This window comes from Synergistetes bacterium HGW-Synergistetes-1, assembly GCA_002839185.1.
Taxonomy (GTDB): Bacteria; Synergistota; Synergistia; order Synergistales; family Synergistaceae; genus Caenicola.
In genome coordinates this window covers 263724-321394 of sequence record PGXO01000004.1, presented here as the reverse complement: position 1 = coordinate 321394, position 57671 = coordinate 263724, and the positions used below count along the sequence as shown (strand labels likewise).

Here is a 57671-nt window from a genome sequence, read left to right as displayed (position 1 = left end):
TGTACTTAATGTCTATGCCTCTTACATAAATCTGTTTGAGTCTTTCCATCCTCATCCGCTCCAGAAATGTCAGCAGGGCTGCCTTATTATTTCCTGCTTTTTCAATGACATCAAGAACCTTAAGATCTGTCTCTTTTTCCAGGTCTATGTCATAAAAGTTAATGACAGCCCTGTTGAGATATGCTCTGACCATGTTACCTGCCACCTTGCCACTTTGAGTCGCCGCAGCAACTTCTGCCATGGTTTGAAAATCTATCTTCTCATTCCGGGATGACTGGACAAGCCAATGAGAAAGATCAGAGTGGGTAAATTCACGCGCAAGGACTGCGGCTATCTCATCTTCACTTTTAAGAAATTTAAGCATTCCTGTCGTTATGTATGTCAGTCCTCCGGGCAGGGAAAAGGCATGAGGGTCATTTCTTTTTATTATACGAACTTCGTAATTAAGATCCCTTCCCATATGCGGTGAGATCCTTGCAGTAAGATATGAAAGTCTGTTCTCAATTTCAGGGTCCCTGACCCGGGGGATCTGCTTCTCTACCTGTTCTGATATGTTTTTTGTAATCCTTTGTTCCTTTTCTCTGATATCATCAGAGGTCAGGTCTTTATCAGAGGCTGGGCTCTGAGAAATAAAGACAGCAGATATCATTAGGACAGCGAAAATCAGCATCAGGAACTTCTTCATTAAGTTTCCCCCTGGAGTTGTTATGACATTTGTTTATTCTAGCTGTTCGTTTCTAATGAAACAATTGGGGGAATTACTGCAATATATTGCTGTGGGGAATTGCGGCTTTGAAGCCGCGGAGAATTTGTCGTGTGTACGCGACGGAGAATTTGCGGCGAGTATCATGCCACGGTGAATCTGCAGCTTTTTAAGCTGCGGTGAATGAAAGATTTGTGGCTTTTCAAACCACGGATAAATTACGAGAAATACACTCGTGAGGAAGTTGCAGCAAAGATCAAGCTGCGGTGAATTTGGCGGGCGTTTCATCCGCCGGAGAATGAAGGCTTGATCTTTAAGGACCAATTCACCGCGGCATAAACATTGCCGCAAATTCACCAGCGACGAATGTCGCGAATCCCCCGCAGCCTTGAGGCTGCAATTTCCCCGGCGGATGGCCCTTACGGCCGCCGGGACTTACTTAAGGAACTCTTTGACTGCTTCCATATTATCAGGCTTGGCAGAGCGGACGATCTCGCCTTTCTTGAGTTCAAGAAGCGCCGGAAGTTCTTTGATACCCAGTTTTTCGACCATCCTTGCGTTTCTATATCCATCAATAAGTGCGATCTTGACTCCGCTTTCCTTAGCATATTTTTCAGCTTCGACCTGAAGGTTGATCTGATCCTGGTCGATGCTCGACGTCAGAAGGGCGTAGACATGTTCTGGGTCGATCAGCACAGAACGGAGGTGGAGCTGTTCCGTAATGTAGGAATATGCAGCCATGGAGGCAACAGCGCCGTCACCTGCAGCAGTGACGACCTGGCGCAGGTACTTTTCACGGATGTCACCGGCAGCAAATATTCCCTCGACAGATGTCTCCATTTTGTCATTAGTGTCTATCCAGCCGCCTCTTGTCTGTTTTACTACAGACCCAGGCTCGCCAAGATAGGATACGTTAGGCTCAGTGCCAACAAAAATGAATACTCCTGCAACAGGAAGATCTGAGACCTCTCCTGTTTTGACGTTCTTCAACACTAATTTTTCGACAAGCCCTTCACCCTCGATGGATTCAACAACGGAGTTCCAGATCGGTTCGATCTTGGGATTTGAGAGAGCCTGCTCTATCGCGAGCCTGTCCGCGCGGAATTCATCGCGTCTGTGGATTATATATACCTTTGATGCAAAGCGGGTAAGGTAACCTGCCTCTTCTACCGCGACATTTCCTCCGCCTATTACCGCAATCGTTTCGTCTTCAAAAAATGCAGCATCGCAGACAGCACAGTAACTTACTCCGCCGCCTGTAAACTCGGCTTCGCCTTTGCAGCCGAGCTTGCGGAAGCTTGCTCCTGTGGCAAGGATTATCGCTTCGGCTTCAACTTCGCCTTTATCCGTCAAAACAATCTTGCTTCCGTTCCGGATTTCGATTCCTGAAACTGTGCAGTCCCTGAATTCTGTTTTAAAATGTTCGGCATGCTTCCTAAAGGAAACACCAAGATCTGAACCAGATGAATGTATAACACCGGGCCAGTTTTCTATCTCGTCAGTGATGTTGATCTGACCTCCAGGGATGCCTTTCTCGAGAAGCAGCACATCAAGGCCGGCGCGGCGGCCGTAAATCGCTGAGGTGAGACCTGCGGGTCCCGCTCCAATTATGACAAGTTCTCTTTTTTCCATAAAAAACGCTCCTTCACGAAAATATTATTTGTCTGATATAACTTTCAGAATTCTATACTATCTTTAATTCTTTTTCCACGTCAGGTGTCTTAATATGCCATTATAATCAAATATCCTGTTCGTAAGAACAAAATTCGACGGAGCTATCGACAAAAGGGTCTTCGCCTGATCGTCTCCTGCTATCTCAAATCCTATTGAACCTCCATCTTTGAGCAATCCGGGTAAATGAATAAAAAAGAGCCTGTACAAGTCTGCTCCGTCCTCTCCCCCGTCAAGAGCCTCAATGGGTTCGTGATCCTTTACGTCTGACATTAGCCCTTCAACATCTTTGGAAGGAATATAAGGTGGATTGGCAACTATGAAATCAAGCGATCCGGGCACTATGCCGCAAACAGAAGGGTTAGAATTCAATATCAAATTAAATCTTGATTTCAATTTGTATTTATTGGTATTTATAACTGCCCAATTTAAAGCTTCTTGACTTGAGTCTATACCGTAGCCAAATAAGTTGTTATTTTCCAGAAGCAATGTTAAACCAATGCATCCGCTTCCCGTACACCAGTCAGCGAACATTGAAGCATCAGGACAGGCTCTCAGCATTTCTTCGACCAGTAATTCCGTTTCCGGCCGAGGTATGAGGCAGCCTTCACCAACTTCAAACGGTCTGCCGTAGAATTCTGCCTCCCCCAATATATATGAGAGCGGCACTCTCTTAGAACGCATTTCTGTCATAGACAAAATTCCCACACATTTCTGCGCGGGAATTGCCATTTCTCCTTTTGTTATCAAGAGAGCTCTCTCAATATCAAGAACTTTTGATATTATGAGATCAACAGCATAGAAGGGCCTCTCTATTCCTTCCCTCAGAAGTATACCAACACATTCGGAACGAAGTTCGGAGAGTTTCAAATTTCACACCTTAAACAGTGAGCATTTTGAGTTTTTCTGCCTGATCCGCATCAGAAAGGGCACGGATCAGCTCATATATATCTCCATCCAAAATTTGATCCAGTTTGTAGAGAGTAAGGTTTATTCTATGGTCCGATATTCTGTTCTGAGGATAATTATAGGTCCTGATGCGCTCTGAGCGATCGCCTGTGCCGACCTGGCCCTTTCTTTCCGCGGCCATTACGTCATTCTGTCTCTGAAGTTCGGCATCATAGAGCTTCGTCCTGAGGAATTGCATCGCTTTTGCCCTGTTCTTGATCTGGGATCTTTCGTCCTGGCAGGTAACAACTATTCCTGATGGAAGGTGGGTTATCCTGACGGCTGAATCTGTCATGTTGACGTGCTGTCCACCTGCTCCGCTTGAGCGGTATGTATCGATCCTGAGATCCTCCGTTCGAATTTCTATATCAACATCCTGAGCTTCGGGCAGAACTGCAACAGTTGCAGTAGAGGTATGTATGCGGCCGCTTGCCTCTGTCTCCGGGACGCGCTGTACTCTGTGGACGCCGCTTTCGAACTTCAGACTGCTGTATGCGCCTACACCGTCGATCCTGAATACTATTTCCTTGTATCCGCCTATGCCGGTCTCGCTTCCGGAAATTATCTCAGTCTTCCATCTCTCACGTTCAGCAAATCTTGTGTACATGCGGAAGAGGTTCGCAGCAAATAGTGCTGCCTCGTCTCCTCCTGCTCCGCCTCTTATCTCAATGATGACGCTCCTGTCGTCATTGAGGTCCTTGGGGAGAAGGAGCACCTGTATATTCTTCTCCAGATCATCGACCTGTGCTTCAAGAAGGGCGAGCTCTTCTTTGGCAAGCTCTGCCATTTCTTTGTCATCTGCAGCGATCATTTCCTTAGCGTCATCTATTCCTTTAAGAACTGACTCATACTTCATAAAAGCATCAACGATCTTCGAAAGATCAACATGTTTCTTTCCAAGAGACTGCATCTCCTGTTGATCGTTTGCCACATCAGGGTCTGCCATACGCGCCTCGATCTCTTTATAACTTTTTTCGATCTCTCTAAGCTTATCCATTAATTCCATCTAAGATCACACCACCTGTTTAAGTTGCAGGATAATTATTCCTGCATAAAGCTGCAGCTGTGCTGCCGCGGTAATCGGTTGCAAATCAATTGGGAGGGGCTGCGGCAATAGCTGTGCCACAAGAATCTATTGGTGATCAATTGGGAATCAATTGCAAATCAGTTGTGTAATCCTAAAATCTTACCAATTGACTTCCAACCGATTTACAATTGATTGCCAACCGACTGCCGTGGCGCGGTCTATGCCACAGGTCTTACCAATTGACTCCCAACCGATTACCCATCGATTTCCAATTGACTCCCGCCGGAATCCTGTCCGGCAGCTTCCGGGTTCAGAGCCAGGTCAAGCGCTGCGAGGGCTACCTCTATCTGATCCAGCCTCGGTTCCCTTGTCGTTATGTACTGCAGCGAGAGAGCGGGCATTATACAGTATCTGCCCCATGTTTCAGAGTTTGAGGCTCCTTTTATAAATTCGTACGATATGCCTATAACAAAGGGCAGCAACAGCACCCTGCTCCCTATCCTCCACAGAAGTGAGCCTCCCCCTATGGCAGAGAATACTATTATGCTTACAAAGATCACTACAAGCAAAAAGGATGTACCGCAGCGCCTGTGAATCCTTGAAAATTTTGCTACACTTTCAGGCGTGAGTTCAGCATCATTCTCGTATGCATTTATCGTTTTATGTTCCGCTCCATGATAGGCGAATACCTGCTGTATGTCTTTCCAAAGCCCTATCATTGCAACGTATCCCACAAAAATTACTCCCCTGAGGATACCTTCCATTATATTCTTAGAAAGATGGGTAAGTCCTAAAAGGAATGTCAGATATTCAGAAACCAGCATCGGCAGCGCAACAAAAAGACCCGCAACGGCAAATATAGCAACTGCAATAGCACCTGCCATCTCAAGAGGCGATATTTTATCCTCTTCGCCGAGACTGATCTCGGCAGAAATGGACAATGCCCTCATGCCTATCCTCATCATCTCGACCATGGTGGCAAAGCCTCTGATAATTGGATACTTCCATATGCCATTTTTGAGCCAATCTGAACCAAGCCAGGCTTTAAGCCATATAGAACCGCCCGGTTCTCTGACTGCCAGTCCCCAATGTTCCGGGCCTTTCATAAGGACTCCTTCTATAACCGCCTGTCCGCCAACGGGTATCCTTTTGGGAACAGCAATAAAAGCGGATAATATTATCCGCTGTAAAGCAATATAAATTTTCATTCAGACAACATCTTCTCCATGTTCTCGTAGGGTTCGTTGCAGGAATGGGCCTCTTTGCATACACCTTCAACAACACATGAAGGTCCGGCCAGATCAAATATTTCAGGGGCAGCATCCCTTGCCAGTATGAGCATTTTCCGGGCAAGTTCCCTTATTTCCCACTGAGCTCTCCTGCAAAGCCTCAGGGAGAAAAAATGATGTAGTTCACGCGCATTCATAGTCATCACAAGCCTGGTCTCAGTTCCATGAGGCAGGATAAAACGGGAGTCCTCCTTGGAGATGCCAAGATCGACCAGTTCTTTATAACAGTTCCACGCATCTTCGATCTGTTTCATGAATAGTGCGTGTGCTTTTTCATTATTCAGTACCGAAGGAGGCACTATGCATGTCTGTCCGGACATGGCAACATATCTCTGGCTCTGCTGAGAGTAGCTTGCAAGTCTGTGTCTCACAAGCTGGTGGGTAGCTACCCTGCTTATGCCCTCAACAGCAAAGGTGAAAGATATATGCTCAAATGGTGAAAGATGCCCTGACTCACGAAGCATTTTAAGAAAAGAGACCGTTTTTTCTCTGTCGAGTCCTTCAAGTATGTCCACAGCTCCTGAGGGGCTGTAACAGATCTTGGCGGCAGCGGCAACTATCCTGGCTGCATCAGGTGTACTCGCGATCAATTCAACTTCAATAGGCAAGGAGACAGCCTCCTTTCATCAGACAGGATATCGATATGACAACAGGCTGTAGTTACTAGAAAAACGAGGGGAGCCGATTCGCTCCCCTCGTGGGTAAAAGCTATTCTTCTGTACCCTCTGTTACGTTCTTCTGTCCGTAGTTCACGCCTGCGTATTTCTGACGGAATTTCTCAAGTCGTCCGGCTTCTATTACGCGGCCCTTCTTGCCAGTGTAGAATGGATGACATGCGTTGCATACCGCGACCCTCATGTCCCCTGTAGTAGCCCTGGTTTCAAAAGTATTGCCGCAGGCGCAGGTCACCTTGCAGGTTTCGTATTTTGGATGTATATCCTTTTTCAATGTATTGCACCTCCAGATGTTCTGATACGTCTAACATACAGCTGTATATTATATTGCAGGTTTCAGAAAGACGCAAGCAAATTTACACACTATTTTCCCTATATATTTTATTGAAGGAAGATGGAGAAGAATTTGCTAAGCGGTCGTAGGTGCGGGGAATTTGCAGCCTCAGGGCTGCGGAGAATTCGCGGCATCCGCCGCTGGAGAATTTGCTCGCTTCGCATCGCGGAGAATTCAGTCTTTAATATTCATGGTCCAATTCCCCGCGCATTTAACAACCGTTTGACGGCTTTTCTCACAATCGCAGCAGTTGTAGAATTTAAAAACCTTTAAACACAAGCCACTGGATTTCCGACGGAGGCATTCGGGAACGACGGTGCTTTTTGATTCTTGATCAAAGTCTCAATTCCCCGCCGGAAGGGTCTTCCGGCAAATTCTCCGCAATGCGAAGCAAGCAAATTCTCCGCAGGACAAAGTCCTGCAAATTCCCCGCAGCCAAAGGATGCAATTCCCCGACCCTGCTCTTGGCTTCTACAACCGCTAAGCCACTGCTCAGCTACTGCTCAGCCATCGCTCAGCCGTTCCTTGAAAACCACAGCTTCATCATTGTTTCACGCCAGCGTTATTCTGGCAGTTTCACAAAGGTATTCGCTGTTTCACGCCGGCGTTATTCCAGCAGTTTCACAATTTTATATCACACTTTGCTGAGGGAACCGCCGCGCTTTGGTTCTGCCTTAACAGGTACACTCAGGACATCTACGCTTTCCATTACTTCGACCAGCCTCTTCTCCAGCCTGTCAGCATCTTCTGCCAAACACTCGCAGACTATAGAGTCATGGATCTGCAGGACTGTCTTCGCACCTTTGAATTCTTCCTTTACTACCTTGTCAAACCTCATGATGGCAACTTTTGCAATGTCAGATGCGGCGCTCTGGATTGGCGTATTGACTGCCACCCTGTCTATAGGGTTATTTCCTCTTCCCGCTGTCGTGGCTACTTCAGCAAGAGGCCTTATCCTGCCAAATATTGAACGGGTATATCCCGCTTCCTTTGCTTCCTTCACGCTCTTTTCAAGATATCCCTTAACATTGGGAAGGACGCTGAAGTACCTCTCAACCATACTCGCTGCCTGCGGCCTGGATATTCCCAGCCGCTGCGCAAGACCGTGAGCCCCCATCCCATATAGGAGACCGAAGTTGACGACCTTCGCAAATCGCCGCTGTTCCTGGGTTATCTTATCCGCAGGAAGCCCGAAGACCCACGATGCTGTCTCCATGTGTACGTCACGCCCTTCTGAAAAAGCGCTTATCAGCCTTTCCTCACCGGATAAGTGGGCAAGAACCCTCAGCTCGATCTGTGAATAGTCCGCCGCTACAAATATCTTTCCGTTATCTGAGGGAATAAAACAATCCCTGAATCTGACAGCCCATTTGCCGAAAAGCGGCATGTTCTGCACATTTGGGTCTCTGCTTGAAAGACGGCCCGTGCCGGTCGAAAGGTGGTCAAAAGTAGAATGGATAAAACCATCCCCTTCTGAAGCTATAGATAGGAAGGGCTGGACAAATCCGGAAAGTATTTTAGCCTCTTCACGATACTCGATAATTTTGTTTGGAACGTCACAAAGCGGCTCAGGGAGCCGTGCCAGTTCTTCGAGAACGCTCATGTCAGTTGAGTAGCCGGTCTGTGTTTTCTTTAACGGAGGCAGGTGAAGATGCTCAAAGAGAAGCCATCCTACCTGCTTTGGTGAATTAAGGTTAATTCTTTCTCCCACTAATTTTTCTATGTCTGTTTCAGTTTGCGCTATAGTTTTCTCCAGATCTTTCCCCATTGAGGCTAGTTTGGTGACATCTGCAAATACACCATTGCGCTCAAGATCAGCCAGTGCTACAGAAAGCGGAAGGTCAAGCTCCATCATGAGCTTGTCGAGTCCGAACTTCCTCATTTCCGGCTCAAAAGCATCCCACAGCGCGAAGAGCTCCCTTGCAAGGTCTATCCCCTGCGGAAGTTTGCGTCCCAGGGTCTTTTCAATGGAGCTTCCCCCACGGTCAGGATGGAGAAGGTAATGTGCTATCTCAACGTCCCTGATCTTCTTCGTTGGAGGAAGGGGGATATTAAATTTTGAAAGCAGATCCCTGTAACCGAAGAGAGTCAAAGTACCTCGTTTGCACCATTCTGCCCACTTCTCCGTCTGTTCGGGGTCACCTAGGTCCAGATATGCGGTCCTCCCCTTTCTGTCAAAGAGGCAGAATATTTTCTTATCCCTGTCGGCAGGTGCCAGGGCAAGCTCAACAGCCTTGAACAGCTCTTCGTGGGCGGCCTCCACACTGTCAGGCCTATCCCCGATATCGACGATCGGAGTGACAGCAGGTACTTTTGTAAGTACATTGCTGACCGGTTTCTTCTGGACCTTTGCGCTGTCGGAAATTTTTGCATGCGGCAGAATACGTTCCAAAAGCCTTCTAAGGCTCAGCCTTGTGCATAGTTCAACAAGAAGGTCTTCCTCAGGTCCCTTCATTACAAGCTCTTCAAGAGGAACGCTTTCTGTTATCTGGGGTATTATCAGGTCCCTGCTTGAATAGGCAAGTTTTGTGTTTTCCTCAAGCTTTGACCTTCTCCCCTTGGGCACCTCTTCCATATTTTCAAAAATGCCTTCCAATGACCCGAATTTCCCGATCAGTTCTTTGGCGGTCTTTTCTCCTATTCCGGGGACCCCGGGAATATTGTCGACGGCATCGCCCACTAAAGCAAGGTAGTCAGCCATAGACTCAGGTTTAAAACCGTATTCTTCAATAAAAAGTTCCTTGTCGTAGATCTTAAAGTCGCTTACTCCTTTTGTCGGACGAATAATTTTGATATTTCCGTTTATGATCTGAAAAAGGTCTTTGTCGGCAGAAAAAATACTGACGTTCCATCCTTCATCGGAGGCTTTCTTTGCGGTAGATACGATATAATCATCAGCTTCCATGCCTTCCCTGATAAAAACAGGAATGCCCATTGCCTTGCTTATCTCAATTATCAGCGGCATCTGGATTTTAAAACCTTCAGGAGTAGGCTTTCTGCCCTCCTTATACTCTTTGAAAAGTTCATGACGCCTCGTAGGTCCCTTTGGGTCGAAAAAGAGCCCTACCCTGTCCGGGCTCCATTTATCAAGTCCGTTCAGAAGCATCGTTGTAAATCCCAATATAGCGTTGGTAGGGGTTCCGTCAGCTGCGGACAATGTCTCCGGAAGCGCGTAAAAGCCCCTGAATGCAAGTCCGTGCCCATCTATCAGAAGCAGGTTTTTACTCATATTTACCATCCTCTTTACCTGTAAAAAATATCTTGTGCTTTATATAATTCACATTGTAAGGGTAAAGGAGAGGAGAGACAATGTCAGGGCACCGAGAGGCGCCCGGTGAGTCAATTGGGAATCAATTGGTAATCAATGGGGAATCAATGATTATAAGCGGCAACGTGGACCCTGCCGCGGAAGTCGATCGCTGATCAATAGCAAATCAATAGGGAATCAGTTGGAAATGATTGGCAAGGTCTAAGATACACCAACAGATTTGCAACTGATTACCAATCGATTCGCAACTGACTCCCACGGGCACTCTCCTTGCCACTGCCATATAAGGCCGTTTGGCGACTCAGTACTTCTAAACCAGACAGTAGTGGGCCAGTCTCCTTTGGCATTCTTCCGGGCCCAGCTGAGCTGCCACCTCAAAAACTCCCGGGCTTACCTTTCTTCCGGTAAGGGCCCATCTGAGCGGGAGGGCGACCTCTTTCATGCTGCTTTCGTTGGTTTCGACCCATGATTTTGTGAAGGTTTCCAGTACTTCAGGTGTAAAGTCAGGGGCATTAATGAGCTCCCCGTAGAATTTTTTCAGTACAGGGCGGCGTTCTTCGTTAATATCGTCCGCCTTGTATCTCTCTTTAACTGCATCAAAACTTATAAAGTAGTCGCTGTATTCGGCAAGCTGAAGTGTAGTCTGGCCCCTGCCGCCCATTGCCTGAAGTGAGGAAGCAAGGTAGTCGTCGGAATAGCTGTTGATGTCAAACCCAAGGTCCTTCCAGAACGGCTTTATTATCTCCAGGAGCTTGTACGGATCCATTATTTTCATCTGTTCCTGGTTGATGTGGTTCAGCTTGTCCATATCAAGGACTGCCGGTTTCTTTGTTACCGAGGAGAGATCAAAGTTTTTTATAGCCTCTTCCCTTGTAAATATCTCCTGTCCGTTCTTCGGCGACCAACCAAGAAGGGCAAGAAAGTTGAACACGCCGTCGGGAAGGTATCCAAGATCGTTGTATTCGAATACACTTGTGGCTCCCTGGCGCTTAGAGAGCTTTTTTTTATCTTTGCCAAGTATCATCGGAAGGTGTGCAAACTTTGGCGCCTCGAACCCGAGGGCCTGATAGATCAGCAGTTGCTTAGGCGTATTGATAATGTGGTCTTCTCCGCGAATGACCATGTTTATGTTCATAGTATAGTCATCAATAACGACAGCATAGTTGTATGTAGGCATACCATCCCTCTTGAGGATTACTATGTCCTTGATGGTCCCGTCCTGATTGACAGAGGCATTTTCGCTCAGCACCTCGATGTGTCCATAGACTTCATCATCAAATGTGACGAGTTTGCCTGAAGGGACTTTAAAAAGTACTGCGCCGTCTTCTTTGTAGGCAAGTCCGGCATCAAGGAGCCGGTTTGCGTATTTAGTGTAGGAATCCATGCGCTCTGACTGTCTGTAGGGACCGAACTCCCCCGGCTTATCGGGACCTTCGTCCCAGTCGAGGCCCATCCATCTCATCCCGTCCATTATCGACTGCTCGTATTCAGCAGTTGAACGTTCCTTGTCTGTGTCTTCTATGCGGAGGACAAAGGTACCCCTGGTATGGCGTGCATACAGCCAGTTGAAGAGTGCCGTGTGCGCTCCCCCGATGTGCAGTGACCCTGTGGGGCTTGGAGCAAATCTTACGCGTGTTTTTAAGGACATTCTATAAACCTCCGGTAGTTTGTGATTATTTGTGGCATGGCAGCCTGCCACGTGAAGCTGCCGGAAAATCATCCGGCTGCTTCCGACGGGAATTGATCGGTAATCAATTGGAAATCAGTTGTAAATCGATTGTTAGGAGCCGCGGCAATGGCTGTGCCGCGAGATTCTATTGGTAATCAATTAAAAAATCAACGGCAAATAGATTGCAAATCTATTGCGAATCGATTGGTGATCAGTTGCAAATCTGTTGGTGTATCTTAGACCTTGCCAATCACTTCCAACTGATTTTCTATTAATTTGCAATTGATTGCCAATCGACTGCCGTGGCGCGGTCTATGCCACAGGTCTTACCAATTGACTACCAACCGATTTGCAATTGATTCCCGCGGCTTGATCCTAGCCGCAGGCCCTACACATTGACTACCAACCGATTTGCAATTGATTCCCGCGGCTTGATCCTAGCCGCAGGCCCTACACATTGACTACCCACCGATTTGCAATTGACTGACGTGGTACGAAATATGCCACAGGCCCTACCCATTGATTCCCAACCGATTTCCGACCGATTCCCAATTGACTCCCGCGGCACGCCCCTAGCCGCTTCACATCTTATTCTGACGGCCCCAGGAATCCTTAAGGGACACAGTAAGGTTGAATACGGGTTTTTCCGGCGTACTGTCGTGATCTGCGCAGAAATATCCATGGCGCATAAACTGGAACTTGTCCATTGGCTTCGCATCAGCAAGGATCGGTTCAACCAACGCGTCCTCAATCACTACAAGAGAATTGGGATCAAGATAATCTTTGTAGTCTTTGCCCTCTTCCATGTCACTCATGTTTTTTAGTGTAAAGAGATGGCCATAGAGGTTGACCTTTGCTTTGACGGCCTCTCCGGCCCATGCCCAGTGGAGCGTGCCTTTTATCTTCCTGCCGTCTGGCGCATCTCCTCCGCGGCTGTCCATGTCAACAGTGCAGCGGAGCTCGACGACCTCTCCCTTTTCATCCTTGACAATGTCCCTGCACTTTATTATGTATGCATATTTGAGGCGCACTTCTTTGTCAGGAGCGAGCCGGAAGAAGCCCTTAACAGGTTCCTCCATAAAGTCGTCCCTCTCGATGTATATCTCTTTTCCTATTGAGACCTTCCTGTTCCCGGCATTTTCATCCTCAGGATTATTTTCTGCATCCAGTTCATCCACGAAGCCCTCGGGCCAATTTTCAAGGACCACCTTAAGAGGACGCAAAACTGCCATGCCGCGCTGTGCTGTCCTGTTGAGCTCTTCCCTGAGGCAATAATGCAGAAGTTCCACTTCTACCATACTGTCAGCTTTTGCAACACCTATCTCTTTGCAGAAGCGCCTGATCGACTCAGGTGTATAGCCCCTGCGCCTGAAACCGCATATGGTGGGCATCCTGGGATCGTCCCATCCTGAAACTATACCTGTTGTGACAAGCTCAAGAAGCTTGCGTTTGCTCATAAGCGTGTATGTCAGATTCAAACGTGCAAATTCATACTGACGCGGGACATGCGGTACATCTACGTTATCTATGAACCAGTCATAGAGGGGGCGATGGTCCTGGAATTCCAGCGTACAGATGGAGTGAGTTACTCCTTCTATTGCGTCTTCGTAGCCATGAGCGAAGTCATACATCGGATATACACACCACTTATCTCCTGTCCTGTGGTGGCTTCTCTTCAATATCCTGTATATAACAGGGTCCCTCATGTTAAGGTTGTTGCTGGACATGTCTATCTTAGCGCGAAGAACTCTCGTGCCCTCTTCGAATTCTCCGGCCGTCATTCTTTTGAAAAGATCAATGTTTTCCTCTACGCTTCTTTCCCTGTATGGAGAATCCTCTCCCGGTTTTGTTAATGTGCCTCTCTTTTGCCTCATCTCTTCGGCGCTCTGATCATCAACATAAGCCTTGCCTGCATTGATCAGGTCGAGGGCCCACTGATAGAACTGATCGAAGTAATCAGATGCATACCGGAGGTTAGCCCATTCAAAACCGAGCCATTTTACATCGTTCATTATCGATTCTACGTACTCTGTTTCTTCCTTCGCAGGATTCGTGTCATCAAAACGAAGGTTGCACTTTCCGCCAAACTGCTGTGCAAGTCCAAAATTAAGGCATATCGACTTCGCGTGGCCTATGTGCAGGTAGCCGTTAGGCTCCGGCGGAAAACGGGTAACTACACTCTCTGTAACCCCATTTTCAAGATCTTTCGTTATTATCTCTTCAAGAAAATTAAGATTTCTAGATCCTTCATCAAAAGCCATTGATTATACCTCCAAGATCGCTTTCTATATTTCCAAATAAACGTCTGTCAAAAGTTCAGTTTACCATTAGTTTATATCTTATGCCATCACTGAGGTGAATTGCGATGCCATGCATCGCGGTGAATTTGCAGCGATAACGCTGCGGTGAATTCACAACGCTTTGCGTTGCGGAGAATTTGCTGAATGTAACATTCAGCGGAGAATTGGTTAATGAATCATTAAGATTTAATTCACCGCGACATAAGTTCGTCGCAAATTCACCAGCGGCATGGTTATTAAGTTGCGAATTCTCCGCAGCCCAGAGGCTGCAAATTTTCCGTGGCCAAGGCGCCACTGTCCTCCCGCCCCTACGACCGCTCAACTATTGCTCAGCAACTGCTCAGCTATCGCTCAGCCACGTTTTAAAACGCCGCCACTTCCATCGATATTTTTATACCTTCATATACAACGAGAAGAGTCGCAACTGTGGTAAGTATTATAAATAACCATACTCCGGAATTTTTTATCCTGACCTTTTTTTCGAGCAGTTCCATTACTTTCCAGCAGAGCGTTACACCAAAAACCCGCATCACCAGGACCGTTGTCCAGAAAGCTGCAAAATTGACAGACTGTGCCCACCAGGAGATGCTGAAACCGGCGTTAAGCCCCTTGAAATATCCCCAGGGGAAAAAAATATGTGTAACCAGAGCTACCACCAGAAAGGCCCTGAATATCGACCAAAGCTGAAGCATTGACCTCGGAGCCCCGTTAAAGTCAGGGAGCTCGCAATTTTCTAGCAATGAGCAGCCGAATCCGGCGTTGCTGTGAGGTATCTGACTGAATATCACAAAGATAAAAATAAGCGTCCCTGCCAGTGAAAAGGGAGCTGATGGAGTCATGTGCAGCGCCGTCGTGAAGACGTTCAGGCTGAATGGATCGCCCTGGATCCCGTTAGCTGAATAATAAAAGGCTATAGATATAAACGCAGCCATCATTGGAACAATAAGTTTGACAAGCTCCCTTATCATTCTGTTAGCTGTGATCTGTGCATCAGTTGTACCTAATGAGAATATCGCCAATATTGCCAGTGTTTCAGAAAGAGCTGCAAACTGGAGGATCTGAATCAGATCTCCTCCGTTGTCCATTATCGGCAAAAATGAAAAAAACGGTATGCTTGCTGCAATTGGAATAAGTGCGGCTAGAGCAAAGCATGGCAGGTATGTTGAGAGCCTTATCACTGAAGCTTCAGGAAGGCTTATTGGCATAGTCATCGATTTGAATATGTCACGAAGAGGAAGCAATGATACGATCATGCCCCTCCTGCTTAAACTCCTGCCGGAAAAATATGTGTGTGTACTCTCTGCAAAAAGGGCGATCATCAACGTGACAAGCATCAGTACCCATGATGAAAAGTACCCCAAAATATTAAATAATATGTTCTGCATAGCTTATTCGACCCCGCTTTTCGAAAAAAGTGCTACAGCAAAAAGCAGGAAAAGCAAAACAATAGACAAGATATGAGAAAAAGGAAAATCGAACCATGGCTGCATGATCCTGCTTCTAAACGAACTCACTATCTGCTCAAAAAAACCCTCATCAATATCTCTTTCACATCCACGCATCATTTTTTTGCTTACGAGGCTGCCACCGGTATTTTTTTTGATAATGAACGTCAAAAGGCAAAAAACTCCTGCGGAGAGAAGGTAAATTTTTAGCCAGGCAGTGAAATTCCATATAAAATATCCTGTTTCCAATGTCGAAATCATTCAGAAACCCCTCCCTGATGGATCGCGTTGACCAGCTGTCCCCTATTGAGCAGGGAATAGACAGAAGGTGAGACCATAGAGTTGATAAAAAGCGAGGGAGTTACTGTGGAATAAAAGAGAAAAGCGAAAAGGATTATCAGCGGAACTATCACCTGAACATCGTCATTTCTTATATTTTCAGAGTTCTCCGATGGCTTGCCGAACATCACTTTTGAAATGTAACGGATAGATATCAAAAGCATAAGCAGGGCGGATATCAGAAGAAATATCGTCAGAAGCGGTGTAATGTAACTCGAAGACCTGTAAAGGAACTGTTTTGAAGGAAAGCCGACAAATGGCGGGAGTCCGGCGATCACACAGACTGCAAAGAAAAATGCAACACCTGAAATAGGTATCTTTCTAAAAAGTCCCTGCTGCTGCCATAATTCACCTTCAGCTGTCTTCTGCTTCAATGTGCAGCAAACAAACGAAAGGGTCGCTGAGACAGGCAGGAAAAGGATCCAAAGCGCGACCATGCTCTCGATCGCCCCAAAACCATACTCTGCAGCAGCCTGAGCTGCGTATGTTCCGCTGATGCTTATTCCCATTGAGATGACCAGGAACCCCTTCATGAACAGCTCTGCTGCCTCAGCAAACTTCACAGGATCTTTTTCATTCGCAGTCAGGATCAGGGATACGACAAGCAATATCAAGCCAAGCATGATGAATAGATTCGGGATCTTTTCCAGTCCGTGAAGGGGACCGTAGAGGGAAAATACGATCCTGAAAACCACAAAAAGTGCCGCTTGTGCCCGTATTGCAAAAAATACCCGTCTTGAACCGTCGGTTACATATGAAGATGACTTTACAAACATGAAAAAAAGCGGAACGATGAGAAGTGCATACGCAAATTTTTCATTTGTTCCCAGTTTTATCATTGTAGATAAAACTGCGATATTCGTTGTCTTATAATTATAATAAAATAGCCCAACTCCTGCCAGGAACATAAGCAATGCTGTTGATCTTGAAAGGTAATACCAGACAAGTTCTTTTATTTCTTCCTTTTTGGTCAATATTCCATGGAAAAGTCCTGATGCTCCGATCTGTGAGATAAGTATGAAAATAAAGAGTGAGAATAAGTCTCCTGAGTAAAAGATCCCCTGTATTCCTGCAAGTGTTGTGAGAAAAAAGCTCACCTTTGAAAGGTTGATCGTATCATTCTTGTCAGCCATGGCAGTAAGTCCGGCAATAAAGGCTATGCAGCCCATCAGAAAGGCAGACATCGCGCCAAAGACATCTACCTGAAGCACTGCCTTAATAAGCATCGGACTGTCAGGAGAGAGAGTTTGGGACCATCCGCCGCTGCTCAGAACAAATAGTTCCGTTCCGCCCTTTCCCATACTTGTCCATACCGACCACGTAAGAAAAAGGTTGGCCGATAGAACGGCAAGAAAAAATATCTTTAAAAACCTCAAATTAATTTCGCAGACACATTCTTCATATTTATGCCAGCATTTGATCCTTTTGTATATATAAAAACCAAGAGGAAGAAAAGCTGCGGCTAGTGGCAGCAACAGGCTTAACACCGGTAAAGGCAATACGGGTAAAGATCTGAATAGAAACATAATTTTCTCCTAACTGAAACGGCTCGTAAGGCTGAGAGGTATTTCAAGTCCGCACGATGCCATAAACTTTCGATCTGTAAGAATTCCTGGTACCTTTCCATCACTTTCAATGGTCCCGTTTTTCATAATAACTACCCTTTGGCAGACATCCATCACCATGTCCAGGTCATGCGTGGCAATGACAGCGGTAATTTTTGTCCTGCCTATTATATTTATCAGTTCACGCCTGCTTTTAGGGTCCAGTCCTGAAGTCGGCTCGTCAAGCAGCAGAGTTTTGGGCCTCATTGCAAAAAGACCTGCCAGTGCAGCAAGTGTTTTTTCGCCACCTGATAATTTCCATGGCGCCTTATTTGCAAGCACCTCTATTCCGGTATCACGCAGTGCGCTTTTAACTCTTGACGCCACTTCTTCCTCGGTCAGGCCGAGGTTTCGAGGGCCAAAGGCAACATCCTCCCATACGGTAGGGAGAAAAAGCTGATCGTCAGGATCCTGGAAGAGAATTCCCGTCGCACGCCTCATGATCATTAGTTTCTCTTTGCTGAGTTTCTCTCCTTCATAAATTATCTTTCCGTGTAAAGGAGAGAGACAGCCCATCATCAGCATAAGAAGCGTCGATTTTCCGGAACCGTTCGCACCCGCTATGCCCAGTATCTCTCCCTCATATACTGAAAAAGAAAGATCGTTCAGCGCTTTCGTTCCATCCGGGTAAGAATAGCAGATATTTTCGATTTCAAAAACCTTCAAAATACACACCCTACTATCAGGTCGCCAATTATTATTGGCATATCAAACATTCGCACCATAGAAAAGAATACGCCCCAGGTCAAAACAAATATCAGATCATGCACTGATAATCTGTTCTCTCTTCCATGCTTGTGGTAAAGCTGTCCGCCGAAACCTCTGCACATAAGAGCGCTGTGGATCCTCTCCGATCTGCTGAGACACCGGAGCAGCAAAGGACCGCAAATATTTCCGGCATTTGCAATAGTTATTTTACCACCCCTGAAAACCCTGGCCCTGACGATATTATGTGTTTCTTCAACCAGAAGCCTGATATAACGCTGGAGAAGAAAAAGTTGTGTAACAAGAACATCGGGAAGCCCAAGAGATGCGGCGGTCCTGCAAAGTCCATCAAAGCCTGTTGCAGCTACCATTATAAGCGTAGCTGGAACAATCAGCAGAAACTTCAGGATCAAGGAGAAAAATGATATCCATCCCATTGAGATCATAATACCGAGATATTCTGTGCGTGTTGTGTCAAAAAATGGATTCCAAATGCCTATGAAAATAACGAAAGGCAAGACTGTCAGTATCTTCCTGAAAAGATCCCTACCGGATACGCACGCAAATGATCCCATAAAAATTGGATATGCGGCAAGCGGGAGCATCCTGAATGTCTGATAACGGTCAAAAGAAACAACTGCAACGGTGTAAACAAGTGTTACAGCAAGAAGAACGATAGGCGAAAAAGAAGTGCCTCTCCTTTCATCATATATCTCTGTCCTGTAAAGATCCTTCAGCCTCACGGCCGGCCATTTCTTTTTCTAAAGAACATTCCCAGGGCAAGAGCAAGTGTCAGGGTTATAATACTTCCCACTAAGCCTGAAACTGTTGTACCCATATTTTCGGAAGTTGCTTTGTTTTTAAAGGCATAATCAGGTAACGGAGCAAACCGTTCCTGGATCAAAGCTGAGAAAGAATGAAGTAATGACCGCGGAGCCTCTAATTCTGAACTACCTGCAACACCCTCTATCGACCATTCGAGTCCGTCGGGAGAAGAAGATACGTACCATGCAAAAAGTCCGCCGGTCACGAGGGCAAGCAGGGCAAAAACTGCGACCGCCCGTTTCATTTCCTTATGACGACTCTCAGTCTCCAACTCAGTCAGCACCCCAGGCATTTTTGAATATACATAAATTACGACCATAGCTGTAGCAAAGCCCTCCACCGCACCTATTGCAAAGTGTATGGGAAGCATCAGAAGCAGGAAAATATTTACAGGAAGAGAAGTGATCCCTGAAAACGCAGTCTGAAGAACAACAAAGAATGCTCCCATGGTAAGGCCTGCTATTGAAGCAATTAGCGAACCCCAGAATATTCCTTTGGTTCCGCCTATCTTCTCGGATAATTTTTTATAAATAAATGGATAGGCAATGAAGCAGGGGAAAAATCCCATGTTGAAAATGTTGCACCCTAATGCCAGCAGCCCACCGTCCGCAAAGAAGAGTGCCTGTACTGCCAGTATCGATACCATTGAAAGGAATGCCCGTTCAGGACCCAGGAATATGGACAGCAGCAGTCCTCCTCCTATGTGCCCGCTTGATCCGGTCCCAGGGATAGAAAAATTAATCATCTGTGACGCGAATACAAAGGCGGCAAGCACGCCCATCAATGCAGTCTTGCCTGTATCATCACTTTTTTTCAATACGGCAGAACTTTTTGCTGTCAAATACGCGCTGACAATCCAAAAAACACCGCCAACTGCAGGAGAAACAAGTACGTCGGCCATATGCACGGCAATCAACTCCTTATAGTTAAAGATTATAACAAGCATCTACAATTAGGAAAAGTTTTATCCTCTTTAAATCATTTAGTGCTTTTTGCTTGTTTATCTATCATTTATGCTAAAATTAACGTAAGAGATATAGGGCTGTATCTCTTAAGGCCTTTGGATTTATTTTTATCAAAAAACATTTCTTAAGGAGTGATTCGAATGCAGGAGAAAAAACAGATGCCCCTTATCTGGAAGATAGCCATCGGGTTCGTAATTGGTATCGTTTTAGGGTTCGTAATTGGCCCGATGCAGCAATCAAGTACCTTCATCTCAAATTTCCTTATCCCCCTTCTTGACCTCATTGGTAAAATCTTCCTCGGACTCTTGAAAATGCTCATCGTTCCCCTTGTTTTTGCCAGCATCATCACAGGTGCGGCATCGATAGGAGACCCTAAAGTTCTGGGTCGCATTGGAGTAAAGACGATCGTTCTCTATCTATCTACAACTGTTGTAGCGATAATCTTCGGTCTGATCCTCGGCAATATCATCCAGCCCGGAGTGGGACTCAGTATTGAAGGCGCTGCAGGAGAAGCAAAGGCAGCGGCCGGCATGGTCGATGTCCTTCTCGGCATAGTCCCGTCAAATCCGTTGCAAGCCCTTGTCAGCGGTTCAATGCTTCAGATCATCGTATTTGCCCTCTTCCTTGGAGTATCTGCTACCCTAATAGGGGAAAAAGGAAAGATATTCCTTCAGTTCACTGAATCCCTGGCTGAGACGATGTACAAAATGACCGGGATCGTCATGAAATTTGCACCCCTCGGCATCTTTGCACTCATCGCCGTTACTGCGGCAAAGTATGGCCCTGCAGTCCTTGCTCCATTTGCGAAGGTCATATTCGCGGTATATCTTGGCTGTTTCCTCCAGGCTGTTTTCGTATACTCAAGCCTGATCACGGTTTTCGTCAAGAAATCACCGCTCTGGTTCTTCAACGGAGTTAAAGAAGCGATGCTCGCAGCTTTCGTAACACGTTCAAGCTCCGGAGTTCTCCCCATCTCAATGAGAAACGTCCAGGAAAACCTCGGAGTATCAGAAAAAGTTTCGTCGTTTGTCCTCCCATTGGGAGCCACGATCAACATGGACGGAACCGCCCTTTATCAGGGCGTCTGCGCTCTCTTCGTTGCACAGGCATTCGGAATTCCTCTCTCTATAGGTGCACAGGTCGGCATCCTCCTCACAGCGACCCTGGCCTCAATTGGTACAGCAGGCGTTCCCGGAGCAGGACTGATCATGCTTTCCATGGTCCTCACCTCTGCCGGTCTCCCTATTGAGGGTATCGGACTTGTAGCAGGTATCGACGCAGTCCTCGACATGGCCCGCACCTCCATCAACGTCACAGGCGACATGTGCGTCTCGGCAGTTGTTGCCAGGTCTGAAGGAGAGAAATTCTAATTTAAGTTGTTTCCAGCCATCCGGCGAGCGGTCCCGTCAAAAGACGGGACCGCTTTTTTTGTCTCAAGCAATGAGATCTCTGTCCCTTCTGGCTTAGCAAAGGGTTGTAGTGAAGCTGCAGGAAAAACTCCGGCGTGAAACGGTTGTGAAACAATGGTTACAATTGTGAAACTGCGACAAATACAGTCACGTGAAGCGAGAGTGAAGCAGTCGTTTAAGATGAAACCATAGTTCGGACGTCTTGAAAAACAATCGCTTCACGGCGATAATAATCGCCGCTTCACGCGGCATTTCTCCGGCCGCAGTTTCACAATGGCAAATTACTAATGCAGCGCTCCGAGATGCCCCAATTGCCGCTTAATCAAAAGGAGTCCCGTCTATACAGACGGGACTCCTTTGTTTCCAATGGCGCGCCGGACAAGATTTGAACTCGTAACCTTCGGATCCGTAGTCCGATGCTCTATCCAGTTGAGCTACCGGCGCAATTCCTTATTTGATGGCGGTGAGGCAGGGATTTGAACCCTGGAGGGCGGTTTTGGCCACCCTACCCGCTTAGCAGGCGAGCGCCTTCAGCCTAGCTCGGCCACCTCACCAACAGGGGCTATTTTATTGCTCAAGACTGGCTTTGTCAATACCTTTAATGGGGCTTGTTACTGCTTATCTTCAGATTTTACCTCTGTTTTTATGTCAGCCGATGTCGGAGCAGGGAAAATTTCGGGATCAAGGATCTTTATCTTTGCCCTGGAAAGAAGCTCCTCATAAAACTCCTGTTGCTTTTCCTGAGCTTTCTGGTTTTTTATCATCGCAACTACATCTGCACTTACTTCATTGTAGCTCAGCTGTTTTTCTGCCTCTTTGCTCCGTTTTATCGCAACATAGGAATCACTGCTGGTAACAGGCATAACAGGCGAGACTTTGTTGAGCGGGAGATCTTTCAGCGCAGCAAGTGAATCGACCATCATCTGTACTGTTATAAGCACAGGTTTATCGTAAGGCGTCGATGTCATTATGTCAGCTTTGTGCTGATCCATGACCTTATCCCAGCCTTCTCCGCCTTCGATCGACTTCTGAGCAAGCTTGGCGGCTTCGTTGCTCTTGAAAGTAGCTATATTTACCTTAAATCCTGCAGGCTGTTTATAGAGGAAAGTCTTGGCTGAGTCATAGAACTTGCGCGCTTCATCATCAGGTACATTTATCTCTGCAGCAAGCGCATCCATAACCTTTTTCTGCGATATCTGCTTTTTGATATCTGACTTTACCTGAACTTCTGTTATTTCTGAGCGTTCCATGAATGCTTTGAACTCTTCCCTTGTAGGATAGCTGTCCATTATGTTTGTATAAGCCTCATCTATCTCATCCTCAGTCACTTCGATATTGCGGCTTTTGATCTCTTTTTCGAGCTCGGCCTCTATCGCTGTGCTGTCAAGAATAGCTTTCCTCATGAGAGGAATATCCGCAGATGTGACCTCTTTTTCTGAACCAAGCTGTTCAGCAAGCTGCATCGTTCCTTTTTCTATGTCAGAACGCATAACATCTTTCCCGTTTATCTCAGCAACAGCATAATCTCTCTGACCATCTGACCCCTTTCCGGAGCGGGCATAGAGACCATAACCGGCAAAGATGGAAACCACAAACAAAACTATTACAGCTATCATTATTGACTTAACGTGTGATCTTAGATACCTCAACAAGGAAAATCGTCCTCCTTCAATTAAAAAGCCTGGGTGCGGCAGAAAACGTGCCGCGGGATTCTATTGGTAATCTATTGGTAATCGGTTGCAAATCAGTTGTTAGGAGCTGCGGCAATGGCTGTGCCGCGAGATTCTATTGGTAATCAATTGGGAATCGATAGCAAATCAGTTGTGTAATCCTAAAATCTTACCAATTGACTCCCAACCGAATTGCAATTGATTCCCACGGCACGATCTTCGCCGTAGGCATTACCCATTGACTGCCTATTGATTTCCTATCGATTCCCTATTGACTCCCGCGGCAGCAATTTAGGACACGGTGACAATAATACGTCAGCTACGCCCTCATGTCAAAGAATAAGCTTCGCAAACCTATCAAGCTGCGCTGCTGAGCTTTTCATATACTCCGCTGCTTTGGCTTTGGCGTGCCTTATGTCTTTTTTAAGCTGCTGTACAAGGGCATCAGCACCGGCAAATTTCATCTCTTCCCTATTTCTGGAAACAATGTGCAGCGTTATGGTTTTCTCATAAAGATCTCCGTCAAAACCAACGATATGAGCTTCACAGTGCAGCCCTCTTGATCCTTCAAAAGTAGGGTTATATCCGATATTAAGAGCAACGGGATACCATTTCCCATTAATATGGGAAATTCCTGCATAGCTTCCCCTGGCCGGATAGATCTTATTGGGCCTCACAGAGAGGTTTGCTGTTGGAAATCCAAGCACTCTGCCCCTTCCGTCGCCTTTTATGACCTTACTTTGTATCATAAAGGGATAACCAAGCATCTCACAGGCAGACTCGACCTGGCCTCTCAGGACAGCCTCTCTGACAGAGGTGCTGCTTACTATGCCGCCGTTAAGCCTGTATGAACCAATAACATCAAGAGACCATCCGCGTTCTTCGCAAAGTTCTGCGAGGAGTTCCGGAGTTCCTATCCTGGCTCTTCCAAAGCGGAAATTCTCTCCTATTACAAGCCCTTCTATCGATATCCTCTTGGCAATATGGTCCAAAAAATCAGCCGGAAGCATGTCTGCCAGGGTAATGTTGAAAGGCACTTTGTCCGCAACAGGTATGCCGAGGTACTTTATCAGCATGTCTCTCTCTTCCGGAGTGAATAGGAGTTTGAATGTGTCTTTATTGAAAACCAGCTGAGGATGTCCCTCAAAGGTAATGACTCCCCATTCAGTTCCAGCTTTGGCAGCACGCTCTTTAGCTGTCTCAAGCAGACGCTGATGACCCAGATGAAAACCGTCAAAGGCTCCTAGTGCAAAAATCATTTCAATTGCTCCTGTCGTTGATTATATTGACTGCAGGCAAAAGGTCGTATGATTTGCCCTGATCTTTGAATTTACAGATGGAAAATATCTTTTCAGATCTTACTATCATGTCCCCGGAAGTGCTTGAGTATCTTGCAAAGTTCTCTCTTTTCAGCCTATGCAGAGAGATGTGCTGACCATTGATAAGCCTCTCTGTCTCTTCTTCCCCGCATAGGTAAGATGCTGCTGCAGGACAAACGCTTTCAAGGGGAATTACTTTTTCTGCCAGATCCTCTTTGCTGATCTCTTCCAATAACGCTGCATCCAGCGCGTTATCCAGTTCAAAGGGTCCGCAGCTTAGCCTTTTAAGCTCGCTCACGTGTGCTCCACAACCAAGAATCTGTCCCATATCTCTTACAAAGCTTCTGATATAGGTGCCTTTCCTGCAGTTTATCCGGAAAGAAACTTTGCAGTCATCCGATATTACGCTTGTTCTTAAAGAAAAAGCAAAAAAAACTGGCTTCATTTCGATATGGACATCATGTCCCTCTCTTGCAAGTTCATGTGCTCTCCGTCCGTCAACGTGGACAGCAGATATGTCCGGCGGAGCCTGCATCCTCCAGCCAAAAAAAGAAGGAAGAGCCAGATCAATATCTTTTTCGCTGATATTTCCACAGCCGTTCCTGCGGATGATTTCGCCCGATGCATCATCGGTAGATGTTTCAACACCCAGACATGCAACAGTCTCGTAAGACTTCGGCATATCCATGACAAAATTGCTAAGCCTTGTCGCAGCGCCTATAAGGATAATAAGAAGACCGGAGGCTGTGGAATCAAGTGTGCCTCCGTGTCCGACTTTAGTTTTTCTGCCAAGTTTATTGCGCACCAGCTCTACACATTTTGTGCTGCGCATCTCTGTCGGCTTATTTAAGAGCAGCAGTCCTGTCATCAATATATTTCTCCGCCTCTGCCTTTACAGAATCGAATGCATTATGAAAAGTACCCTCGACCTTTGCTCCGGCAGCCTGAAGATGGCCTCCGCCGCCGAATACAGACGCTATATCCCTGGCTACGTATGGAGTTTTAGTCCTTATACTGACCTTATTTTCACCATTTACTTCAGTCAGGAACAATGCAACTTTTACGCCTGTGATCTTAAGCAGCTTATTAACAAGACCATCGACTGCGCTTGAATCAGCTCCAGCCTCTTCGAAATCTTCCTTCTTCAGCCAGAAGAGTGCTCCTCTGCCGTTAGAAAACATCTCTGTTCTCGTGAAGGCCAGGCCCCAGAGTTTAAGTATTGAGGGCGTCATGTTTTCATTTACATATTCATCTATTACAGCAGGCTTTACTCCTGCTTCAAGAAGCCTAGCAGCACACAGATGGCTCCTTGCTGTGGTAGTTCCGAACCTGAAATTTCCGTTGTCTGTCGACAGCCCTGTATAGAGACAGATCGCCTCATCCTCTTCAATGCCCCATCCGCCTTCAATAAACAGTTCGGTGATCAACTCTGCAGATGCGGAGACATCAGGATCCACCAGATTAAGCTTGCAGTAAAGATGGTTGTCGCCATGATGATCGATGTTTATGCTGTCCGCAACGGGAAGCACTTCTTTAAGGCCTGGCATGCTTCTTGCCACGGTGCTGGTGTCAACGCAGATCATAAGGGCATTTTTGATGTCCTCTTCCACGATCTCTTTGCAACACTCGAAATCGTGGTAATAGGGAAGGAACCTGTATCTTCCAGGAATAGGATCTCTTCCCATTACCCTGACTTTTTTCCCCAGCCTCTTTCCAAGTGAATAGAGGGCAAGACCGCATCCCATTGTGTCCCCGTCAGGATTTTCATGACATAAAATCACCCATTTATCACTTGAACTAAATTTTTTTATGACCTCTCTCATGACTGCCATATCCAGCATCAGTTTTCTCCTGAAGACTTTTTTTCTGCATCCATGGCAGCTACTTTGTCAAGCAGTTCCTCCATCGCTCTAGCTTTGGCTTCCGAGTCGTCGTAGACAAAGTGGAGTTCCGGTATGGTACGCAGATGCATATCTTTCCCAAGCATAGACCTTATCTGTCCTGCCGTGGAGTCAAGCGCCTTCTGTATCTCATCCTTGCGGTCCATGTCTATAAGGGTATAAAAGACCTTGGCAAAGCTCAGGTCTTTCGATGTGCTTACCTTGGTCAGGATCGCATCCCTTACGTTATCTTTCTTTATCCGGACCTGAAGTATCTCAGAAATTGCCCTTAAAAATTCTTTGTTTATACGGTCGATCCTATAAGTCACCATAGGCAAAAACCTCCCAAGTGAAACGTACTATCTCAAACTCACCTTCCGCTTCCCTTCTCGCCAGGAAGCTCTCCAGGTTCCTGAGTCTTTCTTCAAGCTCAGATGGAGAAGAACCGGCCGCAGCAAAACCCAGCTCTGCGTCCTGCCATTTGTCTGCAGGCCCAAGGTCTGATGAAGAGAGGCTGAAACGGTTTCGCACTCCGTCCAGTATAGATCGGACGACATGCCTTCGTTCCTTAAGGCTTCCCGCGTAAGGCAGCCTCAAAGAACACTCGGCGACTCCTATCCAGAAAGGCATTTTCTGCTCCTTAATCCAGAGTCTTCTTTTCCTTTACTATTTCGTAAGCCTCGATCACGTCTCCAACACGGAAATCCTGGAACTTTTCAAAGCTGAGACCGCATTCGTTGCCTGAGCGGATCTCCCTTACGTCATCCTTGAAATGCTTGAGGCTTGAAAGCTCTCCGTTCCAGAAAACCACTCCGTCGCGGATAAGGCGTACTTTAGCGTTTCTTCTTAAAAGACCTTCCATAACTCTGCATCCGGCTATGTTGCCGATCTTGGGTACCTTGAACATTTCCCTTATCTCTGCCGTTCCAAGAGTGTTTTCACGAAGCTCAGGAGCAAGCATACCCTCCATGGCTGCATGAACATCGTCCAGCATGTCATAAATGACCTGATAGAGTCTTATCTGCACCCCTTCTGCTTCGGAGATCTTCTTTGCATTGCCGTCAGGCCTGACGTTGAATCCAACGATGATGGCGTTGGAAGCCGATGCAAGCATGACATCGGATTCAGATATCCTTCCGACTCCTTCGTGTACTATGTTCACAGTTACAGCATCCGTGTTCATCTTCATGAGTGATGAGTGGAAGGCCTCGAGTGAACCCTGGACGTCAGTCTTGAGGACTATGCGAAGCTGCGGGACTTCTTCCGTCTGCATCTTCTCATAAAGTTCTTCAAGGGTAAGCCTCTTTGACTTGCTCTGGTCCATCTCCCTGCGCTCGAACTCGTAGTGCGACATGATATCGCGTGCTTCACGTTCTGAGCCGATGACCGAGAACTTTTCGCCTGGCTGGGGGACGTTTTCCAGCCCAAGGATCTCAACAGGCATGCTGGGACCGGCGCTGTCAACATTCCGGCCTGAATCATCTATCATTGCCCTTATCTTTCCCCAGGCAGTTTCTGTGTGGATAATGTTTCCGCGGCGAAGCGTCCCGTTCTGCACGATGACAGTAGCAACGGGGCCCTTGCCCTTGTCGAGGTTCGCCTCTATAACAGTGCCTTCCGGCGCGGCGTTCGGGTCTGCCTTAAGTTCCTGCATCTCCGCGACCAGAATGACCATCTCAAGCAGCTGATCAACATTTATGCCGGTCTTGGCACCAACGTCGACCATGATCGTATCACCGCCCCACTCCTCTGGAGCAAGGCCGTAATCAGAAAGCTGCTGGCGGACCCTTTCAGGCTTGGCTGCAGGTTTGTCTATCTTGTTGACTGCTACGACTATAGGAACTCCGGCAGCTTTGGCATGGTTCATTGCCTCAATGGTCTGGGGCATTATGCCGTCATCTGCCGCAACTACCAGGATCGCTATGTCAGTCACCTGAGCGCCCCTTGCGCGCATGGAGGTAAACGCCTCGTGTCCAGGGGTGTCGAGGAATACCAGCGTATTGCCTTCGTAATTGACCCTTGAGGCACCTATATGCTGTGTGATACCTCCAGCTTCCTTTTCAGTCACTCTTGTCTTCCTTATGTAGTCAAGGAGTGTCGTCTTTCCATGGTCAACGTGGCCCATGACAGTAATGATAGGAGGCCTGAAGGGCAGATCCGACGGGTCCTTCGCTGCAGATTCTTTGCCCTTTTTCGTCCCTTTTTTGGGTGCGGGCTGCTTCTCTTCTTTTTTGGCGGTCTTGGCCTCAGTCTTATCCGATGCAGTTTCTTTCTCTTCAGGTTTTCCGAAGACAAAGTGCTTCTCGAAGCCTTTTCCGAGGATCTCAAGGATCTTTTCGTCAGCCGCAACTGTTGCAGGGACCATAAGGCCCTCAGCCATAAGGATCTTGACCGCACTGCCCGGTTTTTCCCCGATGCTGGCGGCCACATCCGAAACTGACGCGCCTTCGCTGACATTTACTACCTGGTACGTCGTTATGGCTTCGACAGCCTTTTTCTCTTCCGCATCTTTTCTTCTTTTCAGTTCCTCCTCGACAAGAATGGAAACTTCCTCATCGATCGAACTCATGTGCGATTTGATATTGACCCCAATTTCAGTCAATAATTCCACCATCTCCGTATTGCTCATCTCAAACATTTTCGCGAGATTATAAACTCTGATTTTGCTCATTGGCATCACTCCTGTCATAAATTGCCAAAACCTTTTTAGCCAGTCCGCCATGCGGAAGGGCGGCGATCTGTGCTGATCCCACTCCGAGATGTGATCCCAGAGCGGTCCTATCCGTATCTTCCAATTTCAGCAGGACGACTTCTCCACGTTCGACCCTTGGCTTCAGGGAACGGAGGACGTTGGCGGAACAATCCGAAGTTACAATAACTACAAGTTTTTCATTGTGTTTATCGCCGGCAAGCACCTGATCCTGTCCAATAAGAAGTATTCCTGCTCTTCTGGAAAGGCCAAGGATATTCATCAGTTCCTCGTTTTTTGACTGATTCATCTCAAGCCTCCCTCATTTCATCTATACAAAGCGCCAGCAGGTTTTCGTATACATCCTCGCTGACATCTGACTTAAGAGCCCTGGAAAGCGCTTTTTTCTTTTTAGCCAGTGCCACACACTCCCGGCAGCTGCATATATACGCCCCGCGGCCGTTAGCTCTCCCTGTCGGATCATATCTGACCTCGCCTTCAGGAGTTCTTATAACTCTCAGAAGTTCGCGTTTGGGAGATTCTTCGCCGCATCCGACACATGTGCGGGGACGTTTTCTTTTTTCTGTCTTACGTTCCTCGCCCATCATGCCGTTCTATCCTTCGTCGTCTTCGTCTTCGATAACGCTGCTCAGGTCTTCAAAAAGATCCTTCATCGTAGGCAGCTTTTCGTCCTCTTTGACCTTGATGTCAATTTTCCAGCCCGTCAGACGCGCAGCAAGCCGTACGTTCTGTCCGGCCTTCCCTATCGCAAGTGAGAGCTGGTCCGAGCGGACATAGACAATAACAGAGCGGTCCTGGTCAAGCAGAGGCTCGATCTTCAGTACTTTCGCAGGAGAGAGGGAATTCCTTATATAAGTAAGGATATCCTGGCTCCACACGATAATATCTATCCTCTCGCCGTGCAGCTCGTTGCTTATAGACTTGATGCGCGCTCCCTGCTTTCCCACGCAGGCCCCAAGGGGCTCAACGTTCGCATCAAGGCTTGCAACAGCGATCTTGGCACGTGTGCCTGCCTCCCTGACGATGTTGCGGATCTCAACTACTCCGTCCTGGATTTCCGGCACCTCAAGCTCAAGAAGCTTGTGAAGGAGTTTCGGATGGGTCCTTGATACTATTATGCGGGGACCTCTAGTTGTCTGCCTTACATCAAGCAGATAAAACTTCATCCTTGAACCCGGAAGATATTTTTCTCCGATTATACGCTCTTCCTTGGGCATTATAGCCTCTGTCTTTTCGTTAAGGCGGACCAGTATCTGATCACCTTCAGACTTGAATATAGTTCCCGTGATGATATTGCCTATCTTGTCCGAGAACTGCTCGTAAATCACCTGGCGCTCAGCATCCTTCAGCCTCTGGATGATGACCTGGCGAGCTGTCTGGGCGGCTATCCGACCAAAATCTTCAGGAAAAACTTCTTTCCTTATGATATCTCCGGGCTCAACATCGTCATTTCCCCTGCGCTTTGCTTCAGCAATAGAGATCTCCGATTCATCGGAAGTCTCGTCAGGAACGACAAGTCTGACCTCATAGAGGGTGAAATCACCGGAATCGACATCTATATGGACTTCTGCCGTCTGATTTCCGCCCTTGTACTTCTTATAGGCAGATACCATAGCAGCTTCCAGACTCGCAACGATGATCTCCTCCGAAAGTCCCTTTTCTTCCTCTATCTGCTTAAGTACTTTCTTGAAATCTTTTCCAAGCTGCATCTATTTAACTCCTCTCATGAAATTATTCTTGACTGTTGTCCGACCGCTAAAAGGAGGGAAGAAAAAGGCGTTTTTACAAAACTCACTTTTTCTTTATCTTTTTGAAAGTCTTCTTCTGGCCCTTTTCCTCTTTATAAATGAGCTTGCCTTTTTTTATGTCAGCAAACGGAACCGAACTCTCACCATCGGCAAAAAGGAAATGTACCATGCCATCGTCGTCCACTCCGTTTATAATGCCGGCGATCTTTCTGCCGCCTTTCAGCGATATCTGTGCTTCCCTGCCGGAAAATGATTTATAATCTTCCGGAGTGAAGAGGGGGCGTTCCAGACCGGGTGAACTGACCTCCAGATAATATCTTTCGGGAAGAGAGGTTTCCATCTCATCAAGATAGACATTTACCTCCCTTGCCACTGCTTCACAGTCGGAGAGGTTCACTCCTCCGGGAAGGTCTACATAGACACGGAGTATCTTCATCTCATCCTCGGTGACGTTTTCAAAGCCGACACAGTTGTAACCGAGCGATTCTATCCGCTCCCTGAGTCCGCTGTATATGTCGCTCAGCTTGATCTTTTCCACCGTATACCCCCCTGTAAAGCAAGAAGAGTGGGCACGACCCACTCTTCCAGTACTTGCCCCTGAATTAGTAAATAAATTGTAGCATTATTCTGAGAAAAAGCAAGCAATTGTGATTTATAGCAGCGCTAACATAGCAAGACTTGCGGAGCCTCCCTTCGACGTATTCATATACGCCTTCGAAAGGCTCCACTGCGCATTGCGTCGTTATCACTTGCTCTAAATCTCAATTGCCGCATTTGGGGCAGATCGCGGAAGGGGACAGATTATCAGTTCCAAACAATTGATTTGCTATCGATTCGCTATTGACTACCAATTGACTTCCGCAGATGGTTCACCTGCGAGATCTTTTGTATTCGAAAAGCGCCAGAGAAGCCGCCACCGATGCGTTCAGTGATCCGGTCTTTCCGGCCATGGGGATGTGCCTCAACTCGTCGCAGGACTTTGCTACTGCCTGGCCCAGGCCGTCGCCTTCGGCACCTATTACGATCACGACCCTCGGGGGCATGTCTTCCTTAAAGAGGGTCTCTTCGGCTTCCATCGAAAGGCCTACCACCCAGAAATTAGCTTCCTGAAGCAGCCTTATCGTCTGGGATACGTTTCCTGTCTTTGCTATGGGCAGTCTCAGAGCAGCGCCTGCGCTGGTCTTTACTACCGTTCCTGTCGGAAGAGCTCCGCCTCGCTTGGGGATCATCACAGCCGATGCTCCTGCAGCTTCGGCGCTCCTGATCACGGCTCCAAGGTTATGCGGATCCTGGAGATGGTCACAGAGCAGCACCATTGCGGGTTCCGGCGCTTTGGGCAGCATTTGGATAATTTCCTCTGCGTCCCAGAGTTTCATCGGCGCCATGTAGGCAACTACTCCCTGGTGATTCTCTTTATTCGTCATCTTATCTAAAGCTGCAGGATCCACAGTCAGAAGGACTATGTTGGCAGCTTTGCAGAGATCCTGCAGCCTGGCCTTTATATGGAGCTGGACTGTCTTTGAGGTCAGGACCTTCATGCACCTCTCAGGTGACTCCTCAAGAAGGGAAAATACCGGGTTCCTGCCCCAGCAGATGTCTTCGCTTACGCTTGTCTTTTCTTCTCTCATCCGGCTTTCCTGCCTTCCTTGATATCGTTGAAAAATTCTGCAAGGTACTTTCCTGTCGGGCCGTCCGATGCGGCGATCTCTTCAGGAGTTCCCTTTGCAATAAGGTCTCCGCCCCTTCTGCCGCCTTCCGGGCCAAGGTCCATTATGTAATCAGCCGAGGCAAGGACATCGAGATTGTGCTCAATGACGAGCACGGAGCTACCGTGATCGACCAGCTTGTGCAGAAGCTTGAGCAGCTTTTTGACATCGTTGTAATGAAGCCCTGTAGTTGGTTCGTCAAGGAGATAGAGGGTGCTGCCCCTGAACTTTTTGCTCAGTTCAGTAGCGAGCTTGACCCTCTGGGCCTCTCCCCCGCTCAGCGTAGGCGCAGGCTGTCCAAGTTTTATGTACCCAAGCCCCGCCTCCTGGATCACTTTCAGTTTGTTGACTATCCTCGGAATATCCTTGAAATGCTCCACGGCCTCGTCTACCGTCAGTTCAAGCACATCAGCGATCGACAGCCCCTTGTGCTTTACCTCGAGCGTCTCCCTGTTGTACCTCGTTCCTTTGCAGACATCGCATTTGACATAGACATCCTGCAAAAAGAGCATTGAGACCTTGAGTTCCCCGTCCCCTTTGCACGACTCACAGCGCCCGCCCTTTACGTTGAAGCTGAAACGGCCCGGCTGGTATCCCCTGAGCTTGGATTCGGGAAGCTGCGCGAAGAACTCCCTTATGGGAGTAAAAACACCGGTGTACGTTGCGGGGTTCGAGCGCGGGGTTCTTCCGATGGGGCTCTGGTCAACGAGAACCACGTTCCTCAGTGACTCGTAACCCGAAATGCTGTCAAATTTTCCTGCGCGGTCCCGGTATTCCCTGTCGAATTTTCCTTTGAGGCCCTTATAGAGTATCTCGTACAGGAATGTGCTCTTACCTGAGCCTGATACACCACTCAGTGAAGCAAGGACTCCAAGCGGGACATCAATATCGATATTTTTCAGGTTGTTCTCGCAGCACCCCGTTACCTTTATCTTTCCCTTCGCCTTCCGTCTTTTTGGTTTAGGCCTGTATGTCCCGTCGGCCTCACCTCTGAGATAGAGGGCTGTCGGGGTATCCCCGCTGATGATATCTGCTGCGCTTCCGCATGCGATAAGGTTCCCGCCGTTTTCGCCGGCCTCGGGACCAAGCTCCAGTATGTAATCAGCTGCCATCATTGTTTCCCTGTCATGTTCGACTACTATAACTGTATTGCCTATATCCCTGATATCCTTGAGCGTGTCCAGCAATCTGTTCGTGTCCCTGGGATGAAGTCCTATCGTCGGTTCATCCAGTACATACAGGACTCCTGTAAGCTGGGATCCGATCTGGGTGGCAAGCCTTATCCTCTGGCTCTCCCCGCCGCTCAGCGTGTCAGCACGCCTTGAAAGGCTGAGATATCCAGCACCTACGTTGTTAAGGAAGGCAAGTCTCTTACGAACTTCCGTCAAAGCCTGCCCGACTATCTTCTGCTCTCTTGCGCCAAGCTGCATTGTGTCAAGGACCTTAATAAGGTCCTCAATAGGCATCTCTGTAAGTTGAGCTATGTTGTATCCGCCAAGGGTGACGGCAAGTACCTCCGGCTTGAGCCTCGCTCCGCTGCAGGTCTGACAGATGTCTTCTGTACGGTAGCGCAGGAGTTCTTCACGGTAGTTATCAGATTCAGTCTCGCCAAGACGTTTCTCAAGCCAGGGGAGCAGTCCGGGATAATGGCCGTTGTATTCCCAGTCCCCGTTCCTGTCGCTGAATATCATCGGGATCACTTCATCAGTGCCATACAGGAGGGCCTGTTTCGCATCTTCCGGAAGGTCCTTAAATGGTTTGGAGAGGTCCCAGCCTTTGTGACGGGCGGCCATGAGCTCAGCTTTCTGTATCATATACTTCATGCTCTTCCACGGGATAAAACCGCCGTCTCCGATAGGATATTCAGGATTGACAGCAAGTTCCTCGGAAAAATGGAGGTGCACCCCAAGGCCTGAACAGTCGGGACATGCCCCGTATGGGTTATTGAAGGAAAAAAGTCTCGGTTCTATTTCCGGCAGACTTATCTCGCAATCCGGACAGATATACTTTTCTGTGAGTTCCAGGTCATCCATGCCCTCGGAGACCAGAAGAACAAATCCTTCAGATAGTTTCATTGCCATCTCTATAGCTTCCGAAAGCCGCTGGCGGTTATCTTCCTTCACCCTCAGCCTGTCGATGATGCATTCGATAGTGTGCTTTTTCTTCTTGTCGAGTTCTATCTCCTCCTCAAGCCAGAGGACTGTCCCGTCCACCCTGGCTTTGAGGTAGCCCTGCTGATGGAGCTTCAGCAGCAGGTTCTTATACTCTCCCTTTTTGCCTTTTATAAGCGGTGAGAGGATCTCTATCGGTTTGCCGTCATAGTCTCTGTATATCTTGTCCACTATCTCGTCAACGCTGTAACGGCGCACTTCCTTGCCGCAGCTTGGGCAGTGCGGAGTACCGGCTCTGCCGAAAAGAAGCCTCAAATAGTCATAAATTTCTGTAACGGTCCCGACAGTTGAGCGCGGATTGTGACCGGCTCCCTTCTGCTCTATCGATATGGCCGGAGACAGTCCGCTAATGTCGTCCACATCGGGTTTGTCCGCCATTCCTAAAAACTGCCTGGCATATGACGAGAGGGATTCCACATAGCGTCTCTGCCCCTCGGCGTAGATAGTGTCGAAAGCCAGTGAAGACTTGCCGGAACCCGATGGGCCCGTCACCACTACGAGCTGGTTTTTAGGAATTTCTGCGTTTATGTTTTTTAAATTGTGCTGTCTTGCCCCTGTAATTTTTATGCTCTGTTCCAATTTTCGCATCGCCTTTCAGTCTCTGTATATTGTCCCTTATCTCCGCTGCAGTCTCGAAATCAAGCTTTTCTACCGCAGCCCACATCTTTCTTTCAAGCTCATGTATATCAGGAGCACTTTCTGCGCCCTTAAGCGGTGAAGCCGCTCTCCTGCCTGCATATCCGCCCTCTTCAAGAAGCTCGGCGGGCAGAAGGTCCTTTACCGCCTTCGATATTGTCTGAGGTATTATACCGTGTTCTTCATTATATGATATCTGACGGTTTCTTCTTCTTTCCGTCTCCTTCATTGCAGCATCAATGCTGTCCGTTATCCTGTCAGCGTAGAGTATTACCTTCCCGGCCTGGTTCCTTGCAGCCCTTCCTATCATCTGTATCAGCGACCTCTGCGATCTCATAAACCCCTCGCGGTCCGCATCAAGGATAGCCACAAGGGAGACTTCCGGCAGGTCTATTCCTTCCCTTAGGAGGTTGACTCCCACAAGAACGGCAAAAACACCGAGGCGAAGATCGCGAAGCAACTCGGCCCGTTCAAATGTATCAAGCTCGGAATGGATATATCTCACCTTTATCCCCAGCTCTGCCATATACTCAGCAAGGTCCTCCGCCGAGCGCTTGGTAAGCGTTGAGATGAGGACTCGTTCCCCTGCTTCAATGATCGGCCTGACTTCGCCAAGAATGTCATCCACCTGCCCCGTTGCGAGGTGGACCTCCACGATCGGGTCTGTAACTCCCGTCGGCCGAATAAGCTGCTCCACGACATTCTCTGAATGGGCAAACTCATAATCCCCCGGCGTAGCGGAGATAAAGAGCGCGTTCTTGAGAAGCGGCTCATACTCTGTCCACTTGAGCGGCCTGTTGTCGAGACATGAAGGTAACCTGAAACCATGCTCGACAAGGACTTCTTTCCTTGCCCTGTCCCCGTTGTACATCCCGCGAACCTGGGGAAGCGTCATGTGGGATTCGTCGATGAAGATCAGTGAATCCTCCGGAAAAAAGTCCATAAGAGTTCCGGGGGCGTCTCCGGGCTCACGTCCGTCAAGAAAGCGCGAATAGTTCTCTATCCCTGAGCAGTAACCGACCTCAAGAAGCATCTCAAGATCATACTTGGTCCTCATCTTCAGCCTCTGCGCCTCGACGATCTTCCCTGCCGACTCAAGCTCTGTGACTCTGTCTGCAAGCTCCTTCTCTATCAGCTCTGCCGCATTGTTTATTGCATCGGAAGAGGTAACATAGTGCTGGGCGGGGAATATCCCCGTATGGTCCTTTGTTAGGATAGCCCTTCCGCTCACAGGGTCTATCTCCTCTATGCGCTCTATTTCATCATCAAAAAAAATGACCCTTACAGCCGTATCGCTGTATGCGGGGTATATCTCCATCGACTCTCCCCTGCTCCGGAAGTTTCCGGGCTGGAGCACGAAGTCATTGCGCTGATAATAATTATCCAGAAGCCTCGTCATGAATGTCCTGCGGTCCCATCGCTCGCCGACAGCAAAACGGAAAATGGCATCCTCATAGTTTTTACGTTTGCCCAGACCATAGATGCACGAGACGCTTGCAACAACAATGACATCCCGCCGCTCCAGCAGGGCCTTGGTCGTTGCAAGCCGCAGCTTCTCTATCCTCTCGTTTATTGAGGCGTCCTTCTCTATATAAATATCCTGAGCCGGCATGTAGGCCTCTGGCTGGTAGTAGTCGTAATAGCTGACAAAATAATTGACCGAGTTGCCGGGAAAAAATTCCTTGAACTCACTGTAGAGCTGCGCAGCCAAGGTCTTGTTGTGGGCCATGACAAGAGTAGGCCTCTGCAGCCTCTGGATCACATTGGCCATCGTGTAGGTCTTACCGCTGCCCGTAACCCCAAGCAGCGTCTGCACAGCACCGGGCTTTTCAAATCCCCGGACAAGCTTCTCCACTGCCTGAGGCTGATCCCCGGACATAGGCCATGGTGAAAAGAGCTTAAATTCGTCAGACATAAATTCTCTCCTTTATATGAATGCAACTTTATTAATATATAGCTTTTTAAAGAATGCGTCATCCGTGACATTGCATATTCAGTTTGCAATGTCACGGATGACGAGGGAGTCGATTGGTAATCAATGGGGAATCGATGGCAAATCAATAGTTTCGGACTGTGGCAAAAATCCTGCCACGGTAATCGATTGGTAATCGGTTGGCAATCGATGGGGAGTCGGTTGGAAGGGAGGGCAAGAAAATGGCAAGCGTTGGCAAGCCGGTTGGCAAGCAGTTGGCAAGCGATAGTTTGGGGCGTAGAAATGCAGCGTGATGATGATGCAGGAAGTGGCGATCCCATCGCCCCTCCGTCATCCCGTTATGCTTCTGATCAGAAGGACACTGTTTCTCGTCAGAGAAACTCATAGATAAACCTTAGTATCCGCACTATTTCGAGTGCGTTCCGAGATCAGAAGGACACTGTTTCTCGTCAAAGAAACTCATAGATAAACCTTAGTGTCAACACTGTTTCGAGTGCGATTTGAGATCGGGGATTTAGTTCTTATGGATCTGTTCTATTCTTTATTTTTGGGGCCTAAACAAAAGCCGCTGGATTCCCGACTGGAGCACTCGGGAACGACGGGAAGGGCGACAGGGCAAAAAACTGCGATCCCGGCACGAGTTTATTCCGGGATCGCAGTTAGGTTCTGTAGTCTCAAATCCAAACAATTGATTTGCAATTGCTTCGCGGCAATGAAATCGCCACTTTGCGCGGCACGGTACTCGCCGCCGTCCCTAACGATTGATTTGCAATAGATTTGCAACCGATTACCAATTGATTACCGCGGCAGATATCTCGCCGCAGTTACTAATTCCTATACTGCCAGTTATCCTTTGCCCAGAATTCACCGTTTACACCGTTTATAACATCGTCGAGGTATACACCCCCTATATTTAAGTTATAAAGTGCTCCGCCGTACAGTCCGTCGACAATAAGCTCGAGAACGTTATTCTCTGATCTTACAACTCTGGTATCGTACGTTCTGCCGAATCTGTCGGTGATGGTGATGGGTTGGTTTTTATCCCAGCGGATATTATTTCCATAATGTTTGCCTGGGTTGCCCGGTCTTCCGGGATATCCCGGATATGGAGGATAACCGTTGCCTTCAGGATATCCAAACACTACCAACAATTTGCCTCCCTGTTTGTACTTCATTTCGCGGATCTTAACTTTTTTGTCCTTCTTTTCATTCTGCTGCTGTGTATCCTGCCATTCCGGACCGTTCTGCTGGCTCTGTTTTGGCATATCTTTCTTTTCCTTTGGAGCAGCAATAGCAGCAGTACCTGATATAAGAACAAATGCCGCCATCAGGGCAGCTATTTTCTTTACTTTCCGTATACTTTCATGTGTCATATGGATCCCTCCAGTCAATATCTTTAGCATGATAAAATCTTATCACTTTATTATTATAACGTTAACGTGTGTGAATGTTATGTGGGGAATGCTGAGATGATGGTTCGGGAATCAGTGGGAAATCAATGGCAAATCGATTGTTAGGGGCAGCGGCAAGAATCGTGCCGCGGAAATCGATAGGTGAGTTAATGGGTAATCAATGGCGAATCAGTTGTTTAGATCTGAAAACTTGGCCTCTCACTGAGATCCCGGATCCAGGCACTTTGAACCTTCACTATAACGAATTATATGAACCAACCAACTGATTTGCTATCGATTCCCGCGGCATTATCCACGCCGCAGCCTCTCCCAATTGATTACCCATTGATTCCCCATCGATTTGCAAAAAAAAAGCTCAGCGAAATAATTTTCGCTGAGCTTTTTTAAATTCTTGGTCGGGATAGTCGGATTCGAACCGACGACCCCCTGCTCCCAAAGCAGGTGCGCTAACCAGGCTGCGCTACATCCCGTGACGATGGGCATTATATCATATATTCCTTTGATTGTGGAAATATTACGGCTGTGGGGCAGCTAAAATATCCGATAAAAAAGGAGCCGTTTGGCTCCTAATATATCTTATGTTCTATTCTTCCTCTTCGTCAGGATCATCATCATCCTGATCTTCAGAACTTTCTTCTTCCTGCTGTTTCTTTTTATCTTCTTCCTCTTCTGTTTCTGATCCGTTATCTTCAGTCTCTTCCTCTTCGGATCCTTCATCCTCAGATCCGGCAGTTGAGGCCGGGTGATCTTTCTTCGGGTACCCAAGAAGTTCGTCAAGCTCGTCGCCTTCAAGGACTTCTTTCTCCAGAAGCAGCGCTGTTATCTCCTCAAGTCGTTCATTTTCTTCGGTAAGGATCTTCTTTGCTCGGGTAAAGCACTCATCTATCATACTACGGACTTCCTGGTCTATCGCGTAGGCGATCTCCTCGCTGTAGTTCCTGTCCTCCATGATATCCCTGCCAAGGAAGATTTCATGCTGTTTCCTGCCAAGCGTTACCAGCCCAAGCCTGTCGCTCATGCCAAACTCGGTCACCATCTGCCTTGCGATCTGTGTAGCTCTTTCAAGGTCGTTCGAAGCTCCTGTCGTAACATCACCGAACTTGAGCATTTCTGTTACACGACCGCTCAACAGTATCGTTATCCTGTCAGAAAGCTCTTTCTTCGATATGAGGAACCTGTCCTCTTCCGGCAGCTGCAGTGTGTAACCAAGCGCCATGTGGCCGCGCGGTATTATTGATATCTTATGTACCGGATCGCTTCCGTCTATCTTGCTTGCGACCAGCGCGTGTCCGGCTTCGTGGTATGCGATGATCTCGCGCTCTTTCTTGCTTATTACTCTGCTCTTTCGCTCAGGACCTGCCATTACTCTGTCGATGGCCTCTTCGAACTCTGCCATTCCGAGGCTGGCCTTGCCTCTCCGACCTGCAAGAAGCGCGGCTTCGTTTACAAGGTTGGCTAAGTCAGCACCGACAAAACCGGGTGTCCTGCGGGCAATGACATCAAGGTCGACTTTCTTGCTGACCTTCTTGTCTTTCAAATGCACCTTCAGTATGTCGCGCCTTCCGTTTACGTCCGGCCTGTCTACAACTATCTGCCTGTCAAAACGTCCAGGACGGAGCAGCGCCGGGTCAAGTATGTCAGGCCTGTTTGTTGCGGCAAGCAGGATAATGCCTGTCCCCGCTTCAAAACCGTCCATCTCGACAAGAAGCTGGTTAAGTGTCTGTTCACGTTCATCGTGTCCGCCTCCGAGACCGGCACCGCGATGACGTCCTACAGCGTCTATCTCGTCTATGAATATTATGCACGGCTGGTTCTTGCGGGCCTGCTCAAAAAGGTCCCTGACACGCGCAGCACCGACACCGACAAACATTTCAACGAAGTCAGATCCGCTTATGCTGAAAAAGGGCACATTGGCCTCTCCGGCAACAGCCCTTGAAAGAAGGGTCTTACCCGTTCCCGGTGCACCCAGAAGCAGTACACCTCGGGGTACCTTTGCACCAAGCCGGGTGAACTTTGCGGGATCCCTGAGGAAATGGACGACCTCTTCAAGCTCTTCCTTGGACTCGTCGCAGCCCGCAACGTCATCAAACGTGACCTTTGGCCTGTTGTCCATAAAGAGTTTGGCCTTGCTCTTTGCAAAGCCCATGACCTTGTTTCCCCCGCCCTGCATGTTGTATATGAAGTATATCCATACACCTATCAGAAGCAGTGTGGGAAGCAGGGAAGCAAGCAGGGACGTCAGCCATGAGTTCTTTGGCGGAGGAACGACCTCGACTTCAACGCCCTTCTGGGATATCTCACTGGGCAGTGTTCCGGGATCAAGGATATAAGTTGTAAACTCTTTGCCGGATTTCAATGTTCCTTTGAGCTGCTCGTGGTCTATCTTTACCTTGGCAACATTGCCTGCGTTTACTTCGTTCAAAAACTGGCTATAAGGAAGTACCTCAGCACCCTGACCGGACTTGTTTGCATCCGGCGTCAAGAATACGTTCACCAGACTGACAACAAGAACGATCAGTATTATATACATCCCAACATTTTTAGAGGTTTTCTTCAAACGTGTGACCTCGCTTTCATATCTTTACTAATCTACCGGAAAAACATCCGGTGGGTAATCAATTGGTTCAGCTAAACTGTTGTAAAGACTGGCAAGCAATTGGCAAGAGTGGGCAAGCAATTGGCAAGCAGTCGTTTAAAATACTGTCAAACTATTTTCATAACCATTTTTCACTCTTCGTCATCCCGGTATGCACCTGAGCCGGGATCCAGTGTCTTTTGTTTAAATCTTTAAAACTTTGTAATAACCTAAGTTCTGAGACGCTGGATTCCCGCTCAGGTCCATACGGGAATGACGGTGATTTTAGTTCTTGATCCTAGTGACCTTTTTCAATTTGTTATTTCTAATAAACAATTCCTCCGCAATTGGAGCAGATCGGAGATGATGGTGACGCAACTCGAAGAAGTTCAAGCTAAGGCGTATTGGTCATACGTCGAAGCGCAGGACTTCGAGTGTTGCTAAACCAGGGCTCCGAGATGCCCCAATTGCAGCTAGGCGACGGGCTCGGCGATAAACACCGCCGGCAGATGCCGGAACATTCCGGCATAATCCAGGCCGTAGCCTATCACGAACTCATCGGGGATCGTAAACCCTGTATATTCTACCTCAACTGTTTCCTTGCGGCGTTCCGGCTTGTCAAGCAGCACGCATATCGCCAGGCTCTGCGGTTTACGTTCCAGCAGAAGCGACTTTATGTACTTCAGTGAGAGTCCGGTATCGACAATATCCTCAATTATAAGGACATTTTTGCCATAGATGTCTGTACTGAGGTCCTTCTGGATCTGCACTACCCCGCTGCTCTTCGTTGATGCCCCATAAGAGGAAATAGCGAGGAAGTCTATCCTTACATCCACCTCAGGACTGATATTCCTGATAAGATCTGCAAGAAAAATTACTGCACCTTTTAGGACACAGACGCAGATCAGCTGTTTTCCGGCATAATCCTTGCTTAATCTCTCTCCGAGTTCCTTGATTTTGGCCTGTAGTTTTTCTTCAGAAATAAGTGTTTTACCAATCTTATATTCCAAGTGAGAAACACTCCTTGATGCCAAAGTTTTTTCCGCTCAAAAACATTAGACATAATAACATAAATATCACTATCTCGCCCACCATGGAAGGACGGGTTTTTCGGCATTTTGCCTATTTTCAGCTACGCCTTTTCCAATATCTTCACGGTGCAGCCATCCCATTCCCCTGTTCGACCAGCATACCTCGATATCACTTGCCCACTGGAAGCGCCAGTTTCCGCCCTTTCGGATCAGGGCGACCAGTTTTAGGGTCCTGTCCCTGTCCAGCCTGGGCAGGTCCAGCATAATGCCCTGAAGGCGGAGCATGTCCGCCAGGTCAGTGTCAGGAACATTTTTTACAAAGGCAGGAGACCAGCAGACGATGGCAGGGGGCATGGCGATAACCGCATCTGCAAGGAGTTTTTCTGTAAATTTCTGCTTTTGTTCAAGCTCCGCATCTATCTGTTTCGAAAGGCCGATCATGGATGACTCAAAGTTCGGGTTCATGTTTTCCCTGATCCACGGTATGAGTTCTTCCCTTACCCTGTTTCTTTTGTAAACAGTGTCTGCGTTGCTTGCGTCTTCACGCCACACAACACAGTTATCACGAAGCAGTTCTCTGAGTTCATCCCTGCGAAAATCGATTATCGGACGGACTATCATGCCGCGTCTCTCAGGTATACCCCTGAGACCGTCAAGCCCCGTCCCCCTGAAAAGATTCATGAGCTGCGTCTCGACTACATCGTCAGATGAATGCCCGACAGCGATAAATGGCAGCCCTTCCGCCTTCGCTGTCTCGCAGAAATGGGTGTAACGCTCCCTGCGTCCCGCCATTTCAAAAGACTCGCCGGTCAAACGCTCCTGAAATACTTCGACAGTCTTCACGATGCATTTAATGCCCCACTTCTCGCAAAGGTCTTTCGAGAAGGCCGCGTCTTCGTGTGACATACCCTCACGTGTGCAGTGGTCAAGGTGTGCCGCAACTATCCTTCCTTTGTAAAAGCGGTGAAGTAGCCACAGCATCGCCACAGAGTCCCCGCCGCCCGAAAGCGCAGCGACCAGTCCCTCAGAGTCCCACCATCCCTGGCGTTCCCCTGCGGCCTTCAGCTTTTTATAAGAAGCAGTAAGTTTTTTCATATTCATTTCCCCTGATGTAAACAGTCTCGTCTGAGAATAGCACAAATATATTTATGATGGACCCAAATATATCCTACTCGTTCCTTGTTGTGTATCTGGTGTTCTTCCCCCTGCCGTTTGCAGCTATTACCCCTTTTTCGATCAGTGCCCTGAGTAAGCGGATCGCTTTGCTCTGAGAAAGCTCCAATTCAGCCTGGATGTCTTTTCTTCCTGCATTATCATTCAACGTAATGTAGTCCATTACCCTTCTTTCGTCATGAGTCAACCTGTCCCGGTCCTCTCCGACCCTGCTTGTAAAGTTGGTATTGGGCAAAGTTATCCTGAATGCATTTTCAGAGACATCTATTGACGGCTTTACTCTGAAATGGCTGTAAGAATCCATTATTTTCGGCATTCCAATGCCGTAAGCCTCGATCAGGTGCAGCCTGTAAAAAATATCAGCAAGCCGTTCATTACGAAGAACGGAAACACCGAGCATCAGGTCGCTGTATGCTATTCCTTTCGGAAGTCCTCCCAAAGAGACGAACTCAATCCTGTCGTCAAAGATGCTTATCAGGGTACTTCCGCTGTAAGAATAGTCCCTGTGAACGATCGCATTTAGCAGGGCCTCTCTTACAGCTTCCCGGGGGAAATCGCGTTTATCGATCCGTCTGAGTCCCGAAAATTCAGAACTTGTACGGTTTGAACGGTCTATGTATGCAAATATTTCATCTGCCTGCTTCAAAAGCGAGCCCGAAAATTCTATCCTGTCCTTCAAAAGTGTCTTTCCCGTTCCCTCAAAAACAGCAGCCTTTGCAGTATGCCTGCACAGGTCGGAAATTAACAGGCCGAGGTTAGAGAATGCCCCGTCATCGCCAATTATGCCCAGGGATCTTTTTTGTTCCGTTCCGAATTTTATGTTTTCATCCTTAAAAACTTTTGAAGCAAATTCAAAAGTCAGTGCCTGTTCAAGGGAGCGCGTCCTCTCGTAACTCTCCCCCCCCGTTTCCATGATCATTTTAAGGATCATGCTCTCCGTGGCCGGAACAGTTGAGGGCCCCTGCCTCACATAGACCCCCTCAGGCCGTATCCCTTTACGGGCCAGATAATAAGGGGAAGCCGTACCTCTCTGAACGGTTATGAGAATTACGTTCTTTCCATTTTCAATTTTCTGTTCGCAGTCGATGAACATAGTAACATCAGGACTGACCGCGTCCCTGATGTTGTTCATCGTCCTTAGCATTATCTCATCTGCATCTTCGACCCCGACAACTGTCCCGTCATCTGCAACACCGATAAAGATCTCCCCTCCATCGGTATTGGCAAATGCAATAACAGTCTTACTGATATCTGCAGTGTATTCTCTTTTGAATTCAGTAGTTGTACTCTCACTCTTCACTTCGATCACCTCGCCGATCCGTTAAGTCCATTATATCCGTTCTGATCAGTTTTGAATAGCAAGTAATCAGAATCGGTTAGAATGAGAAGAGGCAGGCGTTGACCACGGGGGATCAATGGGAAATCAGTTGGAAATCAATGGGTAGTCGATGGGAAGTGACGGCAAGCGGCAGGAAAGGCGGGCGGCAAGTGGCGTGCCGCGGGAGTCTATTGGGAATCGGTTGGTTAGAACCTAAGAGCATATTCATTTCGTTTTCACGGCATGGGCCTGAGCAAAAGAAAAAAGCCCCGGCCAAAGGCAGGGGCTTGAATATTCTGGAGCGGAAAACGGGACTCGAACCCGCGACCTACGGCTTGGAAGGCCATCGCTCTACCAGCTGAGCTATTTCCGCGCAACGGAGGAATGATAGCACTCTCCCCCTTCCCCTGTCAAGTGGGAGGCAGCAATTGGGGCATATAGCAGCCCTGACTTCACAACACTCAAAATCCTTCACGTCGACGTATGCTTAATACGTCTTAGTTTGAATTTTTCGCGTTGCATCGTCATGATCTCCTCTATGCCCCAATTGCGTATGAGATTTAAAACCTATTGCGTCGTCATCATCCACGATATGCCCCAATTGCGATATTAAAGACTATCGTAAAACCTTAAAAGCACAGCGCTAGCTTAGCAACATTTGCGGTCCTGCGCTTCAACGTATGTATAATACTTTGGCGAAGTGCGGCATGAAGATACCGCGCGCGAGTGGCGATTTCATCGCCGCGAAGCGGTGGCGAAGCAGTTGTAGGAGCAGTCAAACAATTGTCAAACGATAGTGAGAATCTAACTCGACGGCATACCGGGGAGACGCTGGGCTTGGCCGCAATTCCCCCGCCCTTCCAACTGCTCGCCGTCGGTGCCCTTCCCGGCCGCCCTTACGACCGCTCAGCTAGGCTCAGCCATGCTCAGCTGCCCCTCTTGGATGCGAAGCGAGCAAATTCTCCGCAGCGTATCTCTGCTGCAAATTCCCCGCGACCTTCGGTCACAATTCCCGCTGCGGAAGTACCCTCCGCAATTGGGGCAGATCGGAGATGATGGTGACGCAACTCGTTTTTGTGTCATTTCCGCAATTTGGTATATAACGGATGATGACGACGCAACACGCAGTGCTTCAAACTAAGGTGTATATGAATACTCCGAAGTGCAGGAGCACAAGTGTTGCTAAGTCAGGGCCGTTAGATACCTAAATTGCCCACGCTTTAAATCAACTTATAGGTCGTTCCTGGGCCTTGCCCTTGCTTTTGAATGATATTCTTCTTTACTAAGTTGTTGAGGAGCCGAATGGTCTTAGATTTATCAAAACCAAGAGCGTCGTCCAATTCTTTTCTGGACAGCTCTTTTTCTTTCTTCAATAAATTGTATATTTTGATTTCATCTTTAGCCAAGTCTGAGGTATCAGTTCTTATAACAGGCAGAAGGATAAATATGCTGTTATCTTCAATATGAAAATCGGGTTTGGATAAGCTGTTAATATACTCCCTGTTTATCCTTGCAATCCCGGTCCCGAACTTTTCTATGATCCCCAGGCGATAGAATACGCCGGATATGATCGGATTTCGCAATACGGATATGTTGTTGTGCAGATATTCTTTCTTTGAAAGGCCGTTAGGCAGACCTCCCGGTGATTTTATTTCGATCAAATCATCATACATTGATATTTGAATATAAGAGTTTATGTCCCAAACTCTGTGAATTATGGCATTAGCCAATGCTTCCCGAAAGGCTTCTCTGGGAATCATCTCTTTTTTTACTCTTTCATATCCTTCTATTTCTTCATATTGGTAGTACTGTTCAAAAATTGACAATGCCCTGTAATATTGTGACAACAGCGATTTATTTCTGATTGTCTCTCTGTATAGGATCTGATCAACATCCGCTCCAAAACGGATGATGTCGATTCCTGAAAAATTAATTTGGTTTTCGTCTGCCAGTAGTTCTCCGGCAATATTATAATACCCGTTAACATCGTACAGATTCAAAGTTCTTAAAATATCTAAATCTGTTCTTTTTATACCAGCCCGTTCTTTTAACTCATATTTCAAAACATTAAAATTTAAGTTTTGCGAAGACGCCCTTCGCTTTTCATGATCCATGTTGATCCCATTTAAAGCCAGCCTTGTTAACTCAGACCTGTCAACTTCAACGGTTGAAGTATCAGATCGCTTATATGTTTTTCCTCCCGAATAATACGGTGTGTCTCTGCCCTTTTTAACACGAAGTGTAATAATGTTTTTTCCCTCTTTATTTTCACCGGTTATTGTAAATTCAGGGATAGTATCCAGGGAATCATTTATCATGTTTTCTATTTTGATGCACTCATTGTCTATATTATGCAGACCCACAACATTTCCGGCATCATCAATACCGAATATAATTTCTCCGTCATTGTAGTTCGCGTAAGCACTGACAGTCTTCAAAAATTTCTTGTTTATCTTCTCCTTAAACTCAAGGTTGAATTTTTCTTTGATGTTCATCCCGTTCCTCCTCTCATATTTCATAAAGATATCCTAACATGAATAATTTAATAATGCAACGATATGGTTATCGTTGCATTTATCGTTGCAATATAAATCGTTTTTTTCTTTATCGTTGCACAACGATTACAACGATAACAACGGCGAAAAATGAAGGGGCTGTGGCTTTATAAGCCACGGAGAATTTGCGGCAAACTTCTTGCCGCGGTGAATTTACGACTTTAAACGTTGTCGCGGAGAATTCGCGAACTAAGAACCATGTTCGCTGGAGAATTTGCTCGCTTCGCATCGCGGAGAATTTGCCGGAAGACCCGTCCGACAGTGAATCAAGGTCTTTTATTCGTCGTCCCCGAGTGCCTCTCTCCCCGTCATCTCGGTATGCCTCTGGTGTAACTACCAGCCGATTCGCACAACTCGCAACTCGTTGGCTCTCTGGCCGTGAGCCGGGATCCAGTGTCTCTAGGTTCTTGCTATGACTAACTTTTTAGAGTCTAAACAAAGCCACTGGGCCCCCGAGTGGAGCACTCGAGGGAGACGATAAAAAAACGGAACAACGGAGAGGGACCGGGTCTTAAGGTTCCACAACCGCTCAGCCATGCTCAGCTATTGCTCAGCAGCTTCTCCTCCGCACTTACACATCATATTTGCGAAAACATATCCTGCATGTAGTCCTTAATATTTGCAGAATTAAGCATGTTGTACTTCTTCTTAACAGAGGAAAAATATTTGCCAATAGCCTCTTTCGAAATGGTAACATTAGAATTCACACCAGAGGTCAGTCCTACTCTTGCAGTGACCCAGGGCGTTTCTGTATGAGTAAACGACTCAAGTGTTTTCCCGCTATAGCAGCAAACATGCCTGATAATGTTGTCAAGAAGGATCTTTTCTTCCAAAGAAAGCAAAGAGCCATCTGACTCATTAACTTTGTCTATGGGGGCAAAACAGTAGCATTTATAACGGTCGTAGATCTCTGGGTAGACAGGACCATGCACCCATGCTTCACATTCTTCACATTCTTCGGCAAATAAGAATGACCGGTAAAACGCAAAATGGAAACCCTGTACATAATAGAGTACTTTTTGCAGGGAAAGAGGTGTGATGTCACGACATCCCGACAAAAGGTAATCAACAACTGCATCCATTTTAGACCGATTTCCTACAGAGATATCCAGCAGATTTTTCGTTGCCGACATGCTTTTTTTATAAGTTTTGTCGCTTATTAATTTTTCCTTGCTGCTTTCAAGCAAGGAGAGGTAATAGCGGGGGTCGGAATAAATCTTTTTCAGTATCTCTGAATACTGCTTTGTCGGCATATCTCCGTCATAATATCGGCTGAATGTCTGTTCTCCCCATCCAAGCAAGAGAGAGAGAGGCCTTTTACCGATGCCGTACTTTTTCGGTATGGCCCTTATTTCCTCGAGGGAGACGATATCGTTCTTTTGACGATAGACATCATACAGAGCCTTCAAATTATCGTCTTCAAGTTTTGCAACATAAACTTCGCTGGCGCATTTTTCACAATATGCTTTCTGTGAAACGAATCCATAGGCTTCGCCCTTCAGTATTGCGGTTTCTTTATTTTTTACTACAGTAAATTTAACATCTTCTCTGCACACTGGGCAAAAAACTGTACTATCGCTCATAATGATCACCCCTTTTGACTACGATTGTCATCTAAAACAATGACCTATCGGTTTGTTTCGTTCGTGGAATGAAATTACCACTATCCTGCTCCCGCTCTTATAGTCAATAATGTTGAATTTAATGTAAATATCGACCAGTTTTTCTTCGTCATCTATGTTAAACAATCTGACCTGCGGACAAAAAACATAAAGCGTTTCATATTCAAATCCGATATTTGTGTTTTGAAGCGAATGACAAAAATCTTCCGGCCTGATCCTAAGAAGTATTTGTATCTGCTTTTTGGATGAAATGTTATATTCCCGAATGAAGTCTAGATTTTCTTGCCTGTTGCTGTTTATTGCGATCGTGTATCTGCCTGTTCGAATACAGCTTTGAATTTCGCGTAAGATATGTGAGATTTCCTTTTTAGAATAATTCTGATCATAATGTATGCTCATAGAATATCTTCCCAGGCACAATAATGATACATTATATTGTTTATATCGTCAAGGTTTATGTACTTATTGATGCATATTTATAAAGACGGGCAAGCTATAGGCAAGCAGTTGGCAAGCGATCGGCAAGCCGTCGTGAGAGCCCAAGGGGCAGGGTCGGGGAATTGCGACCGAAGGTCGCGGAGAATTTGCCGGAAAACCCGTCCGACGGTGAATCAAGGTCTTTTATTCGTCGTCCCCGAGTGCTTGTATCGGGATCCAGTGGTTCTAGGGTCCTGCTATGACTAGCTTTATAACCCCTATACCCCAAGCCGCTGGATTGCCGTTTAGTTGCGTCCGGAAACGACGGTGATTTTGAACCTACGCGGTCTTTGGCCGCAATTCCCCGCGAGTGCATTGCTCGCAAATTCTCCGGCGGATGCTCTCTCCGCCTGCCTTGCCAACCGCTTGCCAATAGCACCTAAACATGCAAAGTTTCAATACTGCCCAAAATGCTCTATACTATCAGCATAGAAATAACATAAAAAACACGTCAGGCGGTGACGGCATGTCCAGTACCGGCAAGTCCCAAATTATCGAACTGAAGGCTTCAGACGCGCTGATCAACTTCGATGAATACCTCTCGGAGATCCGAACCTGCCTGCCCTCTTTGAATGAGGACGATACGTGGATCCGCTCAGGCATCCATATCGGGGAAAAATATAAAAAGCACATATCCTCCTTCCGTCTTTTTGGAAGCCAGACTCCGAAGATCGGACGGGCCCGGATCGAAGTCCTTCTGGTCAAGACGCAGATAGGAGTATCGATCTCTGACGCCGCGCCTCACTGTGCTGACTTCATCAGGGATCACCTCACACGGACTGGCACAGATGCTGCTTTCGTCGCTCTTGTTCCTTCCACCGGAGAGGGCTGGCACACCTTTTTTGTAAAATCGCCTCTCCACGACACTGTTGACATCCCCGAAGACATTCTGACCCACACCTGTTCGGGAGCTCTCAAGATACATATAAAGAAGGCATGTGGACTCAGCGATGCGGCCCTTGACGGATATTTCTCATTCGGATACGCCCTCTTTGACGATACTGTCATAAAGGCAAAGGCTAAAGAGATAGACAAATCCCTGCGTTATCTTAAATTCTGCGACATTGCCTCCGGATCGGGACAGATGCTGCATGCAATGGCCGGGCTCGTTGCAAAGCTTCGCTCCGGACTCAACAAATACCTTTGCAGCCACGCGGACAGGACCGAAAAAAACTTTACGGAGCAGTTCCTTACGGGCTCCCTTTACGCCTCTGATTACGATGCAGGAGCCCTTGAGATACTAAAGACCATGCTCAGGATGGATACAGACAAAAAGATAGATGACAGAAGGTTCGTCTGGGGCAACATTCTGACCGAGGACCTCTTTGAAGGCATGCTTTTTGACGTCATCGCAACAAACCCGCCTCACATGAAACAGGATGAATTCTCATTTATAAAAGAAAAGCTGGAGTCGTACGCATCTTTTTCACACAATACAGACCTCTACTGCTACTACACAGAAAAAGCTTTCGGGCTCCTCACTGATGGCGGCGGGGTCGGTGTGCTCATGTCGAACAGATGGATGCGCTCAGGATACGGAGTCGGACTTCGCCACTTCCTAACTCAGAAGAACATAACCGAGATCGTCGACTACGCAAACATACCTCCTGTAAAGGGCATCTCTACACCGCTCTCGATAGTTGTAGGCTCAAACGGCGCTCCCTCTGAAGACGTCAGCGTGACAGTTGTTGAGGACGCGGACCACGAAAACATCTCCCTCTATGTTGAAGAGCAGTCTGAAATCCAAACCATTTCATCACTGAGCGATGAAGGATGGATCTTCGATGCCGAGGATACAGCGGTGCTAATGAACAAGATAACCGATATGGGAGTACCTCTTGAGGAATACGTTGAAGGGCATATCTACCGCGGGATACTCACCGGTCTCAACGAGGCATTCGCCCCTGACAGGGCAACTGCAGAAAAAATTATTGAAAAGGATCCCAACAGTTCAAAGATACTCAGGCCCTTCCTCTCCGGAAGAAACGTCAAAAGATATGCCATACCCACAGTCAAAAAATACCTGGTCTTCCTTCCCAAAGGCATAACCGACAAAATGAGGGGAGACCTGGGACCTGAAGAATGGTTATGTTCACAGTATCCGGCCATTGCCGAACACCTCGCAAAATTTGAGGAAAAGGCATCAAAGCGAAGGGACAAGGGCGACTATTGGTGGGAACTCCGATCCTGCAGGTACTACGGTGAGTTTGAAAAGACAAAGATCATCTGCCCGACTATAGTTAAACACATATCGGCAACCATAGACACAAAGGGTCTCTTCTCCAACGACAAGACGAGCATAATCGCATCAGACGACTTCTACCTTCTTGGCCTCCTGAACTCAAACCTCATGGACTTCTACATGAGAAGGATCTGTACAGAGCTCCTCAACGAGCACTACGAGGTCAAACCCGCCAACCTGTCTGTCCTCCCAATTAAGAAGATCAGCCCGACCAACAGCTTCCACGTAAACCTGAAGACCGAGATCGAAAACGGAGCAATGAAGCTGTCGAAACTGTGTTCGGTGCACGAAAAGGAGAGAACGGAAGATATAAACGAGGATATCCGAGAAGCAGAAAGGGTTATAAACAGGGCAGTGGCAAGGCTGTATCGGTTGAGTGCGGGGGAAATCAGTTTAATAGAAAACTACTAGATTGGATCCAGGTTGGAGAAGTGCAGCAAGGAAAATTCTTTGAGAAGTGGCCAAAGACATGGGCTAGAAAAAATTGGAGACCAATCTGGAATTCAGCCGCTGGGTCGGCATCTTCTACGATGCAGGTTTTGTCAAATGTGCAGGTCTGTTGTCCCTGGCCCCATTGAGTTATTGCTAGAATGTTGAGGGACTATATTAATTAAATCGTTTTATTTGGTCTAATATCTTTGATAGTTTTAATGCTTACATCTAAGCCAAAGGCCTGCAGTCTGTTTTTTGTGTATCCAAATGATACCTTACTAAAAAAAGGAATAGGGGGCAATTTAGCTTCGGTAGTATGAATTATACCAAAAACCACATTTATCGACCTACGGTCTTTGATTGTAAAATTATCATTTCTAGACAGTTCCTTTATCTTTCCATTTGCTAGAGTTAAAAATTGTGTGTCTGACAATACTAACTCAGCGGATACCGCTGCTTGACTAAAAAGATGACTCAAAGCCGATGAACCTGTAAAAAATTTAATGTGAATGAGTTCCTTATCCGACGAAAGAATGTCGCACAATTCAATTTTGCTATGACCGCCTCCATAAGAAAAATTATGAGCATCTAAAACTACATAATTGTCAGGGTGCCTTTTTTGAAAATCTATACTATACCCATTCTCTGTTTTATGAGTATCTGTATAATCATTAAAATCTATTGTCGATATAGGAGTACTGTTATAATCTTTATTAACTTGTTGGACAAACTTATTGTTAATTTGATACCATTTCCCACTGTTAATGCAATATGATTTTCCATTTAATGACAATTCTCCATATATGCATCCATAAGCATTCCAACTATACCGTTCGGAATTATCAAGAGCACTAATTGCTACTATCTTTTTTGATTTTAATTGTTTAATACTGCTTAGTGGTTTACGAAAAGATTCTTTCACAAAACTGATATCAATATCATCATAAACCTCTCGCCCTTTATACTTGAAGCCTCTAACCTCTTCCCAATTAATTATTTCTGGAACCGCCATCCAAACATTAACGGAAGACTCATTAATAGCTGTTATTAGATTTGAATCAAGACGTTCAACCAGTCTGGTATCCTTGACAGGCTGTATTTGATCAATCCAAGAAAAATAGTTTTTATAAGTATCCAATCTGTGTTTTTCATACGTTTTCTTAAGAAAATCAACAATATTTGTAATATCTACCGTTGCTGTAAGTGACAGCATACAGCCACCAGTAAGCAATCCGGTAACATAGTTTTCATCATCAGAAACACCTGAAATATTACTGACTAAGTCCCGATTAATATCAAATCCAAAATCACTAATATCAGATTCCAGTGGAAGCTGCTCGTTACTCAGCTTTTGATTGCCCCCAATATTAACCTTATTTATGCGCCGGAGGCTGTCTGGTTTGATCGTGTTTAAGATCACTTTTAAGCCAAAACGATCCTCTGTGACATTGTCCTTTAGCATGTTTTTCCCATAGCCCATAGTAACAGCGAAAATCTTCTCTAAATCATTATGTTGTACAGGCACCCTTACCAGCAGAACGGCTCTAGCGTTTGCTGTGAATATATTATCAGTGTTTATGTTACCGCCAAAGAACGAATCGACCCATTGAGGAATATCCACATGAGAGTTACCCCAGTAGACAGTTCCAACACCATCTATTAATACACTGTGACTGAAATTTTCAATAATGTCTTCATCCTCATTGAACCCGTCTTTAATCATGAAGATAGACAGCTTGTTTTTACTTGGCATTAGCATTCACCGTCCGTTTAGGTAAAATTCATTATGCTAAATCTACCTCTTGTACAATCTCTACAATGGCTGTCTCCTATTCTGTAGCATATCTTCGTATTACTTGTCAAATTGGACACTTCGACCGCATGAGTTGAACACCTTTTTGTTTTCAATATTTTAAAAGTGATCATTGAGAAAATTTAAGGTACAGTTCAGTGTATCCAAGTTTTTCCGCTATATCTCTAGCCGCGATTCTGTTTACAACACCAATTTTTTCTATTAAATTATGGATCGTATTGTCGTAATCGATCTCATTATTTAAGTTCATGGATAATAAGGTCGAAATTATAACATCTTGGTTTTCGGGAATGTCAAATAACCTACTAACATCTTCCCATATAAAATCTGTCATGAAATCATCATTTTGTCTTTGCGTAATAAGGAATACAAATGCTTCCTTATTTTCACAGTTGATCCGTTCCAAGTATACAAGCAGAGTACAAAGCACAGAAACTAATTTATTGGCATTTTCAAGCTTGGCACTTTTTAGCCACATAACTGTATAACGCCAGAAAGCAAGGACTCTTTCGCAAAATTCTGCCTTTTCATCATTATTAATCTCACGGCAGAATTGGTCCGTTATCGTTGAAAGAGCTTCAACATCTCTTCTGTCATATAATTTTTTCAAATAAGGGCCTTCAATTTTTTCAATTTTTGTCAGGTATGCAAATCCAATCCATTTAAAAACCTCTTGCCGTACATTAATGTCTGAAATCGTCAGTTCTGTTGACCTGTCCCATACTTGAGTTTTTTTAAGCAAATTAAAATTACCGGTCGTGAAGTTTGTATACTTTAACCCATCAAGAGCGCACAGGAATACTTTCTTATCCTGCGTTTCAGAAAATATTGTTTTTAATTTTTTTTCGGTCCAGACAGCATCTAGATAATATAGGTGTGCAAAATAACAAACAAATATATTATAGAAAAGGTAATTTGGACCATGTTCGTGCAAAAACTCATTTTCAAACAGTTGTCTATATTTCTCCCATATAACAGTAATACCTGAAGCATTATTTGTTAGTCTGCATTCATGTAAAAGCTGATAAATCAATGTTTCAAATACTTTGCCTTCGAGGTTGTTGATCGCGATCCCAAAGACATCATTAATTTCTTCGATTGTATCGGGACAATATTCGTTCCTCTTCATTTTATTCAAAAAAATATTAAGTAAACAGTATCCTTGTGATAAAAACCTTTCAGGGTAAGCATGTTCACCGTTTTCCACTCCGGCTTTCAACAGGTCTATCACAGAATTCAATAGCCAGCCTTTTTGAGGAATAGGAGTAAATTTATCATTGTCAACATTTCTGTCATTCCAGATTTCTTCATTATCTATGATACTTACAAGCAATGACATCAATTCTTCCCAAATCCGTTGCCATTGCAGCTCATCGAGAGTGTTTTTATTCCACAAATTATAAAAAGCTCTTACGAGGGCATATTGGAAGGGATCATTTGCTTTTTTAAATCTACAAATATAGGGGATAAAAACAATAGGATTGTTTTCTATTGTTTTTTCCAGCATTGAAGCCAAGTCATCGATTTTTGGGCTTCGCCAGCCATCGTCTATGTCAGGAATAAAACCATTCAATTTCTCAATCAAACAATTATTGGAAATGAATGACAATAAATCATCTCCGCTGTAGGGCGAGCGTTCTGTGCCCTTAAGCCACCTTGTACCCATATAAAATATAAAGTCAGGATGTTCAGTGATCGCATATTTGTGCTTGGATATAAGCATCCGATATCTCTCATCCGCATCCTTTGACCCTTTATCATAAATAGCTTGAAGGAAAATCAACTGAGTCCGCTCTAGATCTTCTATATCATCACTCTCAATATCTGATAGTTTAGATAAAAGCAGAGATTGCTGTTCTTTCGAAAAAGATGAAAAGTTATTATTTAGAAAGACATATGTCTCATGGCGCATATAATATTCAAATAACCCGGCTTTGATTACTTCATCCCACATGTCTTTCAATAAAGGCCAGTTACTGTCAATGACGGAAAGTGCAACCCTTCTGATAATAATTGATTGATCTCTTAGTAATTTATTTAGAAAAAGCTTCGTATCTTCTCGTTGTTTTTCAATTGATCCACACAGACAATCTCTCAGGCCAACGACCAATGTGCCTATAATTTTATCTTTATGTTCGTTTTGTGAATGGTCTTCTATGGCTGGTCTCCAAATTACGCTTAAAGACCCGTTTATGTCGTATTTGCTTGCTTCCCTTAACCGGTCTAAGAAAATATTTACTGCTGCAATGCCGGCCTTTATCCCAAATAACCTTGCTGTTTGATTAATATGCTCGTTGAACCAATATTCTTCCATATATATTTTCGGTTGCATCCGACAATCTAAATTTTTAATCTCGATCCAGTAAAGCTGTGTTAATATTTTCAATAGCCTGCACGCTTTTCTGTGATTTCTTAAATTATTTCCCTTTAAAAATTTCGGGATTAGTTTTTTAAAAATAATATTGACGGATGAAGTATTTCTTGCTTTCGTTTTCAGCCAAATATCAGAAATATCCAGTGCTTTCATAGTTAGCATTTTTAATGGCATATTTGCGTACATTGCCGCAAATCCGGCAAATATGTGTGTATAGCTGTATTCATCTTCATGGTCTATAGAATAGAGACTTACGTCTGAAATGATCTTGATTATAGCTTTCACTTTATTCCGGCAACTCGAGACATTAATTAAATATTCCTGAGCCGGCCATATGTGAGACTTGTATGAGAAACCTTCATCATTTGCTTTTACTTTTTCTAGATAGGGAATAAAATCTATACTAAAAAGTTTGTTGGCATGAAGATGTTCAAAGAAACATTCTGGATTGGCCTCTTTGAATATTCTTTCATAACCTTCAAGCTGTTCAGAATAACCTGAATGAGCCATGAGCCTGGCAAATTCGGCCTCTCTACTGGGCGACGTTACATTTTTTAAAACGCAATTAAGTTGTCTCACATTAACCAGTTTGTTTGAAAGTGCTTTGATTTTAGCAGCGAATGATTCTAATACATTCAGTAATTGATCTCTATTTTTATTATCAATGAAAGGGATAAGTTCAACTCCACAGTGATTCATATAGTAAATCCTCAAATAATCCGCTAATTCTTTCTCATTTTCTGTATAGAATCCCTTTAATATAAAAAGTTTTTGTGTTTCGGAGTTGTTTTTTACTGCTGTTGACTTCGATAATATATATTCTAATATTTCCATTTCATTCAAACCATATCCTAGAAATAATACCGTAAAATGAGAATGAAATAATTGTTCCAGGAAATATGTTATTCCATTACTATCCGAATCACATTCTTCTGCCTGTCTAACATGATATAGAGATATATAATCCTTCAAGGTTTGAACCATCGTTTCCGGCTTTTCCACCGAACCGTGAATATGAAACACAACACCGCCTTTGTAACCTATGCTTGAAAAAAGACACTCCGAAGGGGAAAGTATTATCTTAGCAGTATACTTTTGCGTATCATAAGGGGTTATGTCATAGAGAATTTCTCTTCTTGCAGGACTTTTTGAAATCATCATATCTAGTTCTCTGTCGTAATTGGTAGTTACGAAGTGGTTCGTCAATTTTAAAAGAGCGTTATTCAAACGTTTCCTTTTGATATTTGTCTCGGCATCATTATTTGCAGCAAGAATTTTTTTGTAGTCGATCGCTTTTTTGTTATTTGATTCCATTTCGGAGGCGATTGACAGTTTAACTCTTGCATCAAACTCTTGTAATTTACAAGAAGTTTTTTCACCTAGAATTTGAGTCAGGACCTCGTTCGAATATTCTTTCCAATTCGGGTAACCAAGCAGACATGAGCACCCGGCTCCAATAAAAACGACAAGTTCTCCATGCTCAGCCGCTTCTTGGATTTGAGATGGAAGATCAGGTATTGGCTTAATTTTAAAATCTTCAGAAAGCCCCACTGATATCAACCATCCCTTCTATGCCAAATTGAACACTTTGACCGCTTGCGTTGAACACCCGGGGGTGCGGACATTTTCTTGGACCTAAGCTACTAAACCAAGACTACGTCTATATTCCAATGGACTCATTCCCCCGAGCGACGTTTTG

The 57671-nt window shown here is 46.2% G+C and carries 43 protein-coding genes and 4 tRNA genes (1 of these 47 only partly in view); 3 read left to right on the top strand and 44 right to left on the bottom strand.

Going from position 1 to position 57671, the window contains the following annotated elements:
* The 16 genes from CVV54_05085 to CVV54_05010 form a co-directional block, all read right to left on the bottom strand.
* Nucleotides 1–685 carry the 5' portion of a hypothetical protein gene (locus CVV54_05085; protein PKL04839.1) on the bottom strand. The gene continues 530 nt to the left of window position 1, outside the view, so the window shows 685 of its 1215 coding nt (coding positions 1–685); its start codon is at nt 683–685; the stop codon falls past the left edge of the window.
* Between the two features lie 453 nt (nt 686–1138).
* Complete coding sequence (gene trxB / locus CVV54_05080) at nt 1139–2335, bottom strand: thioredoxin-disulfide reductase (protein PKL04838.1); 1197 nt, start codon at nt 2333–2335, stop codon at nt 1139–1141.
* A gap of 63 nt (nt 2336–2398) precedes the next feature.
* Nucleotides 2399–3244, bottom strand: a complete 846-nt coding sequence (prmC, locus tag CVV54_05075; protein PKL04837.1) for a peptide chain release factor N(5)-glutamine methyltransferase — start codon at nt 3242–3244, stop codon at nt 2399–2401.
* 10 nt (nt 3245–3254) lie between these two features.
* Complete coding sequence (locus CVV54_05070) at nt 3255–4328, bottom strand: peptide chain release factor 1 (protein PKL04836.1); 1074 nt, start codon at nt 4326–4328, stop codon at nt 3255–3257.
* A 275-nt stretch (nt 4329–4603) separates the two neighbouring features.
* Complete coding sequence (locus tag CVV54_05065; GenBank protein ID PKL04835.1) at nt 4604–5557, bottom strand: DUF1385 domain-containing protein; 954 nt, start codon at nt 5555–5557, stop codon at nt 4604–4606.
* Entirely contained in the window at nt 5554–6246 is a 693-nt protein-coding gene (locus CVV54_05060; GenBank protein PKL04834.1) for a thymidylate synthase (FAD), read from the bottom strand. Before CVV54_05060 ends, CVV54_05065 begins: the two co-directional genes overlap by 4 nt.
* 100 nt (nt 6247–6346) lie before the next feature.
* The gene (locus CVV54_05055; GenBank protein ID PKL04833.1) at nt 6347–6586 is read right to left on the bottom strand and encodes a 50S ribosomal protein L31; all 240 of its coding nucleotides are present in this window, start codon (nt 6584–6586) and stop codon (nt 6347–6349) included.
* A gap of 694 nt (nt 6587–7280) precedes the next feature.
* Nucleotides 7281–9875 carry a DNA polymerase I gene (locus tag CVV54_05050; GenBank protein PKL04832.1) on the bottom strand — a complete coding sequence of 865 codons (2595 nt, stop codon included), beginning with the start codon at nt 9873–9875 and terminating at the stop codon, nt 7281–7283.
* Nucleotides 9876–10224: 349 nt separating this feature from the next.
* The gene (gltX, locus tag CVV54_05045; GenBank protein ID PKL04831.1) at nt 10225–11562 is read right to left on the bottom strand and encodes a glutamate--tRNA ligase; all 1338 of its coding nucleotides are present in this window, start codon (nt 11560–11562) and stop codon (nt 10225–10227) included.
* A gap of 602 nt (nt 11563–12164) precedes the next feature.
* The gene (locus CVV54_05040; protein PKL04830.1) at nt 12165–13844 is read right to left on the bottom strand and encodes a glutamine--tRNA ligase; all 1680 of its coding nucleotides are present in this window, start codon (nt 13842–13844) and stop codon (nt 12165–12167) included.
* A 401-nt stretch (nt 13845–14245) separates the two neighbouring features.
* Entirely contained in the window at nt 14246–15268 is a 1023-nt protein-coding gene (locus CVV54_05035; protein ID PKL04829.1) for a hypothetical protein, read from the bottom strand.
* A 3-nt stretch (nt 15269–15271) separates the two neighbouring features.
* Nucleotides 15272–15589 (bottom strand): hypothetical protein, encoded by a 318-nt coding sequence (locus tag CVV54_05030; GenBank protein PKL04828.1) that lies wholly within the window; start codon nt 15587–15589, stop codon nt 15272–15274.
* Entirely contained in the window at nt 15586–17142 is a 1557-nt protein-coding gene (locus CVV54_05025) for a hypothetical protein (GenBank protein PKL04827.1), read from the bottom strand. The genes CVV54_05030 and CVV54_05025 overlap by 4 nt, the downstream gene beginning before the upstream one ends.
* Nucleotides 17143–17202: 60 nt before the next feature.
* A complete protein-coding gene (locus CVV54_05020; protein PKL04890.1) occupies nt 17203–17940 on the bottom strand; it encodes a cobalt ABC transporter ATP-binding protein in 738 nt (245 codons plus the stop codon).
* Nucleotides 17934–18719: a hypothetical protein gene (locus tag CVV54_05015; protein PKL04826.1), complete on the bottom strand. Its 786-nt coding sequence runs from the start codon at nt 18717–18719 to the stop codon at nt 17934–17936. The genes CVV54_05020 and CVV54_05015 overlap by 7 nt, the downstream gene beginning before the upstream one ends.
* Complete coding sequence (locus CVV54_05010; protein PKL04889.1) at nt 18716–19708, bottom strand: cobalamin biosynthesis protein CbiM; 993 nt, start codon at nt 19706–19708, stop codon at nt 18716–18718. Before CVV54_05010 ends, CVV54_05015 begins: the two co-directional genes overlap by 4 nt.
* 198 nt (nt 19709–19906) lie before the next feature.
* Between CVV54_05010 and CVV54_05005 the strand changes: the two genes are divergently transcribed.
* Nucleotides 19907–21136, top strand: a complete 1230-nt coding sequence (locus tag CVV54_05005) for a dicarboxylate/amino acid:cation symporter (GenBank protein ID PKL04825.1) — start codon at nt 19907–19909, stop codon at nt 21134–21136.
* Nucleotides 21137–21542: 406 nt separating this feature from the next.
* On the opposite strand, the gene CVV54_05000 is transcribed toward CVV54_05005, so the two are convergent.
* The 16 genes from CVV54_05000 to CVV54_04925 form a co-directional block, all read right to left on the bottom strand.
* Nucleotides 21543–21619 (bottom strand) — tRNA-Arg (locus CVV54_05000).
* Between the two features lie 14 nt (nt 21620–21633).
* Nucleotides 21634–21729 (bottom strand) — tRNA-Ser (locus CVV54_04995).
* Between the two features lie 57 nt (nt 21730–21786).
* Nucleotides 21787–22827, bottom strand: a complete 1041-nt coding sequence (locus tag CVV54_04990) for a peptidylprolyl isomerase (GenBank protein ID PKL04824.1) — start codon at nt 22825–22827, stop codon at nt 21787–21789.
* Nucleotides 22828–23177: 350 nt separating this feature from the next.
* The gene (gene ribF, locus CVV54_04985) at nt 23178–24104 is read right to left on the bottom strand and encodes a riboflavin biosynthesis protein RibF (GenBank protein ID PKL04823.1); all 927 of its coding nucleotides are present in this window, start codon (nt 24102–24104) and stop codon (nt 23178–23180) included.
* Between the two features lies 1 nt (nt 24105).
* A complete protein-coding gene (gene truB / locus CVV54_04980) occupies nt 24106–25032 on the bottom strand; it encodes a tRNA pseudouridine(55) synthase TruB (protein PKL04822.1) in 927 nt (308 codons plus the stop codon).
* Nucleotides 25007–26005, bottom strand: coding sequence for a hypothetical protein (locus CVV54_04975; GenBank protein ID PKL04821.1), 999 nt, complete (start codon nt 26003–26005; stop codon nt 25007–25009). Before CVV54_04975 ends, truB begins: the two co-directional genes overlap by 26 nt.
* Nucleotides 26005–26376 carry a ribosome-binding factor A gene (gene rbfA / locus CVV54_04970; GenBank protein PKL04820.1) on the bottom strand — a complete coding sequence of 124 codons (372 nt, stop codon included), beginning with the start codon at nt 26374–26376 and terminating at the stop codon, nt 26005–26007. Before rbfA ends, CVV54_04975 begins: the two co-directional genes overlap by 1 nt.
* Nucleotides 26363–26674, bottom strand: coding sequence for a DUF503 domain-containing protein (locus CVV54_04965; GenBank protein PKL04819.1), 312 nt, complete (start codon nt 26672–26674; stop codon nt 26363–26365). Before CVV54_04965 ends, rbfA begins: the two co-directional genes overlap by 14 nt.
* Nucleotides 26675–26684: 10 nt before the next feature.
* Nucleotides 26685–28715 carry a translation initiation factor IF-2 gene (locus CVV54_04960; protein ID PKL04818.1) on the bottom strand — a complete coding sequence of 677 codons (2031 nt, stop codon included), beginning with the start codon at nt 28713–28715 and terminating at the stop codon, nt 26685–26687.
* Nucleotides 28693–29043 (bottom strand): hypothetical protein, encoded by a 351-nt coding sequence (locus CVV54_04955; GenBank protein PKL04817.1) that lies wholly within the window; start codon nt 29041–29043, stop codon nt 28693–28695. Before CVV54_04955 ends, CVV54_04960 begins: the two co-directional genes overlap by 23 nt.
* A 1-nt stretch (nt 29044) precedes the next feature.
* Complete coding sequence (locus CVV54_04950; protein PKL04816.1) at nt 29045–29341, bottom strand: DUF448 domain-containing protein; 297 nt, start codon at nt 29339–29341, stop codon at nt 29045–29047.
* Between the two features lie 6 nt (nt 29342–29347).
* Nucleotides 29348–30463: a transcription termination/antitermination protein NusA gene (locus CVV54_04945; protein ID PKL04815.1), complete on the bottom strand. Its 1116-nt coding sequence runs from the start codon at nt 30461–30463 to the stop codon at nt 29348–29350.
* An 82-nt stretch (nt 30464–30545) separates the two neighbouring features.
* Nucleotides 30546–31082 carry a ribosome maturation factor RimP gene (locus tag CVV54_04940; protein ID PKL04814.1) on the bottom strand — a complete coding sequence of 179 codons (537 nt, stop codon included), beginning with the start codon at nt 31080–31082 and terminating at the stop codon, nt 30546–30548.
* 289 nt (nt 31083–31371) lie between these two features.
* Nucleotides 31372–32130, bottom strand: coding sequence for a 23S rRNA (guanosine(2251)-2'-O)-methyltransferase RlmB (locus CVV54_04935; GenBank protein ID PKL04813.1), 759 nt, complete (start codon nt 32128–32130; stop codon nt 31372–31374).
* Nucleotides 32127–34967 (bottom strand): excinuclease ABC subunit UvrA, encoded by a 2841-nt coding sequence (locus CVV54_04930; protein PKL04812.1) that lies wholly within the window; start codon nt 34965–34967, stop codon nt 32127–32129. The genes CVV54_04935 and CVV54_04930 overlap by 4 nt, the downstream gene beginning before the upstream one ends.
* A complete protein-coding gene (locus CVV54_04925) occupies nt 34888–36930 on the bottom strand; it encodes an excinuclease ABC subunit B (protein ID PKL04811.1) in 2043 nt (680 codons plus the stop codon). The genes CVV54_04930 and CVV54_04925 overlap by 80 nt, the downstream gene beginning before the upstream one ends.
* 123 nt (nt 36931–37053) lie before the next feature.
* Between CVV54_04925 and CVV54_04920 the strand changes: the two genes are divergently transcribed.
* The gene (locus CVV54_04920) at nt 37054–37335 is read left to right on the top strand and encodes a hypothetical protein (protein ID PKL04810.1); all 282 of its coding nucleotides are present in this window, start codon (nt 37054–37056) and stop codon (nt 37333–37335) included.
* A gap of 440 nt (nt 37336–37775) precedes the next feature.
* Here CVV54_04920 and CVV54_04915 read toward each other — a convergent pair whose 3' ends face one another.
* The 10 genes from CVV54_04915 to CVV54_04870 all read right to left on the bottom strand — a co-directional run bounded on the left by CVV54_04915 (nt 37776) and on the right by CVV54_04870 (nt 49033).
* Nucleotides 37776–38321 (bottom strand): hypothetical protein, encoded by a 546-nt coding sequence (locus tag CVV54_04915; GenBank protein ID PKL04809.1) that lies wholly within the window; start codon nt 38319–38321, stop codon nt 37776–37778.
* A gap of 431 nt (nt 38322–38752) precedes the next feature.
* A tRNA-Pro gene (locus CVV54_04910) sits at nt 38753–38830 on the bottom strand.
* Nucleotides 38831–38943: 113 nt separating this feature from the next.
* Nucleotides 38944–40917 (bottom strand): cell division protein FtsH, encoded by a 1974-nt coding sequence (locus CVV54_04905; GenBank protein PKL04808.1) that lies wholly within the window; start codon nt 40915–40917, stop codon nt 38944–38946.
* 491 nt (nt 40918–41408) lie between these two features.
* Nucleotides 41409–41945 (bottom strand): hypoxanthine phosphoribosyltransferase, encoded by a 537-nt coding sequence (hpt, locus tag CVV54_04900; protein PKL04807.1) that lies wholly within the window; start codon nt 41943–41945, stop codon nt 41409–41411.
* A 69-nt stretch (nt 41946–42014) separates the two neighbouring features.
* Complete coding sequence (gene tilS / locus CVV54_04895; GenBank protein ID PKL04806.1) at nt 42015–43067, bottom strand: tRNA lysidine(34) synthetase TilS; 1053 nt, start codon at nt 43065–43067, stop codon at nt 42015–42017.
* Between the two features lie 67 nt (nt 43068–43134).
* Nucleotides 43135–44439 carry an AAA family ATPase gene (locus CVV54_04890; protein ID PKL04805.1) on the bottom strand — a complete coding sequence of 435 codons (1305 nt, stop codon included), beginning with the start codon at nt 44437–44439 and terminating at the stop codon, nt 43135–43137.
* 315 nt (nt 44440–44754) lie between these two features.
* A tRNA-Gly gene (locus tag CVV54_04885) sits at nt 44755–44830 on the bottom strand.
* Between the two features lie 847 nt (nt 44831–45677).
* Entirely contained in the window at nt 45678–46952 is a 1275-nt protein-coding gene (locus tag CVV54_04880) for an AAA family ATPase (GenBank protein PKL04804.1), read from the bottom strand.
* A 638-nt stretch (nt 46953–47590) separates the two neighbouring features.
* Complete coding sequence (locus CVV54_04875; GenBank protein PKL04803.1) at nt 47591–48595, bottom strand: hypothetical protein; 1005 nt, start codon at nt 48593–48595, stop codon at nt 47591–47593.
* Nucleotides 48596–48622: 27 nt separating this feature from the next.
* On the bottom strand, nt 48623–49033 hold the full coding sequence (locus tag CVV54_04870; protein ID PKL04802.1) for a hypothetical protein: 411 nt from the start codon (nt 49031–49033) through the stop codon (nt 48623–48625).
* A gap of 463 nt (nt 49034–49496) precedes the next feature.
* On the opposite strand from CVV54_04870, the gene CVV54_04865 reads away from it, so the two are divergent.
* A complete protein-coding gene (locus tag CVV54_04865) occupies nt 49497–51764 on the top strand; it encodes a hypothetical protein (GenBank protein PKL04801.1) in 2268 nt (755 codons plus the stop codon).
* A gap of 199 nt (nt 51765–51963) precedes the next feature.
* Here CVV54_04865 and CVV54_04860 read toward each other — a convergent pair whose 3' ends face one another.
* Both CVV54_04860 and CVV54_04855 read right to left on the bottom strand, forming a co-directional pair.
* Nucleotides 51964–53544, bottom strand: a complete 1581-nt coding sequence (locus CVV54_04860) for a hypothetical protein (protein PKL04800.1) — start codon at nt 53542–53544, stop codon at nt 51964–51966.
* Between the two features lie 163 nt (nt 53545–53707).
* Nucleotides 53708–57532 (bottom strand): hypothetical protein, encoded by a 3825-nt coding sequence (locus CVV54_04855; protein ID PKL04799.1) that lies wholly within the window; start codon nt 57530–57532, stop codon nt 53708–53710.
* Nucleotides 57533–57671: the final 139 nt, after the last annotated feature.

Excerpts from the sequence above, each read along its gene's own strand:
- CVV54_04865 (PKL04801.1), top strand. The coding sequence starts at position 49,497 with ATGCAAAGTTTCAATACTGCCCAAAATGCTCTATACTATCAGCATAGA.
- CVV54_04975 (PKL04821.1), bottom strand. The coding sequence starts at position 26,005 with ATGCTGGATATGGCAGTCATGAGAGAGGTCATAAAAAAATTTAGTTCA.
- gltX (PKL04831.1), bottom strand. The coding sequence starts at position 11,562 with ATGTCCTTAAAAACACGCGTAAGATTTGCTCCAAGCCCCACAGGGTCA.
- CVV54_04870 (PKL04802.1), bottom strand. The coding sequence starts at position 49,033 with ATGAGCATACATTATGATCAGAATTATTCTAAAAAGGAAATCTCACAT.
- CVV54_05005 (PKL04825.1), top strand. The coding sequence starts at position 19,907 with ATGCAGGAGAAAAAACAGATGCCCCTTATCTGGAAGATAGCCATCGGG.
- CVV54_05070 (PKL04836.1), bottom strand. The coding sequence starts at position 4,328 with ATGGAATTAATGGATAAGCTTAGAGAGATCGAAAAAAGTTATAAAGAG.
- CVV54_04925 (PKL04811.1), bottom strand. The coding sequence starts at position 36,930 with ATGTCTGACGAATTTAAGCTCTTTTCACCATGGCCTATGTCCGGGGAT.
- CVV54_04960 (PKL04818.1), bottom strand. The coding sequence starts at position 28,715 with ATGAGCAAAATCAGAGTTTATAATCTCGCGAAAATGTTTGAGATGAGC.
- CVV54_04930 (PKL04812.1), bottom strand. The coding sequence starts at position 34,967 with ATGCGAAAATTGGAACAGAGCATAAAAATTACAGGGGCAAGACAGCAC.
- CVV54_04860 (PKL04800.1), bottom strand. The coding sequence starts at position 53,544 with ATGCTAATGCCAAGTAAAAACAAGCTGTCTATCTTCATGATTAAAGAC.
- tilS (PKL04806.1), bottom strand. The coding sequence starts at position 43,067 with ATGAATATGAAAAAACTTACTGCTTCTTATAAAAAGCTGAAGGCCGCA.
- CVV54_04915 (PKL04809.1), bottom strand. The coding sequence starts at position 38,321 with ATGACACATGAAAGTATACGGAAAGTAAAGAAAATAGCTGCCCTGATG.
- truB (PKL04822.1), bottom strand. The coding sequence starts at position 25,032 with ATGACAGGACTGCTGCTCTTAAATAAGCCGACAGAGATGCGCAGCACA.
- trxB (PKL04838.1), bottom strand. The coding sequence starts at position 2,335 with ATGGAAAAAAGAGAACTTGTCATAATTGGAGCGGGACCCGCAGGTCTC.
- CVV54_05035 (PKL04829.1), bottom strand. The coding sequence starts at position 15,268 with ATGCAGAACATATTATTTAATATTTTGGGGTACTTTTCATCATGGGTA.
- CVV54_04875 (PKL04803.1), bottom strand. The coding sequence starts at position 48,595 with ATGAGCGATAGTACAGTTTTTTGCCCAGTGTGCAGAGAAGATGTTAAA.
- CVV54_05040 (PKL04830.1), bottom strand. The coding sequence starts at position 13,844 with ATGGCTTTTGATGAAGGATCTAGAAATCTTAATTTTCTTGAAGAGATA.
- CVV54_05065 (PKL04835.1), bottom strand. The coding sequence starts at position 5,557 with ATGAAAATTTATATTGCTTTACAGCGGATAATATTATCCGCTTTTATT.
- CVV54_04950 (PKL04816.1), bottom strand. The coding sequence starts at position 29,341 with ATGATGGGCGAGGAACGTAAGACAGAAAAAAGAAAACGTCCCCGCACA.
- CVV54_04880 (PKL04804.1), bottom strand. The coding sequence starts at position 46,952 with ATGAACATCAAAGAAAAATTCAACCTTGAGTTTAAGGAGAAGATAAAC.
- CVV54_04945 (PKL04815.1), bottom strand. The coding sequence starts at position 30,463 with ATGCAGCTTGGAAAAGATTTCAAGAAAGTACTTAAGCAGATAGAGGAA.
- CVV54_04935 (PKL04813.1), bottom strand. The coding sequence starts at position 32,130 with ATGAGAGAAGAAAAGACAAGCGTAAGCGAAGACATCTGCTGGGGCAGG.
- CVV54_04920 (PKL04810.1), top strand. The coding sequence starts at position 37,054 with ATGGGGAATCGATGGCAAATCAATAGTTTCGGACTGTGGCAAAAATCC.
- ribF (PKL04823.1), bottom strand. The coding sequence starts at position 24,104 with ATGATTTTTGCACTAGGAGCCTTTGACGGTTTTCATCTGGGTCATCAG.
- rbfA (PKL04820.1), bottom strand. The coding sequence starts at position 26,376 with ATGGTGACTTATAGGATCGACCGTATAAACAAAGAATTTTTAAGGGCA.
- CVV54_05030 (PKL04828.1), bottom strand. The coding sequence starts at position 15,589 with ATGATTTCGACATTGGAAACAGGATATTTTATATGGAATTTCACTGCC.
- CVV54_05050 (PKL04832.1), bottom strand. The coding sequence starts at position 9,875 with ATGAGTAAAAACCTGCTTCTGATAGATGGGCACGGACTTGCATTCAGG.
- CVV54_04955 (PKL04817.1), bottom strand. The coding sequence starts at position 29,043 with ATGAATCAGTCAAAAAACGAGGAACTGATGAATATCCTTGGCCTTTCC.
- CVV54_04965 (PKL04819.1), bottom strand. The coding sequence starts at position 26,674 with ATGCCTTTCTGGATAGGAGTCGCCGAGTGTTCTTTGAGGCTGCCTTAC.